We start from the raw sequence: 50925 nt of genomic DNA, 5'->3' as shown, positions 1-50925 counted from the left end.
CAGTACGCTGAACAGGCGACGGAAGGATCGAGAGACATGGCCGAGCAGGAGCCGCGCGAAGGCGCCGCAGACCGCACGGCGGGCGGACGCACGGGCGGCCGGCCCCCTCGAGTCCGCGACGCCGAATCACGCAAACCCCACGGCTCACGCGACCGAAGTGCCAGCGCTGCTGACCGCGGCGGGTATCAGAAGCGCGACGGCGACCGGAAGCCCTACGAGAAGCGCGACGGCGACCGGAAGCCCTACGAGAAGCGCGACGGCGACCGGAAGCCCTACGAGAAGCGGGATGCCGACCGGAAGCCGTACCCGAAGCGCGACGGAGATCGCCCATACGTGAAGCGTGACGGCGACCGGCGGCCGTACGCGCCGCGCGATGGTGACCGTAAGCCGTATGCCAAGCGTGATGGCGACCGTCCCTACGCGCCCCGCGATGGTGACCGTAAGCCGTATGCCAAGCGTGATGGCGACCGTCCCTACGCGCCCCGCGATGGTGACCGTAAGCCGTACGCCAAGCGTGATGGCGACCGTCCCTACGCGCCCCGCGATGGTGACCGTAAGCCGTATGCCAAGCGTGATGGCGACCGTCCCTACGCCCCGCGCGATGGTGACCGTAAGCCGTACGCCAAGCGTGATGGCGACCGTCCCTACGCGCCCCGCGATGGTGACCGCAAGCCTTATCAGCGCACCGACCGGCCGACGCGTGGCGGCGCAGGGCGCCCCGATCGCGCGACCCGTCCCGAGGAGATCCGCCCGGTGCGGCCGCGGCACGACGACCCGGTGATCCCGGAGAGCGTGACACCCGCAGACCTGCACCCGTCGGCCCGCAACGAGTTGAAGACCCTCAGCAAGGAGAACGCCGAGCAGGTCGCCCGCCACCTCGTGATGGCCTCGGAGCTGATCGACGACGACCCGGAGCTCGCGCACCGTCACGCCATCTCGGCCTCGCGTCGCGCCGGGCGGATCGCCATCGTCCGCGAGACTCTCGCGATCACGGCGTACGCGACGGGTGATTACGCGCTGGCTCTTCGTGAGCTGCGCACCTACCGCCGCATCTCCGGCAAGGACGATCAGATCGCACTCATGGTCGACAGCGAGCGGGGCGTCGGCCGCCCCGACCGCGCGCTCGAAGTCGGCCGCAGCGTCGACCGCTCGACACTTCCCACGGATGTTCGCGTCCACCTGGCCATCGCGATGTCGGGTGCGCGCCTCGACCAGGGAGACGCGGAGCGCGCCCTCCTCGAGCTCGACATCCCCGAACTCGACCCCGACCGTGCCTTCGAGTGGAGCCCCGCGCTCTTCGCCGCTCGCGCGACAGTGCTCGAAGAGCTCGGTCGTCACGACGAGGCCGCACGCTGGCAGGAGCGGGCAGTCGTCGCCGCCGAAGCGATCGATGCGGCGACCGGTGGCGGCGACCTGGAGACGATCGTGGTCGACGAGATCCTCGAGGTTGACGAAGCTGAGGACGAGGTCGATTTGTCCGACGACGAGCGTGTGGCCGACGAGGTCGAAGCCGACGAGGTCGACGCCGACGAGGTCGACGCCGACGAGGTCGACGCCGACGAGGACGACGCCGACGAGCCTACCGACGCCGGCGCCGACGAACGCGACGAGGTCCGCGCGGCGCCGCAGCCGTCGATCGAGGACGAGGTGGCCGAGATCCTCACCGAGGCAGGGGTGGACGAGGCATCCGACTCTCCCACCGACGACGAAGGCACCGCTCGCTGATGGCACTGTTCGGCCGCCGGTCGCAGCCGGCTACGCCGCTCGACGGCGTCGACACGGTGCTCGCCGACCTCGATGGGGTCGTCTACGCGGGGGCGGGAGCCCTTCCGCACGCCGTGGAGAGTCTCACACGCGCGCGCGACGGCCGTGCTCTCGGGTACATCACGAACAACGCCTCGCGGACGGATGCCTCGGTCGCCGCGCACCTGTCGGACCTCGGTCTCCCCACGCGGCCCGACGAGGTCGTCACCAGCCCTCAGGCCGCGATGCGCCTGCTGTCGCAGCGCATCGCGCCCGGCTCGACGATCCTGGTCGTGGGCGGCGACGGGCTCGTCGATGAAGTGAACAAGGCCGGTTTCATCGTCACGCGGTCCGCCGAGGACGCGCCGTCCGCGGTCGTGCAGGGCTTCGCGCCCGAGGTGGGCTGGACGCAGCTCGCCGAGGCAGCCTTCGCGCTCAAGGTGCCCGAGGAAGAGGGCGGCATCCCCTGGATCGCCACCAACACGGACTGGACGATCCCGCAGGCTCGCGGCGTCGCACCGGGCAACGGCACGCTCGTGTCGGCCGTGCACACGGCCATCGGCCGCCTCGCGACGGTCGCGGGCAAGCCCGAGGTCCCGATCTTCGAAGAGGCGGTCGCGCGGTTCGGCGCGAGGCATCCGCTCTTCCTCGGCGACCGGCTCGACACCGACATCCTGGGAGCCAATCGTGCGGGCATCCCCTCGGCCCTCGTGCTGACGGGCATCGATCGCCCGAAGCACGTGCTCGCGGCACCCGCCGGCTCCCAGCCGACCTTCATCCTCGGCGACCTTCGGGAGCTGCACGAGCCGTATCCCGACGTGAAGGTCGCCGACGGCAGGGCGACCGTGCGCGGCGCGACCGTCGCGATCGACGGGCCTGACGTGCGGATCGTCTCGGAGGGGGAACGACCGATCGATCTGCTCCGTGCGGGAGCCGCCGCGATCTGGTCGACCGGGCGCGCGATCTTCGGGTTCCGCGTGCCCGAGCGCCTCTACGCCGATCCGTTCCACCGGCCCTGACCTCGGTGCACGTATCCTGAAGGCATGGTCCAGCCCGACGCGCCCGTCCCCGCGCGCGAGAACGAGTCCGGCGATCTGCTGTCGACGCTCGAGGTGATCGAGGCGCAGCCGCTGGCGACCCGCGCCGACGCGTACGACGCCCTGCACGACACGCTGGCCCGGCGCCTCGAGGCCGCGCCCGGAGACACCGCCGCCTCATGACGTCCCGCCTCGACGCCGCACTGGCCGCTCGAGGGCTCGCGCGCTCGCGCACCCACGCGGCCACCCTGATCGCCGAGGGGCTCGTCACCGTCGACGGTCGTCCCGTGGTGAAACCCGCGACCCCGGTCGCCGATGATGCGGTGCTGGACGTCGCCGGCGCAGACCACTACGTCAGCCGTGCCGCGCACAAGCTCATCGCGGGGCTGGATGCCTTCGCCGTCGACGTCCGCGGGCGGGTCGCCCTCGACATGGGCGCGTCGACCGGCGGCTTCACGCAGGTGCTGCGGGAGCGGGGTGCCGAGCCGGTGATCGCCGTCGACGTCGGGCACGGGCAGCTCGCGGCATCCGTCTCCGCCGACCCCGGCGTGATCGCGATCGAGGGCTACAACGTCCGCCACATGACGTCCGACTCGCTCCGCGCCGCAAGCGGAGTGGATGCCGCACCTTCGGTCATCACCGGCGATCTGTCGTTCATCTCCCTGACGCACGTGCTGCCCGCCGCTCGCGCAGTGGCGGCGGCAGACGCCGACCTGGTGCTGCTGGTCAAGCCGCAGTTCGAGGTCGGCCGCACCGCGGTCAAGGGCGGGCTCGTCACGAGCCCCGGCCTGCGGGCCGACGCTGTGGCGGGCGTGCTGTGGGCCGCGTGGGATGCGGGCCTGGGGACGTGCGGGGTCGTGTCCTCCCCGATCGTGGGCACGCACGGCAATTCTGAGTACATCGCACACCTCGCGCCGGGCCGCGGGACCAATCCGACAGAATGGTTGAGCACTGTGAACCGACTCGCGGGGATCCGATGACCGACATTGTCGAAGGCGCCGAGCGCAGCATCCTCGTCGTCGCGCACGCCCAGCGCCCCGACACCGTGACCGCCGCCGAGCGGGTGGTCGCGGCGCTGCGAGCGGCCGGTGCGCGGCCCGTGCTGGCTGCCGACGATCGCGCCGAGCTTTCGGCGGTGCGCGCGTCGTTCCGCGATGTCGCCGTCCTCGGCGACGACGTGCCGGTGCGCGACATCGAGCTCGCCATCGTGCTCGGCGGCGACGGGACGATCCTGCGCGCGGCCGAACTGGTGCGCGACGCCTCGGCGCCCGTCCTCGGCATCAACATGGGTCACGTCGGCTTCCTCGCCGAGATCGAGCGCGACGACATGGACGACGCGGTGCGTCGCGTCATCGACCGCGATTACCGGGTGGAGGACCGGCTCGCACTGTCGGTACGGGTGAAGGATGCCTCGGACTCGGTCATCTACGAGACGTGGGCGCTCAACGAGGCGACGGTCGAGAAGGCCAGTCGGGAGCGGATGCTCGAGGTCGTCATCGAGATCGACGGCCGGCCGCTGTCGACCTTCGGCTGCGACGGCGTCGTGGTCTCCACGCCGACCGGCTCGACGGCCTACAACTTCTCCGCGGGCGGGCCGGTGATCTGGCCGACGGTGGAGGCGATCTCCGTCGTGCCGCTGTCGGCCCATGCGCTGTTCGCCAAGCCGCTCGTCGTCGGCCCGGAGCACGCGGTCGCGATCGAGGTGCTGGAGCGCACCAACGGCGTCGGCATCCTGTGGTGCGACGGTCGCCGCTCGCACGACCTCCCGCCCGGCGCTCGTGTCGTGGTGCGCCGGTCCGAGCGTCCGGTGCGGCTGGCGCGGCTGCACCCGGCGCAGTTCACCGACCGTCTCGTCCGCAAGTTCCGTCTGCCCGTCGAGGGGTGGCGCGGACCCGCTGCCATCACCGGGCCGACGTCATGATCGAGGAGATGCGCCTGCGCGACCTGGGCGTCATCGCCGAGGCGACGCTGCCGATCGGACCGGGCTTCACCGCGATCACCGGCGAGACGGGTGCCGGGAAGACCATGGTCGTCACCGGGCTCGGGCTGCTGCTCGGTCAGCGCGCCGACTCCGGCGCCGTGCGCTCGGGGGCATCGCAGGCCACCGTCGACGGGGTGTGGATCGTGCCCGAGACGGGGGCGGTCGCCGACCGCGTGCGCGAGGCGGGCGGCGACGTCGAGCCGCTGGGCGACGGCCGCGCCGAGCTGTTCGTGGGGCGCTCGATCTCGAGCGAGGGGCGCGGCCGTGCTTCGGTCGGGGGGCGGGCGGCTCCCGCCGGCGTGCTCGCCGATCTCGCCGACGACCTCGTGGTGGTGCACGGGCAATCCGATCAGCTCCGGCTGCGCGGCGCAGCGGCTCAGCGCGACGCGCTGGACCGCTTCGGCGGCGCACCGGTGCAGGCGGCGCTGGCGACCTACCGCGCGGCCTTCGAGCAGTGGCGTGCGGTGGATCGCGAGCTCACGACCCTGACGACCGACCGCGACGCCCGCGCGCGCGAAGCCGAGGAGCTGCGCGCGCAGGTGGCCGAGGTCGAGCAGGCCGCGCCGCAGCCGGGAGAGGACGAGGAGCTCGCCGTGCGCGCCGAGCGGCTCGCCAACGCCGAGGAGCTGCGGATCGCCGCCGCGACGGCCCACGACGCGCTGTCGGGTGACGGCGACGTGCCCGACGCAGCCTCGCTCCTCGCCGAGGCGAGGCGCTCGCTCGAGCGCGCGCACGACCCGGCGCTCGAGGACCTCGCGGCGCAGGTGGCCGATCTCGGCTACCGCACGGCCGACGTGGCGGCCGCGCTCGCGGGCTACCTCGCCGACCTCGACGAGTCCGGCCCGCACGAGCTCGCGGCGGTCGAGGAGCGACGAGCGGTGCTCTCGGCCCTCGTCCGCGCGCACGGCACGCTGGACGCGGCGATCGAGCTGCTCGACACCGGCTCGGCGCGACTGGCCGAGCTCGACGACGACGGGGAGCGGGTCGAGCGCCTGACGGCGGAGCGGGATGCCGCGGCATCCGCCCTCGACGAAGCCGCCGACGCGCTGACCGCCGCCCGCACCGCGGCAGCCGAGAGACTGGGCGCTGCGGTGACGGCCGAGCTGCGGGCGCTCGCGATGCCCGACGCGTCGCTCACCGTCTCGGTGTCGCCCGGCACGGAGTCGGCGGCGGGACGGGACGATGTCGCGATCCTGCTCGCGCCCCACCAGGGGGCGGACCCGCGCCCGGTGTCACGCGGCGCGTCCGGGGGTGAGCTCAGTCGCGTGATGCTGGCCATCGAGGTGGTGATCGCCGCGGTCGATCCGGTGCCCACGTTCGTGTTCGATGAGGTGGATGCCGGGATCGGCGGGGCCGCGGCGATCGAGGTCGGCCGGCGCCTGGCGCGCCTGGCGCAGTCGTCCCAGGTGATCGCGGTCACGCACCTCGCACAGGTCGCCGCGTTCGCCACGAACCACCTGACGGTCGTGAAAGCCGGAGACGGCTCGGTGACGGCGTCGGACGTGCGGCGGCTGGACGGCGCCGACCGCGAGGCCGAGATGGCCCGGCTGCTGTCGGGCATGCCCGATTCGGACGCGGCGCTCACCCACGCCCGCGAGCTGCTGAGCCTGAGAGCCGAGGTCGCGTGAGCACGCGGCGCGTTCACCCAGCTTCGAGCCTCCGACGTGAGATAGGATAAAAGCCCGTGATGCAGACTTCGGATTCCGCCCACGGCGCTCCTTCCAACGACACCACCAAGCACATCTTCGTGACCGGGGGTGTCGTTTCCTCGTTGGGCAAGGGCCTCACCGCGGCCAGTCTCGGGAACCTGCTCACCGCTCGCGGCCTCCACGTCGTGATGCAGAAGCTCGATCCCTACCTCAACGTCGACCCGGGCACGATGAACCCGTTCCAGCACGGCGAGGTCTTCGTCACCGACGACGGCGCCGAGACCGATCTCGACATCGGGCACTACGAGCGCTTCCTCGACATCGAGCTCAGCCAGGCGGCCAACGTCACGACCGGGCAGATCTACTCGCAGGTGATCGCGCGCGAGCGCCGCGGCGAGTACCTCGGCGACACGGTGCAGGTGATCCCGCACATCACCGACGAGATCAAGCGCCGCATGCGCCTGCAGGCGACCGAGGAGCCCCGTCCCGACGTCATCATCACCGAGATCGGCGGCACCGTCGGCGACATCGAGTCGCAGCCGTTCATCGAATCGGCACGCCAGATCCGTCACGAGCTCGGCCGCAACAACGTGTTCTTCGTGCACGTGTCGCTCGTGCCGTTCATGGGCGCGTCGGGCGAGCAGAAGACCAAGCCGACCCAGCACTCCGTCGCGGCGCTGCGCAGCATCGGCATCCAGCCCGATGCGCTCGTGCTGCGCAGCGACCGTCCCGTGACCGAGTCGAACAAGCGCAAGATCGCGCTCATGTGCGACGTCGACGAGGGCGCCGTCGTGAACGCGGTCGACGTGCCGAGCATCTACGACATCCCGTCGATGCTCAACGAGCAGGGTCTCGACGAGTACATCGTGCGCGCCCTGGGCCTGGGCAAGGCCGCCGACGTCGACTGGAGCCGCTGGGAGCGCGTGCTGCAGGCCGTGCACAACCCCAAGCACGAGGTCACGATCGGTCTCGTCGGCAAGTACATCGACCTCCCCGATGCGTACCTGTCGGTCACCGAGGCGCTCAAGGCGGGCGGGTTCGCGCAGGAGACGCACGTCAACATCCGCTGGATCCCCTCCGACGAGTGCGAGACGCCCGAGGGTGCGGCCAAGGCGCTCGCGCCGCTCGACGGCATCGTGATCCCCGGCGGGTTCGGCATCCGCGGCATCGAGGGGAAGATCGGCGCACTGAAGTTCGCGCGAGAGCAGGGCATCCCGACACTCGGCATCTGCCTCGGGCTGCAGTGCATCGTGATCGAGTACGCCCGCCACGTGGCCGGGATCGAGGACGCGTCGTCCAGCGAGTTCGACCCCGACACGGAGCATCCGGTCATCGCGACCATGGAGGAGCAGGTCGACATCCTCGAGAGCGGCGACATGGGCGGCACTATGCGGCTCGGGCTGTACCCGGCCTCGCTCGCCGAAGGCTCGATCGCCGCCGAGGTCTACGGTTCGACGACCGCGTCAGAGCGCCACCGCCACCGCTACGAGGTGAACAACCGCTACCGCGACCAGATCGCCGAGGCGGGCCTGGTGTTCTCGGGGATCAACCCCGACCTCGACCTCGTCGAGTACGTCGAGCTGCCGCGCGACGTGCACCCGTACTACATCGCCACGCAGGCCCACCCCGAGCTGCGCTCGCGCCCGACCGACGCGAACCCGCTGTTCCGCGGTCTGGTCGGGGCGGCGCTCGAGCGCCACCGCTCCAGCGAGCTGTTCGACGTCGAGAATGACTGAGCCGCAGGGCCTCGCCGACGAGCCCGTCGACCTCGAGGTGGCGGACAGCGACCTGGTGTACTCGGGGCGCGTGTGGGACGTCCGCAGCGACACCTTCGTCTACAACGGCGAGGACATCGTGCGTCAGTACGTCGACCACCCCGGTGCGGCGGCGATCGTGGCGATCGACGATGACGGCCGCGTGCTGCTGATCCAGCAGTACCGCCATCCGATCCGCCACCGCGACTGGGAGGTGCCCGCCGGACTCCTCGACGTGGTGGGCGAGAGCCCGCTCGAGACGGCGAAGCGCGAGCTGGCCGAGGAGGCCGACCTCGCCGCGTCGTCGTGGGAGCCGCTCGTGAGCATCTTCACCACGCCCGGCGGCAACGACGAGGTCGTGCACCTGTTCCTCGCCCGCGGCCTCACGCCGCTCGGCGAAGCGCACGCGCGCGAGGCCGAGGAGGCGGACATCCGCGTGGAGTGGGTTCCGCTGAGCGACGCGGTCGCCGGGGTGCTGGCCGGACGGCTGCGCAACGGGATCCTCGCCGTCGGCGTGCTGGCGGCGGCCGAGAAGATGCGGGTGTCCGAGGGCTGACATGCGGCTCGACCGGGCGGTGGACTCGTACCTGCGGCACATCTCGATCGAGCGCGGCCTCTCCGAGAACACCGTCGCCGCCTACCGCCGCGACCTCGCGGGATACGCGGCCTGGCTGGGCGAGCACGACATCGACGACTCCGCAGACGTGACGCCCGAGGTGGTGGCGCAGTTCGCCGCCGAGCGCGCGTCGGCGCAGCCACCGGTGGCTGCATCCTCGCTCGCACGCCTGCAGTCGTCGGTGCGCGGACTGCACCGGTTCCTGGCCCGAGAGGGCATCGAGCAGGTCGACCCGTCCGCGCGCCTGCGTCCGCCGAAGCAGCCGCAACGCCTGCCGAAGGCGCTCACGATCGACCAGGTCGAGGCGCTGCTGGAAGCCGCCGGTCCTGCGCCGGCGATGGCGGGGGAGGCCTCGGGCGGGGCCGCACCCGGCGACATCATCGGCCTGCGCGACCGCGCTCTGCTCGAGCTGCTGTACGCCACAGGGGCGCGCGTGTCGGAGGTCGTTCAGCTCGACGTCGACGACCTCGCCCACGGCGACGTCGTGCGGGTGCGCGGCAAAGGATCGAAGGAGCGGATCATCCCCGTCGGGTCGTATGCCCGCGCCGCCGTCGACGCGTATCTCACGCGGGCGCGGCCCGAGCTGTCGCTTCGCGGGCGGTCGACTCCCAAGCTGTTCCTGGGGGCCCGGGGGGCGCCGCTGTCGCGGCAGAGCGCCTGGCTCGTGATCCACGATGCCGCCGAGCGGGCGCAGCTCACCGCGCACGTGTCGCCGCACACTCTGCGGCACTCGTTCGCGACCCACCTGCTGCAGGGGGGTGCCGATGTGCGGGTGGTGCAGGAGCTCCTCGGGCACGCCTCTATCGCCACGACGCAGATCTACACGTACGTCTCGGTGGACGCCCTCCGGGACGTCTATGTCACTTCCCACCCGCGCGCCCGGTGAGCGCATCCGGGCCTGCGGGCTCGCCGTGACTAGAATCGGTGCACGACATGGGAAAGTCAGGAGAGTCTGTGGCGGGCAGCAAGCGAGGCGCGACGACGGCCTCAGAGCGGGACACCCCGATCGGTCCCACTGGGCGTCCGTACCAGGGCTTCCCGACCCCGCCGAAGCTGGACGGCCACGGCCCGGCGCGCATCATCTCGCTGTGCAACCAGAAGGGCGGCGTCGGCAAGACGACGACCACCATCAACCTCGCCGCCTCGCTCGCCAGCTACGGCCGTCGCGTGCTGGCTGTCGACTTCGACCCGCAGGGGGCGCTGTCGGCGGGCCTGGGGATCGCGACCCACGAGATCCCGACGATCTACGACCTGCTCGTCGACGGCAAGCGCGATCCGCGTGAGGTCGTCGTGCCCACCCGCGTCGAGAACCTCGACGTGATCCCCGCGAACATCGATCTCTCCGCCGCCGAGGTGCACCTGGTCAACGAGGTCGCCCGGGAGCAGACGCTCTCTCGCGCGCTCATCAAGCTCGCGCCCGAGTACGACGTCATCCTGATCGACTGCCAGCCCAGCCTGGGACTCCTGACCGTCAACGCGCTGACCGCGAGCCACGGCGTGATCATCCCGCTGGAGTGCGAGTTCTTCGCGCTCCGCGGCGTGGCCATGCTCATCGAGACGATCGACAAGGTGCGCGACCGGCTCAACCCCACGATCACCCTCGACGGCGTCCTGGCGACGATGTACGACGCGCGCACGCTGCACTCGCGAGAAGTCCTCGAGCGGGTCGTCGACGCGTTCGGCGACGACGTGCTCGAGACGGTCATCGGCCGCACCGTGAAGTTCCCGGATGCCTCGGTGTCGGGCATGCCGATCACCGAGTTCGCGCCCGAGCACGCCGCCGCCCAGGCCTACCTGCGGCTGGCGCGGGAGCTGGTCGCCCGTGGCGCCGTCGCCTGACGAGGACGCCCTCGCCGCACCGCAGCCCGACGAGGGCTTCCGCGTCTCGCTCGGGAACTTCGACGGGCCGTTCGACCTGCTGCTCTCGCTCGTGTCGAAGCACGAGCTCGACATCACCGAGGTGTCGCTGTCGCTCGTGACGAACGAGTTCATCGCGTACCTGCGAGAGCTCGGTCCCGACGAGGAGCTGGAAGAGGCGTCCGAGTTCCTCGTCGTCGCCGCCACCCTGCTCGACATGAAGGTCGCGGGACTGCTTCCGCAGGGCGAGCTCGTCGACGCCGAATCGGTCGCGCTGCTGGAGGCTCGCGACCTGCTGTTCGCGCGGCTGCTGCAGTACCGCGCGTTCAAGGAGGTCTCGGTGTGGTTCGAGCGCTGCCTGCGGCGCGAGGACCGCCGGCACGCGCGCTCGGTGCGGCTCGACGAGAAGTATCGCAAGGCGGCTCCCGAGCTCGTATGGACGCTGAGCGTCGACGACTTCGCGGCGCTCGCGCTGCTGGCGATGACGCCCAAGGAGATCCCGCACGTGGGCCTGGACCACCTGCACGCCCCGCTCGTGAGCATCCGCGAGCAGGCGGCTGTCGTGGTGACCCTGCTCCGAGATGCCGGAAGCCTCAGCTTCCGCGAGCTCGTCGCCGGCGTGACCCAGCCGGGCGTGGTCGTCGCGCGCTTCCTGTCGGTGCTCGAGCTCTACCGCCATGCCGCGCTTTCGTTCGAACAGCTCGAGCCGCTCGGCGAACTGACGCTGCGGTGGAGCGCGCAGCGCTGGTCCGACGAGAACCTCGCCACCCTGGGAGCCGACTATGACCGATGACCTCACTCCGGCTGACCTCACTCCGGAGGATCAGGATCCGGCGGGAGCGCCGCCGGCCACGACGGCCGACGTGGCGCGCCGGCTCGAGGCGATCCTGCTGATCGTCGAGGAGCCGCAGAGCCTGGTGAGCCTCGCGGCCGCGGTCGGCTCTCCGGTCCCCGCCGTCCGGCAGGCGATCGAGGGGCTGGTCGCCGACTACGACGGCGAGACGGGCGGACCGGTGCGCGGGTTCGAGCTGCGCGAGGTCGGCGGCGGCTGGCGCCTGTACGTGCGCGAGGAGCACGACGATCTGGTCAGCGAGTTCGTCAACGCCCAGGCGCCGTCGCGGCTCTCCCAGGCGGCGCTCGAGACGCTCGCGGTCATCGCGTACAAGCAGCCGGTCAGCCGCAGCCAGGTGGCCTCGATCCGCGCCGTCAACGTCGACTCGGTCGTGCGCACGCTGCTGTCGCGCGGGCTCATCACCGAGCTGTTCACGGATGCCGAGACCGGCGCGATCAACTATGGAACGACCGATGCTCTGCTGGTGAACCTGGGCATCAACTCGCTCGACGAGCTGCCGCACATCTCGCCGCTGCTCGACGGCGCCGACGAGGTGGCCGGAACCGACGGATTCGACGAAGGAGTACGCCGATGACCGATCCTTTCGCCAGCCCCGAGCGCGTGCGCCTGCAGAAGGTGCTCGCGAATGCCGGCGTCGCGTCGCGCCGGGTCGCCGAGCAGCTCATCGTCGAGGGCCGCGTGCGCGTGAACGGCACCGTCGTCACCGAGCTGGGCTCGCGCATCGACCCGGAGAAGGATCTCGTCGACGTCGACGGCACCGCCGTGCAGCTGGACCAGTCCAAGCGGTACGTCATGCTCAACAAGCCGACGGGCGTCGTGAGCTCGATGAAGGACGAGCGCGGGCGCCCCGACCTGCGCCGCTACACGAAGGACTGGCCCGAGCGGCTGTACAACGTCGGCCGGCTGGATGCCGAGACCAGCGGCCTGCTCGTGCTCACGAACGACGGCGAGCTCGCGCACGTGCTCGCCCATCCCTCGTTCGGGGTGACGAAGGTCTACATCGCAAAGGTCGAGGGCCGTGTGACCGCGCAGACAATCCAGCGGCTCCTGCGCGGCGTGGAACTCGAGGACGGCCGGATCGCCGCCGACAAGGCGCGGCTGCTGTCGGCGTCGGCGGAGGGCGGCGGCTCGCTCGTCGAGCTCACGCTGCACTCGGGACGCAATCGCATCGTGCGGCGCATGATGGCCGAGGTGGGGCATCCGGTCGTCGAACTCGTGCGCCGGCAGTTCGGCCCGCTCCACCTGGGAACGCTGCCAGCCGGGCGCGCACGCGAGTTGACTAAAGTGGAGCGGGGCGCTCTGCTGACTCTCGCGCGTCGCGCGGCGGGCGATGCGCCCGAGCCCCGCGACGGCTCCGACCCGCGGAGCGACCAGGAGAACGAGTGACCGAGTCCACGCTGACGTCTTCCCGTGCGCGCGCACCGCGCGTGCAGGGGACGGTGCGCATCGTCGGCGCGGGTCTGCTCGGTGCGAGCATCGGCCATGCGCTCACGGCGCTCGGGGTCGACGTCGTGCTCGACGACACCTCACCCGCGCAGCTGCGCCTCGCGATCGACTACGGTGCCGGGCGCGCCGCCGCCGAGGCCGACGATCCGGGCCTCATCGTCGTGGCGGTTCCGCCCGACGTCACCGCCGCCGTGATCGAGCGGGAGCTCGCGCGCTATCCGCGGGCGGTCGTCACCGACGTCGCGAGCGTCAAGCTCGAGCCCCTCCGCATCCTGCGCGAGCGGGGCGTCGACCTCACGCACTACATCGGCTCGCACCCGCTCGCGGGGCGCGAGCGCGGGGGAGCGATCGCGGCGCGCGCCGACATCTTCGTCGGCCGCCCCTGGGTCGTCTGCCGTGACGATGAGACGCCCGCCGCCGACCTCGCGGTCGTCGAGGGCCTCGCCCTCGACGTCGGCGCGATGCCGGTCGAGATGGGTCCCGAAGAGCACGATCGCGCCGTCGCGCTCGTCTCGCACGTGCCGCAGCTGGTGGCGAGCCTCCTCGCCGGCCGCTTCGTCGAGGCGCCGGACGGCTCGCTGGGCCTCGCGGGTCAGGGCGTGCGCGACACCACGCGCATCGCCGCCTCCGCCCCCGAGCTGTGGGTGCAGATCCTGGGGGCGAACGCGACACCCGTCGTGGACGTGCTCGATGCGCTGGCGGCAGACCTCGCGACGGTCGCCGACGCGCTGCGGACCCCCGACGCGCCGGGAGCGCGCCGTGCGGTCGCCGACACCATCCGGAGGGGCAACGAGGGTGTCGAGCGCCTGCCCGGCAAGCACGGCCAGAACCGCCGATTCGAGCAGGTCGTCGTCATGGTCGACGACACCCCCGGCCAGCTCGGGCGCCTGTTCGGCGAGCTCGGCGAGCTCGACGTGAACGTGGAAGACCTGCGCCTGGAGCACTCGCCCGGCGCCCAGTTCGGCCTTGCCGAGATCAGCGTCGTGCCCAGCGCGGTCAGGCGCGCCGTGGAGGGCCTCGAGTCCCGCGGCTGGAAGATTGCGAGCACCACCAATGACTGAACCGTTCATCGTCGCGATCGACGGTCCCGCCGGCAGCGGCAAGTCGAGCGTCTCCAAGCAGGTAGCCCGACGCCTGGGCTACGGCTTCCTCGACACGGGCGCCGCCTACCGCGCCCTGGCGTGGCACGCCCTCGAGCGGGGGATCGACACGTCCGATGCGACCTCGGTGCTCGAGGTGATGGGTGACTTCGACTACGCGATCTCGCTCGATCCCGACGCGTACTGGGTGCGCGTCGGCGCGGCCGATGTCACCGACGCGATCCGCGAGCCGCGGGTCTCCGAGGCGGTGAGCGGCGTCGCGCGCGTGCCGGCGGTGCGCCAGGCGGTCAATGCCCTGTTCCGGGCGCTGGTCGCGGCATCCGACCGCCCCGGCGTCGTCGTCGAGGGGCGCGACATCACGACCGTGGTCGCACCCGACGCGCCCGTGCGGATCCTGCTCACCGCGGCGCCGGAGGTGCGTGCCGCGCGTCGCAGCGCCGAACTGGCGGGGGAGGATGCCTCGGCCGTCGCCGCCGCGCTGCACAAGCGCGACGCGTCGGACTCGGCCGTCGTCGACTTCCTCACGGCCGCACCCGGAGTCGAGGTCGTCGACTCCACCCACCTCGATTTCGATCAGACCGTGGACGCCGTGATCGGCGTGATCCGCACGAACGTGCCTGCACAGACGGGAGCGCACAATGGCCGCTGACAACCGTGAGGCAGCTGACAGCCACGACGCCGAGGAGTACGAGGGAGGCGAGGACCACCTCGCCGAGAACCTCGCCGCCGTCGACGACGAACTCGCCGAGCAGCGGGCCGCCGCGCTCCGCCAGGGTCTCGAGGACTACGACCTCGACGAGGAGGACGCCGCGCTGCTCGAGGGTCTCGTGCGCGGCGAGGACGGCATCGAGTACCTGCCGGCCCTTCCGGTCGTCGCGATCGTGGGCCGCCCGAACGTCGGCAAGTCGGCGCTCGTCAACCGCATCCTCGGTCGCCGCGAAGCGGTCGTCGAAGACACCCCCGGCGTCACGCGCGACCGCGTGACGTACAAGGCGGAGTGGATGGAGCGCCGCTTCTCGCTGGTGGACACCGGCGGGTGGGAGCCCGACGCGAAGGGCATCGACCGTTCCGTCGCGCTGCAGGCCGAGGTCGCGATCGATCTGTCGGATGTCGTGCTGTTCGTCGTCGACGCGATGGTCGGCGCGACCTCGACCGACGAGCACGTCGTGCGCCTGCTGCGCAAGAGCGGCAAGCCGGTGTTCCTCGTCGCGAACAAGATCGACGACGCGCGCCAGGAGCCCGAGGCCGCCGCGCTGTGGAATCTCGGTCTCGGCGAGCCGCACCCGGTCTCGGCGATCCACGGTCGCGGCGTCGCCGACCTCCTCGACGCGGTCGTCAAGGTGATGCCGGACGTGTCGGCCGTGGCCAAGCACGAGATCGGCGGCCCCCGCCGCGTGGCGATCCTGGGGCGGCCGAACGTCGGCAAGTCGTCGCTGCTGAACAAGGCGGCCGGCGAGGAGCGCGTCGTCGTCAACGAGCTCGCCGGCACCACGCGTGACCCGGTCGACGAGATCGTCGAGATCGGCGGCAAGATGTGGCGCTTCGTCGACACCGCGGGAATCCGCCGTCGCGTGCACCTGCAGCAGGGCGCGGACTTCTACGCGTCGCTGCGCACCTCGGCGGCACTCGAGAAGGCCGAGGTCGCCGTCGTCGTCCTCGACGTGAGCGAGACCCTCAGCGAGCAGGACGTCCGCATCATCGACCTCGTGCTCGAGTCGGGCCGTGCACTCGTGCTGGCGTTCAACAAGTGGGACCGCCTGAACGACGACGACATGGAGGACATCGACCGCCGGCGCTACCTCGAGCGCGAGATCGAGCAGGACCTCGCGCATGTGGCGTGGGCGCCGCGCGTGAACATCTCAGCGCGCACCGGCCGCCACCTCGACAAGCTCGTACCGGCGCTCGAGACCGCGCTCGAGTCGTGGGATCAGCGCATCCCCACCGGGAAGTTCAACGCGTTCCTCACCGAGCTTGTCAACGAGCACCCGCACCCGGTGCGCGGCGGCAAGCAGCCCCGCATCCTGTTCGGCACGCAGGCGTCGACGCGCCCGCCGACCTTCGTGCTGTTCACGACCGGATTCCTCGACGCGGGCTACCGCCGCTTCATCCAGCGACGCCTGCGCGAGCTGTACGGCTTCGAGGGGTCGCCGATCGTGATCAACATGCGCGTTCGGGAGCGTCGCCAGCGCTGACGCTCACGTCCCCTGGCGTGCCGGTCGCACCATGGCCGTCTCGTCGGGCTTGGCGAACCCGAAGCCCTCGTAGAGTCCGTGGGCGTCGGCGGTGAAGAGCACCCACCGCATGTCGGCGCCCGGACCGTCGTCGATCATCAGCTTCATGAGGCGCTTGCCCAGGCCGTGTCCGCGATGGCCGTCGAGCACGAAGACGTCGGCGAGGTAGGCGAAGCCGATGCCGTCGGAGAGGGCGCGGGCGAAGCCGACCTGCTCGCCGGTGTCGGTGCGGTAGGCGCCGACCACGCGCCACGAGCGGTCCACCTGCGCCCGCACGTCGTCGCGGGAGCGCCAGCGGCCCCAGTAGGCCTCTCGGGAGAGCCACTCCCACACGATGTCGAACTGGATGCGCGACGGGTCGTCGTCGAGTTCGTAATCCATCCCGTCATTCTGGGGGTCGGGCGGCCGCCGCCGAGCAGGCCGATCGGGCGTTCGTGGCCTCGTGGGGTGCGACACGTGCCGTCACGCATGGGCAGGCGCCGTCCGTCTGCGGTCGGCCGTGTGACAGGCTGGCAGGGTGACGATCGAGCCTCCCGTCCCCGGTGAGCCGCGCCGCCCGTTCGGGCCGCGCGATTCGGGCGATGCGTGGGTGGTCGCACCCACCGGGGAGCGCTACTGGGGCCGGTACGGTGCGGCGGGGCTTCTCGCGGTCGATCCCGAGCGCGGGGTGCTGCTGCAGCATCGCGTGTCGTGGAGTCATTTCGGTGACACGTGGGCGCTGCCGGGCGGCGCCCGGCACGAGGGCGAGTCCGCGTGCGATGCCGCCCTGCGGGAGGCGGCGGAGGAAGCGGGGGTTCCGGATGCCTCGATCCGCCCGCACGTGCTGTCGGTGCTCGACCTCGGCTACTGGAGCTACACGACGCTCGTCGGTGACGTGACCGTGCCCTTCGAGCCGACGATCAGCGATCCCGAGAGCCGGGAGCTCGCGTGGGTTCCGGTCGAAGAGGTGGCGAGGCATCCGCTCCACCCCGGATTCGAGGCGTCATGGGACCGGCTGCGGGCGCTCGTCGACGTGCGACCTGCGGTGGTCGTCGATGCCGCGAATGTCGTCGGCTCGGTGCCGGACGGATGGTGGCGGGACCGGTCCGGAGCCGCCCGCGGGCTGCTGTCGCGGGTCTCGGCGCTCGTGCAGCGGGGGATTCCGGCGCCTGTGCTCGATCTGCCCGAGGACACCTGGTTCCCGCGGTGGAGCGTCGTGCTCGAGGGTCAGGCGCGCGCGGCGGGCGACGTCTCGGGCATCGACGTGGTTCGGGCCGAGGCATCCGGTGACGACGCGATCGTCGCGGAGACGGAGCGCCTCGTGTCGACCGGCGCGCTGGTCACGGTGGTGACGAGCGACCGCGCGCTGCGCGAACGGGTGACGGATGCCGGTGCCGTCGTCCGCGGTGCCCGGTGGCTGCTCGACCTGGGCTAGTCGCGCCCGCGCAGACGGTCGATGTCGCGGCGCTCGCGCTTGGTCGGGCGCCCGGCACCGCGGTCGCGGACGGGCACGAAGGCCGTGAGCTCGCGCGGCGGCGGGGGAGGCGTGCGGTCCTCGACGGCCTCGGCGGCGACGGCGGCGCCCACGCGCTTGGTGATCGGCTGCTTGACGACGAGGATGCGGTCGAAGCCCGAGATGCGCACGCGCAGCTCGTCGCCGGGCTTCACCGGCTGGGCGGCCTTGGCGCGTTCGCCGTTGACGCGCACATGACCTGCCCGGCAGGCTGTGGTCGCCGCGGAGCGGGTCTTGTAGACCCGGACCGCCCAGAGCCACGAGTCGACGCGGGCCGAGGCATCCGTCACGCGAGAGCCTTCTCGGCGACCGCCTTCGGCTCGCGCTCGGCGACGCCGCGTTCGCGGACGGTGACGAGGACGCCCGCGGCCATGAGGCCCTGCCCGAGGCAGTAGGCGGCCATGACGATCGGGCTCGACCAGGCCGGCAGCGCCTCGGGGCGGAACAGCTCGAACGCGAGAATCGAGTCTGCGAACAGGAAGAACGCGCCGCCCCACGCGATGAGGGGATGGCAGCGGGCGGCGCCGGCGGCGGTCGCGCCGAGCAGGAGGCCGTAGATCGCGACGGGAATGAGGAACGCTCCCAGGTCGGCCCAGAGCACGGTCAGGAGCGTCGCGAACCACACGACGTACACGGCGGTCCACAGCGGGAGCCGGCGGACGGGGAGCATCCGCCAGAAGAGCCAGATGTAGCACAGGTGCGCGAGCGCGAAGAAGAGGATCATGAGCGGGACCGTATCGACGCCCGGGAAGAGGGGGCCCGCTCCGTCGCCGATCCACGAGAGCGCGATCGCCGTGACGAGGAGGGTGTGGGCGGTCGTCCACTCTCGGTGCCCGCCCCACACGACGGCGAGGGCGAGGAACGGCATGAGCATGAGCTTGGTCGGGTCGGCAGCATCGTGCGCCTCGATCGCGAGCATCCACACGTGGACGACCGTCGCGAAGGCGAACGGGATGAAAGCGATCCAGAGCCGCGACATGCTCCCCCTCGGACGTGCGGACAATCGAGTGTCCATCGTGCCACGGCCGGCGCCATTGCGGGAGGGTGTGTCGTCGAATGGGGAAATCGTCATCCCGTGAGCTCGAGGGCGACGATGGCCAAGTCGGGTCTGGGGCGGGCCACCTCGCGGAAGCCGGCGTTCGCGAACGTCGACACCACACCGTGGAAGAGGTCGCTCGAGGACTTCTTGCCCCCTTCCGCCGGATCGAGCGGATAAGCCTCGATCACGCGAGCGCCACCGTCGCGGGCGAAATCGATCGCTGCCGCGAGGAGCCGGTCGTTGAGCCCCTGCCCGCGGTGCTCCTTGCGCACGACGAAGCAGCTCACCGCCCACACGGAGGCGTCGTCCCACGGTTCGGGGGAGTGCGCCGCGAAGTTGCGGGTGCGTGCGAGCCGAGGCTGGCGGGTTCGCGGACCGACGCGCACCCATCCGGCCGGCTCGCCGTCGACGTACGCGATGAGCCCGGGCGGCGGACCTGCCTCGACCTCGTCGCGGAACAGGCGTTCGCGATCCTCTCGCGTGGTCGTCTGCCACTCGGCGTTGGTGATGGTCCACCACTGGCACTGACAGCTGCGGCCGTCGCCGCCGTTGTCCCACGTGTGCTGAGCATCGGTGAACCGATCCGGGGTGGCCGCTTCGATGGTGATTTGCGCCATGCCGCGACGCTACCCGGCGGGTGCGACACGGGCGAGGGTGGGCGCCGCGTTCGCGAGCGCTCCGGCGAGCGGGTAGGATGGGGGAGTTGTCCGCGCTCCGGCTCGGGCATCGGGATGTGGCGCAGCTTGGTAGCGCACTTGACTGGGGGTCAAGGGGTCGCAGGTTCAAATCCTGTCATCCCGACCACATCGAGAGGGTCGGCCTGAGGGCCGGCCCTTTCTCGTTTCGGGGATGCCCGGCGCCTCGGGCAGACTGGAGCGCATGGGTACCGCCTCGCACCGCCCGCGGCGCCTGGTCGCGGGCGCCGGGCTCGCTGTCGTCGTCGCCGCGGGCGTCGCGGTGAGCGCGCTGCTCCCCGACACGACGGCGACCGACATCACGGGCGACGCGCTGTACGCCGTGGCGGCGTACCTCGCGGTCGTGCTCGTCGCGCCCTCGCTCGGGCAGCTGGCGGTCGCCGGGATCGCGGCGGGCTGGTGCATCGCCGTCGAGCTCTTCCAGCTCACGAACATCCCCTTGCAGGTGGGAGCGGTCTTCCCGCCGGCCTCGCTGCTGCTCGGAACGGTGTTCGACACGCGCGATCTGCTGATCTACGCCGTCACGGTGGTGCTCTGCGCCTCGGGCGACGTGATCGCGACCTGGGCGACCGAACGGGTCCGGGTGATGCGCGGCCAGCGACGACGGGATCCGTCGCTCCCGGCCCCGCCCTGACCTGCCCGTGGCATGCTGGACCGGGGTGAGGAAAGGACTTCCATGGAGCAGCGCATTCTCGGCCGCACCGGCCGTTCGGTGTCGGCGATCGGTCTCGGAACGTGGCAGCTCGGCGCCGACTGGGGCGCCGTGAGCGAAGCCGACGCGATGGCGGTGCTCGAGGCATCCGCCGACGAGGGCGTCACCCTGTTCGACACCGCCGACGTCTACGGCGACGGGCGCAGCGAGACGATCATCGGCCGGTTCCTCGCCGGCCGGGCGGCGCACGGCATCACCGTCGCCACCAAGATGGGGCGCCGCCTCGCCCAGGAGCCGGAGAACTACACGCCCGAGAACTTCCGCGCGTGGACCGACCGGTCGCGTGCCAACCTCGGCGTCGAGACGCTCGACCTCGTGCAGCTGCACTGCCCGCCGTCTGCCGTGATCGAAGCCGACGCGACCTACGATGCGCTCGACGCGCTGGTCGCCGACGGCACGATCGCCGCATACGGCGTGTCCGTCGAAACGACGGCGCAGGCGCTCGCCGCGATCTCGCGGCCGAACGTGACCAACGTGCAGATCATCTTCAACCCGTTCCGCCTCAAGCCTCTCGACGAGGTTCTGCCGGCGGCGAAGACGGCGAACGTCGCGATCTTCGCGCGGGTTCCGCTGGCGTCGGGGCTGCTCTCGGGCACGTACACCGCGTCGACGACGTTCGCCGAGAACGACCATCGCAGCTACAACCGCCACGGCGAGGCCTTCGACCGCGGGGAGACGTTCTCGGGCGTCGATTACCAGGTGGGGCTGGATGCCGCGGCTGAGCTCGCGGCGGCTGTCCCGGAGGGCGTCAGCCTGCCGGCCGCGACCCTCGCATGGATCGCTTCGCAGCCGGGTGTGACGTCGGTGATCCCGGGCGCGCGCAACGTCGAGCAGGCGGAGTCGAACGCTGCGGCGGGAGAACTGCTGGCCGGCGACTTCGACGTCGATGCGTTCGACAGGGTCGTGCGGGACGTCTACGACCGGCGCCTGCGAGAGGCCATCCACCCGCTCTGGTGATCCGGGGCGTCAGGCGCTTCCGGCCCACGGCAGCACGTCGGTGAGCCAGGTGGGCGAGAGGTCCCAGCCACGCAGCGTCGCGATGGTGAGGAACGCGGCGAGCAGCAGCAGGTTCAGCACGACGGTCCGCCAGAACGCGCGACGGAACGAGCGCTTGCGCGTCTTGTGGCGGAACGCCTGCTGCGCGACGAGGGCTCCGGGCCAGCCGCCGAGGATCCCGAGGGTGAGGAGCGTCTGCTCCGACACGCGCGGGCCGTTGCGCCGCGCCGCGGACTTGTCGAGCCCGTACGCGGCGAACGCCAGCAGGCTGAGCAGGGCGTAGAGTGCGGGCAGCCACAGGGGCAGGCCGAGCGTGACGAACGCCAGCGCGAACGCCGCGGCGAACGCGATGAGCACCCCCCAGCTCAGGGCAGCGGGAAGCGGCCGTGAGAGGTCGCGCGGGCGTTCGAGCGTCCCGCGGTCGGTGCGCCACGGGTCGGAGGCGAGGGACATGCGGTCGATCCTAGGGCGCGGCGGGTCGAGCGCGGGGGATGCCTCGCTCCGGGGTGCCGGGAGACGGATGCCGTGACCCGGGTGGCGGGGACGGATGCCTCGACCCGGCGGGCGGGCCGAGGCATCCGGAACCCGCTAGGGCGTCGGGTAGTCGACGATGTACTGCGGCACGCCGATCTTGGTGGTGTCGGCCGTGCCTCCGATGCCGTTCACGACGTGGTTGATCGTGCCGGCGCTCAGGTTGACCGTCATGATGTGGTGCAAGCGCACCCCCGGGGTCTCGGGCACCGAGAAGCCGTTCTCGGTGACGATGGACGGATTGTTCTGGTTGAACACGTACACGCCGGCGCCCGAGAGGTCGTGCGTGGTGACGTGATCGGCCACGACGTACCCGGGCCAGCCGAGCGTGCCGTCGGGCTGCACCCAGTCGTCCTGGGTCGGCGGGTCGTAGGGCAGCTCGTTCTGGTAGAGGATGACGCGGCCGCCCTCGCCGTTCCAGAGCGTGTTGTAGCGCTGGAAGTGCTCGACGAACAGGCCCGTCGCGGTGACGTCGTCGCCGTTGACGATGACGCCGTTGGTTCCGGTGTTGGTGTTCCACCGGTCGGTGTCGCCGTTCACGCCGTTCGTGAAGCCCTCGACGCCGTGGTCGCCCCGCCACACCCACGTGTGGTCGATGAGCACGTTGTCGGCGTTGACCTCGAGCGCGGTCGTGGTCTTGCCGATGTGCGGGCCGCCCACGCGGAAGTACACGTCACTGAGCGTGATCGGGTTGTCGGCGTCGAGCGGCTTGCCGCCGTCGGCCTTGCCGACGCGCAGCAGCACCGGGGACAGGTCGGCGCCGGCGTCGATGGTGACGCCCGCGACGACGATGCCCGCGGCATCCTTCACCTCCATCGGAACCGCACCGCCCACGGCCGTGAGCGTCGCGTGGCCGAGCCCGAGGACGACGGTGTCGGCCCGCTTGACCTCGATCGTGCGGTCGATGTCGTACACGCCCGGGGTGAGGATCAGGTGCTGGCCGCGCGCGAGGGCGTTGTTGATGTCCTTCACCGAGTCGGCGGGAGTGGCGATGAAGAAGTCGGTGATGGGGATGCTGCGCCCCGCCGTCTCACCGTCCGCCCACGACACACCGCGCGAGTCGCGCTGCACGGCCGGCACGCGGACGTTGTAGCGGCCCTCGTCGTCGACGTACAGGTACGGCTTCTCGCGGCTGAGCGGGGTATTGTCGATGGTCGTGTACGGCGGGTTCGGGAACGCGTCGTCGCTCGGGGCGCCGACGACGCCCGAGAACACCTGGTTCCACACGCCGTTGGACCAGCCGGCGACCTCGCTGTTGCGGATGAGCCACTGCTGCTGCGAGCCGTTGATCGTGAACGGCAGCCGGGAGTCGGCGATGAAGCCGCCGCTGGCGAACTGAGGTCCGGCGGTGCAGTAGTCCATGAGCGAGAGGTTGGCACCGGACATGTCGACGCGTCGCATCGATACGGCCTGCGACACCGCCCAGAAGTTCGCGCTGGCGCGGCAGCCGTCCTGGCCGAGCTTGTTGATGTCGAGGGACAGGTTCGAGATGGTGCGCCAGAAATTGACGAGCGCGATGCAGTTGGACGTTCCGCCGTCGGCGACGCAGCGGTTGTAGACCTCGATGCCGCCGTTGATGGAGACGTCCTCGGGGGAGGCGCCGAGCCCGGCGACGTCGGTGTAATAGCCGACGTTGATCTGCAGCGGGTCGTTCGCGGATCCGTACTGACCGGGCAGGAAGTAGACCGCCTTGCGGGTTGTGCCCATCTCGGCGTCGACCTGCTGCGCGTGCAGCGCCTGGAGGTCGGACTCGATCTGCGCCTGGGGGGTGTCGGGGCGGTAGATCGTGACGTTCGGCCCGAAGTCCGGGTCGAACGGATCCACGGTGCGCGGTGGTGCGGCCGAAGCCGGGGACGCCACGAGGGCCGTGGCGATCAGGGCGGCACCGGTGACGACGGCGGCGAGACGCGTCCGGTGGGTGGGGGTTGTCATGCGAAAGTCCTCTCTTCTTCGAGGGGTTGTCGCGCGGCAGGTCTGCCGCATTGCTTACAGGACTGTAACCAAGTTCTGGGAGCGGTTTCAAGACTTGAACGCAAAGAGGGCTTCTGAGGCCGCGTGGGTTCACGCGCAAAGCGAAGGGCGCCGTACCCCTGGCTTGGTACGGCGCCCTTCAGGTGGTGCTGGTCAGCTGCGCTGCAGCTCCCGGCCGTGGACGGTCAGCGCGTAGATGACGATGACGTCGAGGGCGATCATGATGAGCGACCACCACGGCTGAACGCCGAGCCACGACAGCTGAGTGATGGCGTTGAGGGCGACGAGGATCACGGCGATCGTGCGTGCCCAAGTCGCGCCGCGGAGCACGAAGATGCCCACGAGCACCAGCGCGAGCCCGATGATGATGTGCCACCAGCCCCATGCGACGACGTCGAGGAAGACGGTGCCTGCTTCGCCCGACCATCCCCACTTCTCGACGGGAAGGAGGAGGGCGTTGAGGCCGTTGAGCGCATCCCACGCTCCGGCGATGATCATGACGATTCCGGCGAAGGCGGCCCAACCCGCCCAGCCCGTGCGCTGCGTGTTCGACATGGTGTGTACGTCCTTTCAGAACGAGGAGGTCGCTGCGAGGTTGCGACCCGGCGAGTACATCGTTCTGCCGGTACGGGCGCGGGGCGTCACCCGGTTCGGGTGAAGTCGTCGAAGTCGATGCGCATGACGAGGCGGCGTTTGGTGGGATGCGTGATCTCGCGGAATCCCGCGGCGATGAAAGGGCCGAGGGGGCCGACGTTCATCTCGTCCCAGATCACTTTCCCGGTGCCGGCGAGGAGCGGGTAGCCCTCGATGGCGGCGGCTCCGCGCGCGTGAGCGTGCTCGACGGCGGCGGCGACGAGGGGATAGGTGATTCCGCGCTGTCGGTGGCCTTTGCGGACGATCATGCACGCGATCGCCCACACCGTGTCGTCGTCGGGGTCTTCGTCACGTCCGGTCCACGGAACGGGGGAGCCGCGGAGGCGGCCGAACATGCCTCGTCGGTCGACGGCGCACCAGGCGACCGGCGCTTCGCCGTCGTAGGCGACGATGCCGATGGTCTCGGTGGCGCGCGGGTCGTCGCAGTGGGTCTCTTCGCGCAGGATCGCGCCGCGTTCGGAAGTCGGCATGTGCCACCAGTCGTGGTCGCCGAGGCGCTGACGCTGGCATTGGCAGCGCCCCGCGGCGCCGGTGAGGACCGCTTGCAGGTCGTCCCACGTCGCCTCGTTGGCGGGCACGATCCGCAGATCGGGCGTGACAGCGGCGTCCATGGGGTCAGGCTAGTCGGCGGGGGTGACAGCGGTGCGATGGCGGTGGGATGGCGTGCGGGCGGGGCCGGGCGTAGGTCGCGCCGACCCGCGCTGCGACACGCGGCACGAGCACGCGGCGCGGACCCGCCTGTGCCTACGCGACGAAGGCGAAGCGGCGATTGCCGCCGAGCCGCGGCGTGCGACGAGGGTCGACGTGTGCGGGCGGGATGAACCACACCCTCGCATCCACGCCGGTGCCCTCGATCTCGATCTCCCACCCGTTGTCGTGGATGCGATGGTGGCAGGTCTCGCAGAGCAGGACCCCGTTCGAGAGATCGGTCGAACCCCTGTCTCTCATCCACCATCTCAGGTGGTGCACCTTCGTCATGCCGGGTGGCAGTCCGCACATGGCGCATCCGCCGTCGCGTTCGGCGAGGGCGAGCTTCTGCGCGGGGGTGAACAGACGCTTCTGCCGGCCCCAGTCGAGAATCTCGCTGTCGCCGCCGAGGACGCAGGGGATGACCGATCCGGATGCCGCCATCCGCCGTGCTGTCGCGATCGAGACCGGCTGGTCGATGCCGTCGATGGTGGCGCTCCCGGTGCCCGACTCGAGGTCGGCGAGCGTCATGCGAATGATGACGGTCGCTCCGTTGATGGGGGTGTCGGAGGAGCAGCCGAGCAGGTGCGACGCGAGCAGCACGAGCGCGTCGGCCTGACGCTGGGGGAGCGTGCGACGCGGTGCATCGGCGTCGCCCGGCTGGGCAACGCAGTCGCGACCGCCCGCGCTCTCTGGAATCGAGGCATCAGGGGTCGGGGCATCCGTCATCGACGAACCGCCCGCGCGACCCTCGTTGCGGAACTCGGCGGTCACGATCGACTCGAGGGCGGCCTTGACGGGCGCCGCGGATTCGGGGTCGAGCTTGGCGTTCAGGTGGACCATGCCGTTCCGCTCGAACATGACGAGGCTGCGCTCGCCGCGGACCTCGCTCTCTTTCGGCTCGAGGCCGTCGGGGTCGAGGTAGGCCTCGGCACGCGCGATCGCCTTGGCGAGCTGGTCGAGGCTGAGCCCGAGCGCCTGGTCGGTGAGCAGCCGCTCGACCTCGGCGATCGTCTGGGGATGGGCGCGAAGGGCCACCCGGTCGAGCATCGTGATGATCGCCGATGCAGCGGGCATGCCGATGCGCCCCGCCGACAGGGCGGCGGCGACGTGGGGGTGGCGTGCCGGGGCATCCGCTCCACTGAACATGCGGCGCGGGGCGGTGGCATCGCCGACTGCGACGAGACGCGAGGCGTCTGAGACGGTGGTGCCGGTGGTGGCGGCGATGAAGGTGGCCGCGTTGCGGTAGCCGTTCTTCTTGGCGAGGGAGTCGGAGCCGACATCTGGGTGGGACTGCCGTGAGATCTCGGACGCCACCCTCGCGTGGACGGCTTCGGTGCCGCGCCGGAGGGCTCCGATCGCGCCGTTCAGCTCGACGAGCTGCGCATGACTGAGAGCGTCGACGGCCACCCGCTCGCCCGCCGGCGAGACGGGCCAGGCCGCCATCACGGCCGCCAGCGCTTCGCCGACGATCGCGAGGGGATCGCTCAAAGTTTCGATGGTCGAGTGCCTTCCGTGCAGCACCTGAGCGTGATCGCTCGGATGAACTAAGGGTGGGCACTCCCTCAGTAGAACAAAGATACCAAGAAATTCCGACACAAGCAACCGTTTTCTCGAAACCCTCACGCGCAATCACCTGTGGCGCGTCCGCCGGAGTAGGGTGTGCTCGTGACCCTCGCCGTTCGCGTCACCGTGGTGATCCCGTGTCGCAATGACGCGGGATTCCTCGACGCGTGCCTGACCGCGCTCGCCGCCCAGACGCGGCCGGCCGACCGCGTGGTGGTGGTCGACAATGCCAGCACCGACGCCTCCGCGGCTGTCGCCCGACGCCACGGCGCCGACATCGTCAGCGAATCCCGCATCGGCATCTGGCCGGCCGCCGCGCGGGGATACGACGAGGCACGGCACGACGCCGACATCATCGCGAGGCTCGACGCCGATTCCCGACCGCACCCGGACTGGATCGCCCGTGTCGTGCGCGCGTTCGAGGTCGACAGCAGCCTCGGCGTGCTCACCGGAGGAGCCGAGTTCTACGGCGGGAGCCCGCTCACCAACTACATCGGCGATCGCTGGTACGTCGGCGGGGGGCACTACTGGGTGAAGAGGTGGCTCGGCATCCCGCTGGTGTTCGGCTCGAACTTCGCCATGCGCACGCGCGTGTGGGAGCGGGTGCGCGAGCTCGTCGACCGTGAGAACGCCCACGTGCACGACGATCTCGATCTCACGATCCGCCTGCGCGCCAGCGACGGCGTGCGCTACGACCCGCAGCTGCGGATGCCGGTCTCGGCGCGCCCGCTGCAGACCGTCAGCGGCCTGTCGCGGCGGGTAGTCCGCGTGGTCACGACGTTCGCGGCGAGCTGGCCCGAGGGCTCGCCCCGCCTGCGCGCGGCGGATTCGAAGGCGACGGATGCCGCGCCCGCCGTTTCCGGAGAGTGGACGCACGAGTCCGGCGAGTGGGCGCCCGAGTTCGGGCGCTGACGCTCCGCACGCGACATCGGATGCGCGAACGCGCAAGGGGAGGACGCGCGTCTGTCGCCTGCGCTACCGTGGCGGGCATGTTCGAGATGACCGAGGGTGCGCTGGTGGCGGCATCCGTCGACGACGTATGGCGCGATCTGACGGATGCCTCGCGCCTGGCCGACTGGATCTGGCCACCGCGCTTCGAGACGAAGGCCGTGGTCGAGCCGGTCGAGCTCGGAGCGTGGCGGATCCGGTCGGGCGTGGCCGGGCTCGCCGTGAACGGGCGCGTGCTCGTGATCGATCCGCCGTCGCGCCTGCGGCTCGAGTGGCGGTGGGAGGGCGAAGAGCACACCACCGACGCCGAGCTGACGCTCGAAGAGGCGGCGGATGCCTCGACCCGCGTGACCGTACGGCACAGCGGCTTCCTCTCGGCAGAGGAGCGCGAGAGCCACATCGAGGGCTGGTCGAACTGTCTGCAACGGCTGGTCGATCGCTATGGCGGGGTCGCTTCGTTCGGATAACGGGCATCCCGCTGCCCGGCGCCTGCTGTTCGCCCTCCTATGGTGCGCAGCGGTGGTCGCCGCGCTCGCCGTGCTGGGGTGGGGGATCTACTCGGTAGCGCCGTCGCACCTGGGGAGCGCCGGATGCTCGGTGACGTACGGGCTGGCGGTGGCGCTCGGTGCGATCGCGCTCGGGCTCATCGCGGGGGTCGGGTGGTTCGTGATGGGGTCACCGGAGTGGATCGTGGTGGTGGCCGCACCGGCGTACGGGACGGTGGTCGTGCTGCTGCTGTTCCCGTGCACGTTCCTGCCGCAGCTCGTGCTGCCGGTGCTGGGGCTGCTCGCGCTCGGAGCAATGGTTCCGGTGGTGTCGCGGTACGTGCGCGGGCGCGAGGTCGGCGGTGTTCGTTAGCGTGGCGGGATGATCATCGAGTTCGAGGGCGACATCTTCCGGTGGGATGCCCGCGACGACGCGTCGTGGTACTTCACGTCGGTGCCGCCCGAGCTCAGCGACGACATCCGCGAGATCCCGCGCCCCTACCGCGGCTTCGGCTCCGTGCGCGTGCGCGCCACGGTCGGCGGCTCGGAGTGGGCGACGTCGATCTTCCCGTCATCGAGCGAGGGCACGTATGTGCTGCCGCTGAAGAAGGCGGTGCGGGATGCCGAGGGCCTGGTCGAGGGCGGGACGGTCGTCGTACGGCTCGACGTGCTCGACGGGTAGACCCGCCGCGGGCAGCCCTTGCGGCGAGCGCGTCGATCGGAGGATCATGTCGCCCACATGGGGACCGGACGGGGGCTACCGGCATGTCCGACATCGATCGTCTGCGCAGAGAGCTGAGGGAAGCGGCAGAGGCCGCGCGGCGCGCCGCCGCCGAGGCGCAGGATTCACGGGTCGTCGTGGATCCGGCGAAGCGTCGACGCCGCGTGCCGGACCACCGCCGACGGGTGGATCCGGCTCCTCAGATCCCGCCCGACGTGCCCGTCCCCGCGGAGGCTCCCGTGCCTGCGGACGCTCCGTTGCCGGGTGCTCCGGGTCCCGCGGAAGTCCCTCCGCCCGAGGGTGAGGTGCCTGCTCCCGAGGGTGAGGTGCCTGCTCCCGAGGGTGAGGTGCCTGCTCCCGAGGGTGAGGTGCCTGCTCCCGAGGGTGAGGTGCCTGCTCCCGGGGGCGAGGTGCCTGCGGACGCTCCGCCGCCGCCGGACGCCCCGGTCCCCGCGCCGGTACCGCCCGCCGACGGGCCGGGCGGCGAAACGGAGCCAGCGCCCGGTGACCAGGGTACGGAGGAGGAGCGACTCGAGGAGATCGACGCGGAACGGGCGGCGAAGCTCGCAGCCGCAGAGGAGGCCGAACGGCTGCGGGCCGAGAAGGCGGCGGAGCTCGCTCACGCAGCGCGGATCGCGAACGAGCAGCATCTCCGACGACTCGGACGCATCACACTCTGGGGCTTCCTCGCGGTCATCGTCGTCGTCATGGCGGTGGGCCTCGTCGGCCTGGGTGAGGTGCGGGAGGGGATCTGGGCCATCTTCGGCACGCCGGCCGACGTTCTCGGTCGGCTGAAGGAGCCCAAACATGCCCTCCTCCTCGCCGCAATCGCGGCGTTGATTCTCTGGATCGTCCTCGCCGTTTTGTCCTTCGCGAAGCGGGAGAGCGGTCGACTCACCGGGATGCTCATCGGCCAGGACGGTCGATTCTCGACCTCGTACTTCCAGGCGTGGGTCTGGACGGTGGTGGTCGTGTGGGCGTTCCTCTTCTTCGTGCTGCTTGCAGCGATCGGAGGGCCCGCTCTCGACCTCGGAGGGGACTCGCTCATCAGCGTCAACCCCGACTATCTGCTGCTCCTCGGTGGACCGTACGCCGCGCTCCTCATCGCGATGCAGATCGACCAGTCGAAGGTCGCCGCCGGCGAGCTTCAAAAGGTGACGGCATCCGAGACCACGGTGACCGACCTGTACTCGACGGACTCGGGGCGAACCGATCTCGTCGACACTCAGTACCTTCTCTTCAACGCCGTGGCGCTGGTGTTCTTCTTCGGCGCGATGATCGCCGACCATCGGGCGCTCCCCGACATCCCCGACCAGTTGATCGTGCTCACCAGCGGGGCGGCGCTCGGGTATGTCGCGGGCAAGGCGATCAAGCGCAATGCGCCGGTGATCACCTCGATCGTCCCCGCAGGAGGCCTTTCCGTCGCGACTACGGGCCACCGCGTGATCATCTCCGGCCGCAACTTCGTTCCGGCCGGAGCTGAGGCCGCCGAAGCGCTGACGCAGCTCCGCGTGAAGTTCGGTGCGGTCGTCGTCGCACCGGTGCTCCCGGAGGGCGACCTCACCGATCGGCAGATCGCCGTGCTGCGGCGCTCGTTGACGGCTGAGGTGCCGGATCTGTCCGGCGACGGTCACACGGAACGGTCCGTGGACGTGGTCGTCGTGACCGCCTCCGACATCGAGACTCCGGCGTTCGGGCTCCGCGTCTATTCGCCGGTGCTGCGGGCGCGGCTGGAGCCGGTCGAGGTTACCGACGGGACAGCGAGAATCCGAATCAAGCTCCTCGACAGGACGAAGGCCGATGCGCTCGTGCGCGTCACTGTCGGAACGACTGCTTACGACGTCCTGTGGACCGACGGGTACGCGACGGTCGAGGTACCGGAGGCTACCGCCGACGGGGCGGCGCTGTCGGTCACGAGCGCCGGCGCGACCTGGAAAGGACAGGTCTCGCTGCCCGCCGCGGTGTGACGTTCGGTCGCGCGGAGGCGAGCCTGCGTCGTCAGAAGCTCAGCCGGCTCGACCGCGGCGGGTACATCGCGATCCCGCGCCCGAGCACCTTGCCGGACTTGTGATGGAGCGCGAACTGGGGGAGGAGCGCCTCCCACAGTGTGGCGAGCTCTGCCGGCGGCTCGCCATCGTGGATGACCTTGGTCACGAGGAACGACACGATATCGGCGAGCTGAAGGATCTCGCGGTCCCAGATGCTGCGTTCGGTGTCGACCCACAGCGGCTTATCGAGAACGAGGTTGTAGTTGGGTACGCGCGTCAGATAGCGGCTGAATTCCTCGCGGATCTCGTGGATGCCGCCGCTCTTGAAAAGTGCTTCGTGCTGGGTCTGCTGATCCGCGACGATAACGGCGGCCTCGCCGGAATGCTGGTGCTCGAGCGTGAGCGCGATGTTGCGCTGCAGATAGCTGTAGGCGATGCCAATGGGATTTGTGCGAATTCCCCGGGTGACCATTTTCTGCTTGTCGATGACGTTCGCGAGAATGAGAGGGCGGAAAGTCAGAAACGCGAGCGCGAGGTCTCGAAGCAGCGCGTCCATGGCGCCGGCGCCGGCGAGCGCTGACCAGCCGCCTGGGGCGGCGTGCTTCTTGCCGTTCCGAAGCGCCTTTGCGACATGGAGCAGGTATCGGCCCTTGATCTCGGTGTCGTGCCAGTCCGCGTCGGGCCCGGCGCCGAAGTGTTCGGCCTTGAGCCGCAGCATGTACTCGGCGAGCGGTTTGCGCGAGCTGTCCCGGATGCCGACCCCGGCCAGAGTGAAGTACTCGGCCGTTCCCGGGGCGAGCTCGGGGGGATTCGTGTCTGGGACCGTGGCGATCGAGGAGTTGCCCGTCTCGTCCACGTAGAAGATCAGCACGGGGTCAGTGTGGCCGAGGTGAATCGACACGCCCGGTATTGAACCGATATATCAGTTCGTGGTGGCTAATCCTGAGGCGCCCTGTGGGCGTTACCGATTCTTGAGGTGTTCCTGAGAGAACGCTGGGGTAGCATGCGTTGACAGGGGATGAGAGAAATCTCATGCTCGTTGGTGGGAGGGGATTCACGCAAACAGCGTGCGTCTCACCCCAGCTCTGATGAAGCTGGGGAACGCATTTTTGGGGTTTGTGTTCGTTTGTCACGCGTCTGTGGCTTCATCAGTGCTGTCTCAATACCAACCAGCACAGGGAGAAACGCACATGCGTGCATTCATCAAGAACTACATGGACGCGCTGAAGAAGCAGCGCGAAGAGCGCGGTGAGGACGGCGGCTTCTCGCTGATCGAGCTCATCATCGTGGTCGTCATCCTCGGCATCCTCGCCGCGATCGCGATTCCGATCTTCCTCAACATCCAGCAGGACGCCCGCAACAACTCGGTCGCGGCTGCCACGTCGAACGCCGCGACGCAGATCACCGCGGCGATGGCCCAGGACCCCGCTCTCGCTCCGGGCGCTGTCGACCTGAGCAACATCACCGACGACTTCTCGCCTGCTCTGACCTTCACGGTCGCAGGGTCGGCCGGCGACATCGACACCGTGTGCGTTACGAGCAGCGGCGGTGGCGCAACGGTTGTGGCCACTGCGGGTCCCGCCTGCTAGCACGAGATCGACCCGCTGCGGGGGCCAGCCATCGGTTGGTCCCCGCAGACGGCATCAGGGCGGAGATGACCATGAAGATGACTGACGATGATGGCTTCAGCATCGTCGAGGTGGTTATCGCGATGTTCCTGCTGGCCATAGTCGCCGTCGCGCTCATGCCGGCCCTGTTTCAGGGGATCCGGCTCTCTTCGGAACAGTCCGCCGTAGCTACCGCGACTCGCGAGCTCAACGCGCTGGTCGAGGAAGCCCGACTCTCGCCGACATGCGCCGGACTCTCCGCAGTGGCTTTGTCCAAGACGGTCGAAGACGGGTCCGGTGGCTCCATCACCACGTCGGGCACGGTGGGCACCTGTCCGGCTACATCGAAGACGGTCAGACTGCATCTGACCGCGGTCGACTCCTCCGGAGACACTCTCGCTACCACGACGGCGATCGTGTACGTCCCATGAACGCCGCTGAAGACTCCGAGGCCGGTGTGACGCTGGTCGAACTGATCATCTACGTGCTGCTCGTCGGCATCATCCTCATCGCCACAACGATGATCCTCACCAACTCGATCAATACGCAAAGAGACGTGACGAGCGTCAGTCAGGCCACGAACAGGGGACAGGTGATGGGTAGGGCTATCGAGCGCGCTGTCCGCAACGCCCTCGCCTTCGAGGTCGACGCAACAGGTACGCAATTGCGCGTGCGAACATCGCTCCCTGGGAGCCTTGCCTGTCAGGCCTTCCAACTGACGGCCGGCCAGGCGAGATTGGCCCTAGAGTCCACGGCGCTGCCCGCACTGGCCAGCGACTGGACGGACTGGGAGGATGGCGTCGCGCAGGATGGATCCACCCCGTTCTTCGCCACGAGCGGCCAGCAGGTCTTCTACACATTCGAGATCACGACGGAAGCCGCTCCCGTACGGATCTCGGGGGAAGCGTCGACCAGATCGACGCCGACGGGGGTGACGGCGCCATGCTGGTGATCAATCGAGTTATGCCCGCACGGCGGGATGACACAGGCGCCGCGCTGATCTCGGTCGTGATCGTGATGCTCGTCGGGTTCATCGTCGCGAGCGTCGTGGCCGCCTCGATCATGTTCACGACGCGAGCCAATGCCCAGAACAAAGGTCAGACGCAGGCCTTCGTCGCCGCCGAATCCGGCCGCGACGTCGCCGTGGCCTCCATCGCGTCCGGTTGTTCGACGACGAGCTTCAGCGGTACGGATCCGCAGTACTCGAGCACGGTATACGTGACGGACGGCAATCAGCCCGCGTCCGCGACGAGCACCGGTGTCAGCGTTGGCTGCCCGACGTCCACGACGCGCTATGTCGTCATCCGTTCAACGGGTACTGGCCCGGATGGTTCGACGACGACGATCGACTCGATCTACCCCTGGCAGGTGACCTACTCGCAGCAACCGGGAGGCGTGGTCACCTACTTCTCCGGGGGCTACACCGCCGGCGTGACGCATTACACCGGCGACCTCGTGCTCCGGGATGGGCCGTTCTCGTGCAACATCGGCGGCACGATCACTGGTGACCTCTACGTGCTCGAAGGCACGACCAGTTTCAGCAACAACTGCACGATCAACGGCGACGTCTGGTCCAACGGCAACGTCACAAACACCAGCCAGGCGGTCACGATCAACGGTGACATCACTACGAATGGCTACGTGAGCCTGACGGCCAACGGCAACACGCGCGTCGATGGCTCGATCAGCGCCAAGGGCACCGTCACGCTCAGCAATCAGGGAAGCAGCGCGGCCGAAGTCACCGGCAACGTGACCAGCCGCGACTCGATCACTGTCGGCACGGACTGGACGGTGACCGGTACCCAGACGCCGAACAGCCCGACGGACCCCGTCTTCGACCCGACCCTGCAGTGGCTCAGAGCCGCGACCAAGTGGATCGACCTCGACAACACGGGGTGGGGCACACCGTACTCGGCGACCAACGTGTGCAATCTCATCAGGAACAATCCCAACCCCACCATCGCATCGCTGGTCTCGACGGCCGGGTCGCCGCTTGTCCTTGACTTCACGAGCTGCAACGGCGCGGTCGGCATCGCCCTCTCGAACATCACGGTCCGACGTGACGTGGTCATGATCGCGAAGCCGAGTGTGCGCGTTCAGGTCGACGTCAGCGGGACCATGAACGACGATGGCAACAAGCGGCAGGTGCTGTTCATCCACTCAGATCTCACCCGCAATTACACCAATGGCGAGCCTGTTCCGGACTGCGGAAACGGCAACCAGAAGGACACCTTCAACATCGGCGGGGCCATCGACACGGAACTCCGGTTCATGATGTACACGCCCTGCGGGATTACCGGTACGGCCACATCGAGCTTCGCCGGCCAGTACTACACGAACGACACCTCGACGCACAGTCACTCCGGCGCGGTCTACACGTGTAAGTCGATGTCCTGGTCGCCGGCGTTCGATCAGCTGGGGTGCAGGATCAAGGGTTCGGGCGGCGTGGCTACGGGCTCGCTCGTCCAGCGACTCGGTGGCATGGTCTACCAGACGGAACTCTGACGCATGGCGCCGCTCGACGTGTTCCTCATCGTGACCGCTGCCGTCTTCGGCCTTGTCATCGGATCATTCCTCAACGTCGTGGTCTATCGGGTCCCCGCCGGAATCTCCCTTACCAGGGAGAGCCGGTGCCCGCATTGCGATCACGGCGTCGAGCCGTGGGAGAACGTCCCGGTGGTCTCGTGGATTCTCCTCCGCGGACGGTGTGCACATTGCGATGCCCCCATCTCCGCACGCTATCCCGTTGTTGAGGCTTCGTCGGCCGTGCTGTTCGGTGCGGTCGCTTGGGTGCTCCTCGCTACTACTTCGCCGGCGACCACGCTGGAGACGTGGGCTACCGGATTTGTGGCAGTCGCGTACTTGTACCTCGCGGCGGTCTCCATCGCGCTCACCCTGATCGACTTCGACACGCACCGCCTGCCGAACTCCATCGTCCTGCCCAGCTATCTGGTGGCTGGCGTGCTCTTCGTCGCGGCTGCCGCGCTGGGGAACGAGTGGGCGGCTCTCCTCCGCGCGTTGGTCGGAATGGTGGTGCTCTACGGCTCTTATGCATTGCTCCGCCTCATCCGACCGGGCGCTATGGGCGGCGGCGACGTCAAGCTCGCGGGCGTACTCGGCCTGTACCTGGGATGGGTCGGCTGGGGCGCGCTAGCCGTGGGCGCCTTTGCAGCCTTCCTCATCGGCGGGGTAGTCGGTGTCGTGATGATCGTCAGCCGTCAGGCTGGGCGCAAGACCGCCATCCCTTTCGGCCCGTACATGCTCATCGGTGCGTGGACCGGGATTTTCGCCGGCGAAGTTGTCGGCGCCGCCTACATGAACCTGTACTCCGGGACTTGAGGGAGATCACTGATGCCGAAGACCATCGTCGGGTTGGAGCTCACGGAAGAGAGCGTCCGCGGGGCCGAAATCACCCTCTCGCGCACGCCGCAACTGCTGGCGTGCGGCGAAGTGCCGCTTCCGCCTGACGCGGCCAAGGACTCCGAGGTGCTCGACGCCGGGACGATCGCCGTGGCGCTGCGGCAGCTCTGGAGCGGTGCTCGGTTCAAGAGCCGCGATGTCGTGCTCGGGGTCGCAAGCCGTCGAATACTCGTGCGCGAGTATTCGACCCAGGCGATGCGCCCCGATCTTCTGCGCGAAGCGCTCCCGTTCCAGGTCCAAGACCTCCTGCCAGTGCCAGCCAGCCAGGCCGTGCTCGACTTCTACCCTCTCGCCCAGAACGGAGACCAGGTGAGTGGACTTCTGGTCGCGGCGGTGTCTGAGGCGATCGAGCAGATCATCTCCACGCTCGCGAAGGTGAAGCTCCGCGCTCGCGCTGTCGATCTCACCGCCTTCGGTCTCGCGCGCGCCACAGCACGCCTTGCCCCTGCGGACGCCGCGGTGGCCACGGTCTGCATCGGCGACCACACGACCCAGGTCGTTGTCAGCCAGGGTGGCATACCGATCTTCGTGCGGCTGCTGCCCATCGACATCCCGACAGCGGCCGCGGAGCGCCATGTAACTTCGGAAGCCACCGCCCAACTCGAGCCGTCCTTCGAGACTGTCCCGCCGACGACACGAGCGCGGGGAGCGCTGCGGGGCGCGATAGTCCATCCATCGGTGGGAGACCTCGCTGCCCGGCTTCGGAGCACGCTGTCGTTCTTCGCCTCGCGCCCCGGTGCACCCGCGATTACACAGGTACTCGTCACCGGTGCTGGCGTTCCCGTCAGCGGGATGATGACCGCGCTCCCGGCTGCGATCGACCTGCCCTTCCGCGTAGTCACGGCCGAGGACGTCGTCAACGTGAAGGCGGTGCAGCCTACCGGGGATCTCGCGATCAACCTGGTGTCGACCATCGGAGTAGCCCTCGGGGAGGTGCGTTGATGTCAACCGTGAGCGTGGCGGTGGGAGGAGTCCCTCGGGTAAACCTCATGCCGCGATCGGAGATCGCGCGGCGTGAACGAGAAACGCTCGTGCGTCGCTGGCTGTGGGGTGTGCTCGCGGCGATTGTCGTGGCGCTCTTGATCATTGGCGGAGCGGTGTTCGTGAAGTGGGCGGCCGACCAGCGGCTCACAGCCGAGCAAGCGGAGTCCAGTCGCCTGTTGAGCGAACTCGCCGCGCTGGCCGAGGTGAGTCAGGCTCTCGCGACGGAGCGCGAACTCACGGCTTTTCGGGCGGAGTCGATGGGCGCCGACTTTGCCTGGGCTCCGGTCTTCGCATCCGTCGAGGGCAGCCTGCCAAGTGATGCGCAGATGGTTGGCTTCGATCTGATCGGCGGCGGGATCCCTCAAGGGGCCGATCCGACGCTCGAGGCGGGTCTGGTCGGAACGATAGTCGTAGGCAGTCGCAACCCCGTCGACATCGTGGCTGTGGCGCGTGAGCTTCGAACGGTGCCAGGCGTGATCCTGGCAGATGCTGTGTCTGTCACCGAGAGTTCAGTGGCCCCAGGAAGCTTCGTCTACGAGTTGACTGTGGTGTACGACCAGAGCATCTACTCCGGGAAGTACGCTCCCGCGGAGGTGAGTGAGTGATGCCTAAGCACCTCATCACCGTCATCGGCCTGATCGTCAGTCTCGGCATCGTCGCGCTCGCTGTCGTGCTGGTGGCCCTACCCATGTGGGTGCAGTCGCTTTCGGTCGACGCGCAAACGACCGAGGTGGAGAACACAAATCAGCTCTATCAGGCGCAGGTCACCGCCCTGGAGACCGAAGAGGAGCGACTGGACGAGATCGAGGCCTCGGTGGTTGCGCTGAGGACGGAGATTCCTGCTGTGAACCAGCTTGACGACGTGTTCGAGCTGATTAGCCGAGCCGCCGATAGTGCTGGCGTCACCATCACCAGCGCCACTGCGGGCGCGAATGCTGCTTTCGTGACCCGCACCACACCCAGTGTTCCGGGGGATCCCGCCTCAGCACCGACGCCTCCGGCCGAGCCTGAGGCCGACTCCGGCGAGGGGGCGGCGGACAGCGGGACAGCCGAGACGCCCCAGTCGGACAGCGGCGAGGCGCAGGGAGGATCCGCAAGCCCGTCTGACGTCACCACGCTTGAAGGTCGGCAGCAGATCGACTTCGAGATCGCGATCAAGGCAAATGAGATGGATCAGGTCACGAAGTTCCTGGACGGGCTGCGAGCCGGGCCGCGCCTGCTGAGCAGCATCACCGCCACCGCGACCCAGACAGGAACTGCCATCGAAGTCCAAATCAAGGCTCTGACATTCATCGATTCGGAAGGCTGAGGATGAACAGCTTCGAACTTGAGGAACTACTGGCGCGGGCAGCCCATGGCCGCGCGTCGGATGTGCACATCACTGCCGGGCACCCCGCCCTCATGCGCGTCGACGGCGACCTCGTTCCGGTTCCGGGATACCCCGATCCGCTGTCCGCGGCATGGGTGGAAGGCGCCGCGTACGGCGTGATGTCACCGGGTCAGCGTCAGGAGTTCGACGAGCGACAGGAAACGGACCTCGCGCTGGCGACTCAGCATCTCGGGCGGTTCCGCGTGAACGTGTTCCGCCAGCTGGGCGCTGTCGCCATTGCCTTGCGGTTCATTCCTGACCGTGTGTTCACCTTGGAGGAGTTGGGGGCTCCCGCAGTCGCCCGAGAACTCGCTCTCAAGCCACGTGGGATGGTGCTCCTGACGGGCCCGACCGGTTCAGGAAAGTCCACCACGCTCACGGCGATGGTCGACATCATCAATCAGTTGCTGCCCGCGCACATCATCACCATCGAGGACCCCGTCGAGTTCAGGCACGAAAGCAAGCGCTCGCTTGTTCACCAGAGAGAGGTGGGCAGCGATACGGCGTCGTTTGCCGAGGCGCTGCGGCGAGTGCTCCGACAAGACCCGGACGTGATTCTGATCGGTGAGCTTCGCGATCCCGAATCGATCCGTACGGCTCTCTCTGCTGCGGAGACGGGGCACCTCGTCCTCTCCACGCTGCACACGCAGGGAGCATCGAAGAGCGTGAACCGCATCGTCGACGTCTTCCCCGCGGACCAGCAAGCCCAGATCCGCACTCAGCTGGGCGACACCCTCCAGGGCGTCATCAGCCAGACGCTGATCCCTCTCGCCCAGACGAACGGTCGTACTATTGCCACCGAGGTTCTGATCAATACGCCAGCCGTGGCGAACATGATCCGCGAGGGTCAGGTCGCGCAACTCTACTCCGCGATGCAAGCGGGGTCGGCCGCTGGAATGCACACGCTGGATCAGGACCTGAAACGCCTGGTGCAGGAAGGGACGATCTCCCAGCAGGCGGCGAAGGCGTACGCCGTCGATCCCAAGAGTCTCGACGACGTCCGTGTCCGGCCGAAGGACCTCGATGCTGAAGCTTGGTCGATGCACGCCGGCGATTGGCACCACCAGACGACGGGGGCATGACCGTGGCCACCTTGCAGGAGTTCGTATACCGCGCGATCGATCCGAAGGGAGGCGCCGTCGTCAAGGGGACGATCGAAGCCGCTACCGAGACGGCGGTCACCGGAAAGCTCAAGGCGCAGGGCCTTACCCCGCTCGAGGTGACGCTCAAGTCGAATACCGGCTTGTATCGCGAGTTGCGAATGCCTGGAATCAGCAAGCAGGTGAACGCCAAGTCGCTCGCGATCTTCGCACGCCAGATGGCTGGCCTTCTCAACGCCGGCCTTCCGCTCATGCGAGCGCTCACCATCCTCATCGACCAGACCGAGGACAAGAAGCTGCAGCCTGCTCTCGTGCAGGTCCATGCTGATGTCGAGGGAGGCGCATCGCTTTCAGGCGCGATGGGACGTCATCCCGACGTGTTCCCGCCACTGCTTCTGAGCATCGTCAAGGTGGGCGAGACTGGAGGTTTCCTCGGGCAGGCACTGACCTCGATCGCAGACAACTACAAGCGCGAAGCCGAACTGCAGAACAAGATCAAGTCAGCAACGACGTACCCCGTGATCGTCTTGATCATCGCCGTTGTCGGCGTGCTGGCGATGGTCACGTTTGTCGTTCCGGTGTTCGAGAGCATGTTCGCGAATCTCGGCGGCCAGCTTCCGATTCCCACGCAGATCCTGGTGACGATCTCCCGCAATATGTGGTGGATTCTCCCACTCCTCGCGATCCTCGTCATCGCGGTGATCGCATGGTGGGCGCGCAACAAGAACACCGAGCAGACTCGGCGAGTTGTGGATCCCATCAAGTTGAAGCTCCCGATCTTCGGCAAGCTGGCGACGAAGATCGCCGTCGCCCGTTTCTCGCGGAACCTCTCGATGATGCTCGAGGCGGGTGTTCCGATCATTCAGGCGCTGTCGATCGTGGGACAGGCATCGAACAACTGGAAGATCGAGCAGGCCGTGAGGGAAGTCCAGGACTCCATCCGACAAGGCAAGTCCTTCTCGGCTCCGCTCGCGAAGGCGGAGGTGTTCCCGCCGATGGTGCCCCAGATGGTTCTGGTCGGTGAGGAGTCGGGAACTCTCTCGGAGATGCTGTCCAGCATCGCTGACTTCTATGAAGACGAAGTCGAGACGGCGACGTCGCAGCTTTCCGCCACGATCGAGCCCTTGATGATCGTCGTGCTCGGCGTGATCATCGGCGGCATGGTGATCGCCCTCTATCTTCCGATCTTCACGATTTACCAGGACCTGGGCTGATAAGTAGCCCACAGACTCGGCGCCCGGATCCCCTCCCAAATGGGCTTGGCGTCGGAGAACACCGCCCCCGGAGAGTGCCTGGCTCTCCGGGGGCGGCTGTTCGTCGTCTCGCGTGGTGCTCGTTGAGGGGGAGGGGACGCGCAGGGTGCGCGCCGAGCTCGGCGGCGAGGCGACTGGGCTGGCGTCACACAGAAACGCGCAGCACCTCTTCGATGGTCGTCAGGCCCTGAGCCACTTTCGACCACCCGTCCTCGCGCAGCGACACCATGCCCTGCTGCAACGCGACCTGCCGCATGTCGCTGCCCGTCGCGCGGGTCACCACGAGCGACTCGAGCTCATCGCTGAGCGTCATCACCTCGTGAAGGGCGACGCGGCCTCGGTATCCGGTGCTGGAGCAGGCGGGGCATCCGGCCGCCTTGTACAGCTGAGGAACATCACGCGGGTCGTGCGGGAAGCCCAGCGACGTGAGCACCTCGGTCGGCTCGACGAGCGGCTCGCGGCACTGCATGCAGAGCCGGCGTGCGAGACGCTGGGCGACCACGGCCGAGAGCGCCGTCGCGACCAGGAAGGGCTCGCAGCCGATCTCGGTGAGACGGGTCAGCGCCGACGGTGCGTCGTTGGTGTGCAGCGTCGACAGCACGAGGTGACCGGTGAGGGCCGCCTCGATCGAGATCGTCGCGGTCTCCTTGTCGCGGATCTCACCGACCAGTACCACGTCGGGGTCGCTTCGCAGAATCGAGCGCAGCGCCGACGAGAAGGTCAGGCCGGCGCGGTTGTTGACCTGCACCTGGTTGATGCCCGGGATGCGGTACTCCACCGGGTCTTCGACCGTGATGACGTTGATGCGCGAGTTCGCCACGGCGCGGAGCGCGGTGTAGAGGGTCGTCGACTTGCCCGAACCGGTCGGGCCGGTGACGAGGATCATGCCGTGCGGCTTCATGATCGACTCGCGGAATCGCCGGTCGTTCACACCCGAGAACAGCAGGTCGCGCATGGTCATCGTCTGACCGGTGTTGTCGAGGATTCGCATGACGATCTTCTCGCCCCACACCGTCGGCAGCGTCGCCACGCGGAGGTCGACCGAGCGACCCTCGTGGGTGACCGACAGCCGGCCGTCCTGCGGCTTGCGCTTCTCGGCGATGTCGATGGCCGACATGATCTTGAGGCGCGAGATGATGCCGTCCTGAATCGAGCGGTCGGCCTTCTGCATCTCGTGCAGTACGCCGTCGATGCGGAACCGGACGGTCAGCTGCTTCTCGCCGGGCTCGACGTGGATGTCGGACGCACGGTCGTTGATGGCCTGAGCGATGAGCAGGTTGACGAAGCGCACGATCGGCGCGTCGTTGTCCTGCTCCTCGAGCGACTCGGTGAACGCCGAGGCGTTGCTCTCGCTGGACTCCTCGATCGTCGACGACAGCTCGCTGAGCTCCTCGTCAGAGCGGAGGAACCGCTCGAACATGTTCGCCAGGGCGTCCTTGGCGACGACGACCGGCTCGACGAAGAGATCCGTGACGCTCGCCACATCGTCGAGAGCCACGATGTCGGTCGGATCGAGGATGCCGACCGTCAGCCGGTCACCTCGTCGCTCGATCGGGATCAGACTGTATTTTCGGCAGATCGTCCCGGGCACCATCGCCACGATGCTCGGATCGAGCGTCGTATTGGACAGGTCGACATACCTGTGGCCGGTATGCAGGGCGATAGCCTCTGCCACCTGAGCCTCGGTCACCAGCTTCGAGTTGACGAGCAGCTGCTGTAGTTCTGGACCCTCTCCTGCTTCCGCAAGCGCAGCAGACATGTCAGCTGCGCGCACGGCCCCAGTGAGTACAAGGGTCTGCGCGATTCCCCTCACAATGTTCCCCATTCCCCACCTCTCATGTTAGGGCTGGAATGTCCATCGGGGCCAAGCATCTCCTCAGGGCTCAGTAAGGTTGCGCCATGGCTGACCTTATCGCGAGGCTGACCGCTTGGGCACTGACCCTCAAGCCCGTGCGGGTCTGGTTCCACTATCTGGAGCGTCGCGGACCGATGCTCTCCGACAGCGTCACCTATCGCGCGCTGTTCTCGACCTTCGCCGCCGTGCTCCTCGGATTCTCTTTCGCCGCGCTCTGGCTGAGCGGAAACCCGGCCGCCTGGGAAGCCCTCGTGAACGCCGTCGACGCCGCGATCCCGGGCCTGCTCGCAACGGATGAACAAGAAGGACTCGTCGACGTCTCGAGCATCCAGGCGCCCGCGGGGCTCACGATCACCGGCATCCTCTCGCTCATCGCCCTCCTCGGTGCGGCGATCGGCGCGATCGGATCGCTGCGCGCGGCGCTGCGCACGCTCGCCGACGAGATCCACGACGACGCCTTCTGGCTGCTCGTGATCCTGCGCAACTTCCTTCTGGCGATCATGATCGGCGGCGGCTTCCTTCTCGCCGCAGGCGCCACCTTCGTCGGGTCGAGCTTCATCGCGGTGGCACAGGACTGGCTGGGCATCGGGTCGGATGCGGTGGGGGATGCCGCGACCTTCGGACTCTCGCTCCTCATCGTCTTCCTGCTCGACACCGCGCTCATCGCCCTCGCGTTCGTTACGCTGAGTGGCATGAAGGTGCGGCCGCGCACGCTCTTCGCCGGCGCGCTGCTCGGGGGTGTCGGACTCACCGTGCTGCAGCAGCTGTCGGGCCTGTTCGTGCGCGGCGCGGGAGCCAACCCGCTCCTCGCCTCGTTCGCCGCACTCATCGCACTGCTGCTGTGGTTCAACCTGTCGGCGCAGGTGATTTTGCTCGCGTCGACGTGGGTCATCGTGGGTGCAGCGGAGGACGCCGACCGCGTGCGCGAGAAGTACGGCGCCCCCTCGTTCGAGGCGCGACGGGTGAAGCGCGCCGAAGACGCCCTGCGCGTCGCGCGGGAGGAACTCGAACTCGCGCAGGATGCAGCAGCCAAGGCCCGCCGCAAGGCCGAACCGCCCGAGGCTCGAGCATGAGGGAGGTCGTGCCGGCCTACACGGCCGACCAGGTGCGTGCGGCGGAGCGGCCGCTGCTCGAGGCCGGCGTGCCGCTCATGCGACGGGCCGCTTCGGCGCTGGCCGCAATCGCGCGGGAACAGGTGGACGGCGTGAGTCGCGTGCTCGTCCTCGCGGGAAGCGGCGACAACGGCGGTGACGCGCTCTACGCCGCGGCCGAGCTCGCCGATGACGTTCCGGTCGACGTGCTCACGGTCGGCAGCCGGGTGCACGAGGGCGCATGGGAGGCAGCCGAGCGCGCCGGCGCGCGGCGCGTGAGCATCGAGGACGCGGTGGCCGAGGCATCCGGTCGCGTTCTCGTCCTCGACGGGATCCTGGGGATCGGCGTCACCGCCGACCCCGCGCTGCGCGGACCGGCACGCGACGCGGTGCTGCGACTGCGCCCGCTGCTGCGCCACGTCATCGCGGTCGACCTGCCGAGCGGGCTGCATCCCGACAGCGGCGGGGCCGGCGACGCCGTGCTCGCGGCATCCACCACCGTGACCTTCGGCGCCGTGAAGGCCGGGCTGGTCACCGGGCGGGGACCCGAGCTGGCCGGCGAGATCGTGCTCGTCGACATCGGGCTCGGGCCGGCGCTCGCAGCTCAGGCGCCGGTGGGCGAGGCATCCGTCTCCCGCATCATCACGGCGCCGGGCGGCCCGCGCTAGAGGTCAGTCGTCGTCGTCGGAGTCGCCGCGACCGTTGTTGCCGGGAAAGTTCTCGGAGTCTTTGTGGTGACCCCACCCGTTGCCCTGGTCGTCGTCGCCGGAACCGTCCGACCGCTTGTCGTCCTTATCGCCCTTGTCTTTGCCCTGGCCGTTGCCGCGGCCGTTGTCGCGGCCGTTGTCGCCGGGGAACTCGTCGGAGTCCTTGTGGTGTCCCCACGCCGTGCCCTGGCCGTTGTTGCCCGGACCATCGGCGTGCTTGCCGGGGTCGGCCACGGAGGAGAACCCCGGCACGGTCGGGACGCCGGACGCGATGGTGGGAGCGAGCAGGGCCGCCGAGGCGACCACGACGATCGCGGCGCTGGCGATCCACATCGTCTTCGATGCCATGGCGCGCACCTCGCTTCCGGGTCGCAGAGGAGCCTGTGCGAGGAGAGTACACCCGGCATCGTCGGAGCGCACCGGAACGCGTCGATTCCTCGCACGCGTGCGCGCGCGACCCCGCGCGAGGGATATATGCGCGACGCGGAATTCGATCGGTGAAGCGGTGCGGGGGCGGCGCGCGGCTAGGCTCCCGCGTGTGATCCGCTCCCGTTCCGCCGTCGCTCTGCTGGTGCTGGCGACCCTGCTCGCGGGATGCACCGCGGCGCCGGCGCCCTCGCCGACGTCGACCGAGGTCGCCCGGCTCGAGGCGTGCGCCGACGCCGCGTCGAGCATCGTGACGGCCGCCGGAGATCTCGTCGCGGAATACGAGCTGCCGGGCCTCGACCCCTCGGCGACCCCGGCGCCGGGCGTGACGGCGACCCCGGCGCCGGCGCCGACCTCGTCGGGAGACGCGATCACCGACGCCGTCACGTCGGCTCGCGCGACGAGGGACGAACTCGGCTGCGATCGCGAGCAGTTCACCGAAGACCTCGAGAGCGGCCTCGCGCGGATCGAACCCGAGACCCCCATCGCGGCCGCCGTGTGGCGCCGGGTCTCGGCATCCGTCCTCGGCACGGTCGAGCAGACGGCGCGCGTGTGGGAGCTCGCCGCCGGCGACGACCTGCTCGACGTGCTCGCGCGCGCCGCCGACGGCTCGACAATCGAGCTGGCCCCCCAGACCGAGGTCGACGCGACGCTCGTGCTCCTCGCGGGGATCACCCTGCGCGGGTCGGGACGGGACGAGACGGTTCTGCGATCGACCGCGCCCGACGCGGCGATCATGGTCGTGACCGACGGCCTCGTGCGCCTCGAAGCCCTCACGCTGCAGCTCGGACTCGGCGACCCGTCCTCGGGCGTCGTCGCCGGGCCGTCGGCATCCATCGTGCTCAACGGCGTCCGGGTGACCGGCGCCGCGACGGAGGGCGAAGGCGACAGCGCCGGGGGAGCGGGCGTGTACCTGTCGGCCCAGGGTGCCGAAGGGTCAGGACGCGGAACCACCCTCGAGATCACCGACTCCCTGTTCGACCGCAACGCGTGGGCGGGTCTCGCGGTGACCGGCGGACATCGCGTGAGCATCGAGTCATCGACGTTCCGCGGCAACGCCGGCGCGGGCATCGTCTTTCTCGACCAGACGAGCGGATCGGTCGCATCGAGCACGTTCACCGACAACACCGTGGGCGTCGCGGCGGCCGGCACATCGACCCCCGCGATCGTCGGCAGCACGATCACGGGCGGCACGGTCGGGCTCCAAGCGGATGCCTCGGCCGCCCCGGCAGTACAGAAAGTGACGATCAGCGGACCGAGCTCGGCCGCCATCATCTTCGGCGGAGAGTCCGCCGGCTCGGTCAGCGACGCGACCTGCCGCGACGTCTCGCACGGCATCGTGATCGGCGACGGAGCCGCCCCCTCGCTGGGATCGAACGACTGCACCCTCGCCCGCGGAACCGGCTGAGCCGAGGCATCCGCCCCCCGACGACACGCCGGCGGATGGTCAAATTGCGAAACGCACTCTGTACAGCGTCGGGGCGCAGTGCCATACTCGGCGCTTGTCAGCCTCTTCGAGGGCGTTCTGGGCGCCGGGGCTGGCCGATACCTGTGGGGGTAGGGGCACGTTGTCATTCCGGGACTTCGTACGTCGGACTGCGCTTTCGCGTCCGGCGGCACGCGCACGCCGCTCTGAGCGTGCGCGTTCCGGGCGCCCGGGACCCGGCCTCGTCGCAGTGATCGTATCGGCCGCGCTCGTGGTCACGATGGGGGCCACGCCGGCGAACGCGCTCGTCACCGAGCCCGTCGCCCAGGCGCCGCGCACCGCACCGCAGCAGCCGGCGCAGCCGACCGCCGTCCAGCCCGGAGAGCCGACCGTCATCCGTCTTCGCGACGCGCAGGTCGTGGTCGTGCAGACGAAGTCCCGCGCCGAGGCGCGCGCCGCGATCGACGCGATCTTCGCCGCCGAGCAGCGGCGCCGTCAGGAGATCGCCGACGCACAGGCGTGGCAGCAGGCGCAGCAGCAGGCCGTGATCCAGCAGTGGATCGCCCAGCAGACCGCCGCGCAGAAGGCCGCGCAGGCGCAGGCCGAGGCACAGAAGAAGCTTCAGGAGGCGCTCGAGGCGCTCGCCAAGGCGCTCTCGACCAGCCAGTGCACGACGGTCGGCGGCACCAACGGGCAGCCCGCCTCGATCTCGTGCCCCATGGAGAACGGCGGCGCCACGATCGGCGGCGACGGCGTCGGAGTCACCACGCCGACTCCGACGCCCACGCCGACTCCGACGCCGACGCCATCTCCGACTCCGGCGCCCGGCGCCGAGGCGATGACCGCCGACAGCCTCCCGAGCGACCCAGTCGGCGCCGACCAGGCGCTCACCGAGGGCGCGCTCTCGGCCGCGGTCGGCCAAGCGACGTCCGAGTGGGCGGCCACGGGTGCCGACGTCTCGGGCATCTCCGCCTCGATCGGCCAGCTCGACGGCGCGACGCTCGGCCTCGCTTCCGGGCGCTCGATCGTCATCGACGACGACGCCGCCGGATGGGGATGGTCGCGCATGGACCTCCTCACGGTCGTGCGCCACGAGATCGGCCACGCGCTCGGCGCCGGCCACGGCTCGGGCCTGATGGACGAGACGCTCTCAGCGGGCGAGTCGTGGGGAGTGGATGCCTCGGCGCTGCCCGCCCCGGAGCCCGCTCCCGCCCCCGCGCCCGCGCCCGCCGCGCCCGCCGAGCCGGCTGCACCCGCTGCTCCCGCTGAGCCCGCCCCGGCGACCCCGGCGGCGCCGGCCGCAGGAGAGCCCGCCGCGACCGGGACCACTCCGACCGCCTCGACGGACACCACGACGTCGGCGGCGCCGCCTCCGGCTGCCGCCGCCCCGCCGCCGACCGCCGGCTCCGATGCTCCCGCCCTCGGCTGGAGCGTCGAGAACGGCACGGCCACGCTGACGCTGACGTCGGCGGATGCCGCGAGCGGGTCTCTCCGCCTGCGCGACGGCCGGGTCGTCTTCACCTCGACCTCGGGCGCGACCCAGTCGGTCGACGCGCGCGGCCTCTCGGCCGTCGTGGTGCGCGGCGCCGACGGCGCGGCCGAGTTCACGGTCGACTTCACCGGCATCGTCGGGCTCGCGCTCGCGATCCACGGCGCGGCGAAGGCGCTGCGGCTCATCGGCCTCACCGGCACCGCGACCTTCTCGGGCGACGGCTCGCGCGTGCGCCTCGACACGCTTGTCGCGAGCCTGTCCGCACTCGCCCCGAAGCTCGCCGCCCTCGTCGAGAGCACCGGCTCGGTCTCGCTCACGGGCTCGATCGCCTTGCCGGGCGCGAACCTCACGGTCGAGGGGCGCACCGTCACCCTCGAGACCGGCGCGATCATCGACACGCGCGGCACCGAGAGCGACGGAGCGGTCACGCTGGCGGCCAGCGACGTGAGCAGTGCGAAGTCGGATGCCGCGGCATCCGTCTCCGTCACCGGCGCGACGATCCACGCCGGCGACGTGACCCTGACCGCCGACGCGGCCAGCGCGCACAAGGCGCGCGGCACGTCGGTCGCCTCCGTCACGGTGGTGGACTCTGCCATCTTCGCGAGCGGCGACGTCACGCTGCGCAGCGACTCCCTCGCCGACCTCGTCGCCGCGGGCGCGTCGGCGATCGTCAAGGGATCCTCGACGGCGATCACGCGCGTGGGCGGCGAGACGTCGATCACGACGCCCGGCGCACTGCGCATCGAGGCGCGCAACGCCGCCTCGGGATCCGCCGTCGCCACGAACCAGAGCGGCGCCGGGCTGGCCGAGGTCGACCTCGCCCGCCTCACGCGCGCCGTCGTCGAAGGGCGCCAGCAGATCGACGCCGCCGACGTGCTCGTGGTCGCTTCGGCGTCCGGCAGCATCCGCGTCACCGCGGCCGGCGTGCGCGGCGGATCGGGCGGCGCGGGAGAGCTCACGAGCCTCGCACTCGGCACCGCACCCGGCTCCGGCTCGGTCGCCGTGGGTCGCGCCTTCCTCGAGACCGCCGCGATCTTCGGCGCGGACAGCCGGATCTCGGTCGGCGGCGCCGACGTCACGATCCGGTCCGACTCGGTCGTGGACGCCTCGGCCACCACGACCGGAGCGCACGGCGGAGTCGCCGCGCTCCTCGTGCGCGATGTCGCCGGCAGCACGCTCGCCCGCAACGCGTCGCTCACCGGCGCCGATGACGTCGCGGTCCGCGCGACCACCGACCACCGTGCGGCCGCCGACGGCGGGTCCGGCTGGTCGCTCGTCTCGTCGGCCGCCGACACGTCTGCCACAGCCAGGGCGGGGGGAGCGCTCGCGCTCTCGGGCGACCTCGACATCCGCGCGACGCAGACCGCCGCCGCGCGGGCGACCGGCACCGGCGTAGCGCTCGTGCTCGGCGTGCACGACGTGCGCGTGCTGCTTGACCGCGCCGCGACCGCGGGCGGTGCCGTCGCCCTCGTCTCGACCGGTCGCTCCGATACGAGCGCGACGGTCGCTCTCGGCAGCGCGCGGCTCTCGAGCCTCGCCGCGCCCGTCCGCCTGCTCGCCGGGCTGGGCGGAGCAGCCGGCCCCGCCGCAGCCGCCGGAGCCCTCGCCGTCAAGGCCGTCTCGGTCTACGGTGCGGCCGCCGCGGTCGTGCTCGCCGACGTCACGACCACGCTCGGGAGCGGCCTCGCGGACGGCATCGACCCGCTGCGGGCAGCCGGAACCGTGGTGCTCTCGGCGGTGTCGACCGGTTCGGGATCGGCGGGCGGACGGGGCCTCGACACGACGGCATCCGACGCCTACGTGCTGCCGCTCGTGCATCGCACCGCCTTCGTCGACGTGAACGACCCGGTCTTCGCCGGTGACGACGTGCTCGTGCAGGCGGGCCGCGGTCCTCCGGCAGCCGGAACAGCCACCGCGACCGCCGACGTCGACCTCGACGCGACGATCACCCTGCACGACCCTCTCTCGACCCTGACCATCTCGAACCCCGCGCAGACGCCGGCGATCACGCCGCCTGCCGGAGCGGTTCTGGTCTCCGCCCGCACGGGCGGCTCGCTCACCTTCGGGAACGCGACGCTCACCTTCGCCGCCGGCGCCCTCCCCGCCGACGCGTGGGTCGTCATGTCGGCACGCTCCGGCCTCGTGCGCGGACTGGTCACGACCTCGTCGGTCTTCGAGCTGCACGCCTTCGACGCCCGCACCGGTGCCGAGATCACGACGTTCCTCGTCGACCCGACCCTCGCCATCGCCGTCGGCGCCGCGGGCTCCGGGTCGCGCATCTGGTACGTCGCACCCGACGGCGCGCTGCAGGCGATGACCACCACGTTCGACCCGCGGACCGGCACGGTCACGGCCGTGCTGCCGCACTTCTCCGACTACGTCGCCGGCTCGCCGCTCGCCGGACTGCTCGGACTGCTCGTGCAGCAGCTGCAGTCGTACCTGTCGAACCAGAACTACACGCAGGACCTCGGCGACCTGGACCTCGGCGACGCGTTCACGCTCACCGACCTCACGCTCACGATCGCCACGCTCTCGGCCACTGCGCCGTACACCGGCTCGGCCACCCTCAGCGGCGGGCTCGCGCTCGACCTCTCGGTGGGGTCGCTGCGCATCACCGCAACGGCGGCGATCTCAGCCACCTACACGCTCTCGGGCGCCGCGTCGCTCGACGCCGGATCGCTCCTGATCCAGGTCGAGCCGCTCGGGTCCGCCGACAGCTTCGGCATCGCGATCTCGTCGGGGGGCGGCGAGATCGCGGTGCTCGAAGTCGCGGCCGCCACGCTGAGTCAGAGCGGGGCCGACCTCACCGTGACCGCGACAGGCGTGTCGGCGAGCATCGGCGGCGAGGTCGAGATCACCGGCGGTGCACTCACGCTCATCTCGCGCGACGACACCGGCGACGTCGAGTTCAGCCTCACCGGCGGCACGGTCACCACGACGCAGGCCGGTCTCACCCTGACCAGTGGCGAGCTCACCTACAGCGGCTCGGCCGGCCTCGTGCTCGCCGCCGACCTCGCCCTCGTCATCGCGGGCACCGCCCTCACCGGCTCGGTCCGCATCACGCGGGCCGCCGGCATCACCACGCTGACGGTCACCGACCTGACCGCCACCCTCACCGCGGGCAGCGAGCAGAGCGCGGTGCTCTCGGGCGGATCCGGCACCCTCGTGCTCGGCGGCACCGGCGTGACCGGATCGCTCGCCGTCACGGTCGTCGCAACGGGCCTCCTGACGGCGACGCTCGCCGGACGGCTCGACGTCGACACGGGCGCCGGAACCACGGCCGTGGCCGTCGCCGCGCGCGGCCTCAGCCTCGACCTCGGCGACGGGATGGCGGTCTCGGGCGCCGTGGTCGGCCTGTACCTCGAGGCGGATGCCGGGGGCACCCGCGTCGCCCTCGACGCGACCGGCACCGTCTCGCTCGACGGCTGGGACGGGGTGAGCCT

General features: G+C 69.8%; 51 protein-coding genes and 1 tRNA gene (1 of these 52 running past the window's edge). 39 read left to right on the top strand and 13 right to left on the bottom strand.

The window, feature by feature from the left end:
• Positions 1-144: 144 nt before the first annotated feature.
• Positions 145-768, bottom strand: a complete 624-nt coding sequence (locus tag HF323_RS12065; RefSeq protein WP_169582793.1) for a hypothetical protein — start codon at positions 766-768, stop codon at positions 145-147.
• A 24-nt stretch (positions 769-792) separates the two neighbouring features.
• Between HF323_RS12065 and HF323_RS12060 the strand changes: the two genes are divergently transcribed.
• The 16 genes from HF323_RS12060 to der are packed head-to-tail and all read left to right on the top strand — an operon-like array spanning position 793 to position 16228.
• Entirely contained in the window at positions 793-1725 is a 933-nt protein-coding gene (locus HF323_RS12060) for a hypothetical protein (protein ID WP_317451064.1), read from the top strand.
• Positions 1725-2762 carry an HAD-IIA family hydrolase gene (locus HF323_RS12055; protein ID WP_169582791.1) on the top strand — a complete coding sequence of 346 codons (1038 nt, stop codon included), beginning with the start codon at positions 1725-1727 and terminating at the stop codon, positions 2760-2762. The genes HF323_RS12060 and HF323_RS12055 overlap by 1 nt, the downstream gene beginning before the upstream one ends.
• A gap of 24 nt (positions 2763-2786) precedes the next feature.
• Entirely contained in the window at positions 2787-2963 is a 177-nt protein-coding gene (locus tag HF323_RS12050; protein WP_169582790.1) for a hypothetical protein, read from the top strand.
• A complete protein-coding gene (locus tag HF323_RS12045; protein WP_169582789.1) occupies positions 2960-3760 on the top strand; it encodes a TlyA family RNA methyltransferase in 801 nt (266 codons plus the stop codon). Before HF323_RS12050 ends, HF323_RS12045 begins: the two co-directional genes overlap by 4 nt.
• On the top strand, positions 3757-4701 hold the full coding sequence (locus HF323_RS12040; RefSeq protein WP_169582788.1) for an NAD kinase: 945 nt from the start codon (positions 3757-3759) through the stop codon (positions 4699-4701). The genes HF323_RS12045 and HF323_RS12040 overlap by 4 nt, the downstream gene beginning before the upstream one ends.
• Positions 4698-6389 carry a DNA repair protein RecN gene (gene recN, locus HF323_RS12035; protein ID WP_169582863.1) on the top strand — a complete coding sequence of 564 codons (1692 nt, stop codon included), beginning with the start codon at positions 4698-4700 and terminating at the stop codon, positions 6387-6389. Before HF323_RS12040 ends, recN begins: the two co-directional genes overlap by 4 nt.
• Positions 6390-6448: 59 nt before the next feature.
• Positions 6449-8146, top strand: coding sequence for a CTP synthase (locus HF323_RS12030; RefSeq protein WP_169582862.1), 1698 nt, complete (start codon positions 6449-6451; stop codon positions 8144-8146).
• Complete coding sequence (locus HF323_RS12025; protein ID WP_169582787.1) at positions 8139-8720, top strand: NUDIX hydrolase; 582 nt, start codon at positions 8139-8141, stop codon at positions 8718-8720. The genes HF323_RS12030 and HF323_RS12025 overlap by 8 nt, the downstream gene beginning before the upstream one ends.
• Position 8721: 1 nt before the next feature.
• Positions 8722-9666, top strand: a complete 945-nt coding sequence (gene xerD, locus HF323_RS12020; protein ID WP_169582786.1) for a site-specific tyrosine recombinase XerD — start codon at positions 8722-8724, stop codon at positions 9664-9666.
• A gap of 47 nt (positions 9667-9713) precedes the next feature.
• Positions 9714-10619: a ParA family protein gene (locus tag HF323_RS12015; RefSeq protein WP_211160457.1), complete on the top strand. Its 906-nt coding sequence runs from the start codon at positions 9714-9716 to the stop codon at positions 10617-10619.
• Positions 10603-11430: a ScpA family protein gene (locus tag HF323_RS12010; RefSeq protein ID WP_317451063.1), complete on the top strand. Its 828-nt coding sequence runs from the start codon at positions 10603-10605 to the stop codon at positions 11428-11430. Before HF323_RS12015 ends, HF323_RS12010 begins: the two co-directional genes overlap by 17 nt.
• Entirely contained in the window at positions 11420-12064 is a 645-nt protein-coding gene (gene scpB, locus HF323_RS12005) for an SMC-Scp complex subunit ScpB (protein ID WP_211160456.1), read from the top strand. Before HF323_RS12010 ends, scpB begins: the two co-directional genes overlap by 11 nt.
• Positions 12061-12876 (top strand): pseudouridine synthase, encoded by an 816-nt coding sequence (locus tag HF323_RS12000; protein WP_169582784.1) that lies wholly within the window; start codon positions 12061-12063, stop codon positions 12874-12876. The genes scpB and HF323_RS12000 overlap by 4 nt, the downstream gene beginning before the upstream one ends.
• Positions 12873-13997 (top strand): prephenate dehydrogenase, encoded by a 1125-nt coding sequence (locus HF323_RS11995; RefSeq protein WP_169582783.1) that lies wholly within the window; start codon positions 12873-12875, stop codon positions 13995-13997. Before HF323_RS12000 ends, HF323_RS11995 begins: the two co-directional genes overlap by 4 nt.
• Positions 13990-14685 carry a (d)CMP kinase gene (gene cmk, locus HF323_RS11990; protein ID WP_169582782.1) on the top strand — a complete coding sequence of 232 codons (696 nt, stop codon included), beginning with the start codon at positions 13990-13992 and terminating at the stop codon, positions 14683-14685. Before HF323_RS11995 ends, cmk begins: the two co-directional genes overlap by 8 nt.
• The gene (gene der / locus HF323_RS11985) at positions 14675-16228 is read left to right on the top strand and encodes a ribosome biogenesis GTPase Der (protein WP_169582781.1); all 1554 of its coding nucleotides are present in this window, start codon (positions 14675-14677) and stop codon (positions 16226-16228) included. The genes cmk and der overlap by 11 nt, the downstream gene beginning before the upstream one ends.
• Before the next feature lie 3 nt (positions 16229-16231).
• Here the strand turns inward: der and HF323_RS11980 are convergent, their stop codons facing one another.
• The gene (locus tag HF323_RS11980) at positions 16232-16648 is read right to left on the bottom strand and encodes a GNAT family N-acetyltransferase (RefSeq protein WP_169582780.1); all 417 of its coding nucleotides are present in this window, start codon (positions 16646-16648) and stop codon (positions 16232-16234) included.
• A gap of 136 nt (positions 16649-16784) precedes the next feature.
• On the opposite strand from HF323_RS11980, the gene HF323_RS11975 reads away from it, so the two are divergent.
• Positions 16785-17681: an NUDIX domain-containing protein gene (locus HF323_RS11975; protein WP_169582779.1), complete on the top strand. Its 897-nt coding sequence runs from the start codon at positions 16785-16787 to the stop codon at positions 17679-17681.
• On the opposite strand, the gene HF323_RS11970 is transcribed toward HF323_RS11975, so the two are convergent.
• The 3 genes from HF323_RS11970 to HF323_RS11960 form a co-directional block, all read right to left on the bottom strand.
• Entirely contained in the window at positions 17678-18049 is a 372-nt protein-coding gene (locus tag HF323_RS11970) for a S4 domain-containing protein (RefSeq protein WP_169582778.1), read from the bottom strand. The two genes, HF323_RS11975 and HF323_RS11970, sit on opposite strands and share 4 nt — an antisense overlap.
• Positions 18046-18738 (bottom strand): lysoplasmalogenase family protein, encoded by a 693-nt coding sequence (locus tag HF323_RS11965; RefSeq protein ID WP_169582777.1) that lies wholly within the window; start codon positions 18736-18738, stop codon positions 18046-18048. Before HF323_RS11965 ends, HF323_RS11970 begins: the two co-directional genes overlap by 4 nt.
• 89 nt (positions 18739-18827) lie before the next feature.
• The gene (locus HF323_RS11960; RefSeq protein WP_169582776.1) at positions 18828-19415 is read right to left on the bottom strand and encodes a GNAT family N-acetyltransferase; all 588 of its coding nucleotides are present in this window, start codon (positions 19413-19415) and stop codon (positions 18828-18830) included.
• 110 nt (positions 19416-19525) lie between these two features.
• On the opposite strand from HF323_RS11960, the gene HF323_RS11955 reads away from it, so the two are divergent.
• From HF323_RS11955 to HF323_RS11945, 3 genes are all read left to right on the top strand, one after another.
• Positions 19526-19602 (top strand) — tRNA-Pro (locus tag HF323_RS11955).
• Positions 19603-19677: 75 nt separating this feature from the next.
• Positions 19678-20127, top strand: a complete 450-nt coding sequence (locus tag HF323_RS11950; RefSeq protein ID WP_223169321.1) for a DUF2809 domain-containing protein — start codon at positions 19678-19680, stop codon at positions 20125-20127.
• A 42-nt stretch (positions 20128-20169) separates the two neighbouring features.
• Positions 20170-21162: an aldo/keto reductase gene (locus tag HF323_RS11945; RefSeq protein ID WP_169582775.1), complete on the top strand. Its 993-nt coding sequence runs from the start codon at positions 20170-20172 to the stop codon at positions 21160-21162.
• Positions 21163-21171: 9 nt separating this feature from the next.
• On the opposite strand, the gene HF323_RS11940 is transcribed toward HF323_RS11945, so the two are convergent.
• From HF323_RS11940 to HF323_RS11920, 5 genes are all read right to left on the bottom strand, one after another.
• On the bottom strand, positions 21172-21654 hold the full coding sequence (locus HF323_RS11940; RefSeq protein WP_169582774.1) for a DUF1294 domain-containing protein: 483 nt from the start codon (positions 21652-21654) through the stop codon (positions 21172-21174).
• Between the two features lie 135 nt (positions 21655-21789).
• Positions 21790-23664 carry a glycosyl hydrolase family 28-related protein gene (locus tag HF323_RS11935; RefSeq protein WP_169582773.1) on the bottom strand — a complete coding sequence of 625 codons (1875 nt, stop codon included), beginning with the start codon at positions 23662-23664 and terminating at the stop codon, positions 21790-21792.
• Between the two features lie 192 nt (positions 23665-23856).
• A complete protein-coding gene (locus HF323_RS11930; protein ID WP_169582772.1) occupies positions 23857-24258 on the bottom strand; it encodes a hypothetical protein in 402 nt (133 codons plus the stop codon).
• Positions 24259-24344: 86 nt separating this feature from the next.
• A complete protein-coding gene (locus HF323_RS11925; RefSeq protein WP_169582771.1) occupies positions 24345-24968 on the bottom strand; it encodes a GNAT family N-acetyltransferase in 624 nt (207 codons plus the stop codon).
• 133 nt (positions 24969-25101) lie between these two features.
• Positions 25102-26535: an HNH endonuclease signature motif containing protein gene (locus HF323_RS11920; protein ID WP_169582770.1), complete on the bottom strand. Its 1434-nt coding sequence runs from the start codon at positions 26533-26535 to the stop codon at positions 25102-25104.
• A 177-nt stretch (positions 26536-26712) separates the two neighbouring features.
• Here HF323_RS11920 and HF323_RS11915 point away from each other — a divergent pair, with 177 nt between their 5' ends.
• The 5 genes from HF323_RS11915 to HF323_RS11895 all read left to right on the top strand — a co-directional run bounded on the left by HF323_RS11915 (position 26713) and on the right by HF323_RS11895 (position 30731).
• Positions 26713-27522: a glycosyltransferase family A protein gene (locus HF323_RS11915; protein WP_169582769.1), complete on the top strand. Its 810-nt coding sequence runs from the start codon at positions 26713-26715 to the stop codon at positions 27520-27522.
• A gap of 77 nt (positions 27523-27599) precedes the next feature.
• Positions 27600-28025 carry an SRPBCC domain-containing protein gene (locus tag HF323_RS11910; RefSeq protein ID WP_169582768.1) on the top strand — a complete coding sequence of 142 codons (426 nt, stop codon included), beginning with the start codon at positions 27600-27602 and terminating at the stop codon, positions 28023-28025.
• A gap of 52 nt (positions 28026-28077) precedes the next feature.
• The gene (locus HF323_RS11905; RefSeq protein WP_169582767.1) at positions 28078-28416 is read left to right on the top strand and encodes a hypothetical protein; all 339 of its coding nucleotides are present in this window, start codon (positions 28078-28080) and stop codon (positions 28414-28416) included.
• Between the two features lie 9 nt (positions 28417-28425).
• On the top strand, positions 28426-28725 hold the full coding sequence (locus tag HF323_RS11900) for a DUF1905 domain-containing protein (RefSeq protein WP_169582766.1): 300 nt from the start codon (positions 28426-28428) through the stop codon (positions 28723-28725).
• Positions 28726-28808: 83 nt separating this feature from the next.
• Positions 28809-30731 carry a hypothetical protein gene (locus HF323_RS11895; protein WP_169582765.1) on the top strand — a complete coding sequence of 641 codons (1923 nt, stop codon included), beginning with the start codon at positions 28809-28811 and terminating at the stop codon, positions 30729-30731.
• A gap of 31 nt (positions 30732-30762) precedes the next feature.
• On the opposite strand, the gene HF323_RS11890 is transcribed toward HF323_RS11895, so the two are convergent.
• Positions 30763-31623: a DUF3800 domain-containing protein gene (locus HF323_RS11890; protein ID WP_169582764.1), complete on the bottom strand. Its 861-nt coding sequence runs from the start codon at positions 31621-31623 to the stop codon at positions 30763-30765.
• Positions 31624-31942: 319 nt separating this feature from the next.
• On the opposite strand from HF323_RS11890, the gene HF323_RS15630 reads away from it, so the two are divergent.
• The 10 genes from HF323_RS15630 to HF323_RS11840 all read left to right on the top strand — a co-directional run bounded on the left by HF323_RS15630 (position 31943) and on the right by HF323_RS11840 (position 40446).
• Entirely contained in the window at positions 31943-32341 is a 399-nt protein-coding gene (locus HF323_RS15630; protein ID WP_282435363.1) for a type II secretion system protein, read from the top strand.
• Between the two features lie 71 nt (positions 32342-32412).
• Positions 32413-32790: a type II secretion system protein gene (locus tag HF323_RS11880; protein ID WP_169582763.1), complete on the top strand. Its 378-nt coding sequence runs from the start codon at positions 32413-32415 to the stop codon at positions 32788-32790.
• Positions 32787-33311, top strand: coding sequence for a hypothetical protein (locus tag HF323_RS11875; RefSeq protein ID WP_169582762.1), 525 nt, complete (start codon positions 32787-32789; stop codon positions 33309-33311). Before HF323_RS11880 ends, HF323_RS11875 begins: the two co-directional genes overlap by 4 nt.
• Positions 33312-33406: 95 nt before the next feature.
• Positions 33407-34864: a polymer-forming cytoskeletal protein gene (locus tag HF323_RS11870; RefSeq protein WP_169582761.1), complete on the top strand. Its 1458-nt coding sequence runs from the start codon at positions 33407-33409 to the stop codon at positions 34862-34864.
• 3 nt (positions 34865-34867) lie between these two features.
• Positions 34868-35698: an A24 family peptidase gene (locus tag HF323_RS11865; protein ID WP_169582760.1), complete on the top strand. Its 831-nt coding sequence runs from the start codon at positions 34868-34870 to the stop codon at positions 35696-35698.
• Between the two features lie 12 nt (positions 35699-35710).
• Entirely contained in the window at positions 35711-36721 is a 1011-nt protein-coding gene (pilM, locus tag HF323_RS11860; protein ID WP_169582759.1) for a pilus assembly protein PilM, read from the top strand.
• Positions 36721-37368: a hypothetical protein gene (locus HF323_RS11855; RefSeq protein ID WP_169582758.1), complete on the top strand. Its 648-nt coding sequence runs from the start codon at positions 36721-36723 to the stop codon at positions 37366-37368. The genes pilM and HF323_RS11855 overlap by 1 nt, the downstream gene beginning before the upstream one ends.
• Entirely contained in the window at positions 37368-38072 is a 705-nt protein-coding gene (locus HF323_RS11850) for a hypothetical protein (RefSeq protein ID WP_169582757.1), read from the top strand. Before HF323_RS11855 ends, HF323_RS11850 begins: the two co-directional genes overlap by 1 nt.
• Before the next feature lie 2 nt (positions 38073-38074).
• Entirely contained in the window at positions 38075-39214 is a 1140-nt protein-coding gene (locus HF323_RS11845; protein ID WP_169582756.1) for a type IV pilus twitching motility protein PilT, read from the top strand.
• Positions 39211-40446 carry a type II secretion system F family protein gene (locus HF323_RS11840; protein ID WP_169582755.1) on the top strand — a complete coding sequence of 412 codons (1236 nt, stop codon included), beginning with the start codon at positions 39211-39213 and terminating at the stop codon, positions 40444-40446. Before HF323_RS11845 ends, HF323_RS11840 begins: the two co-directional genes overlap by 4 nt.
• A gap of 184 nt (positions 40447-40630) precedes the next feature.
• On the opposite strand, the gene HF323_RS11835 is transcribed toward HF323_RS11840, so the two are convergent.
• Complete coding sequence (locus HF323_RS11835) at positions 40631-42244, bottom strand: GspE/PulE family protein (protein WP_223169319.1); 1614 nt, start codon at positions 42242-42244, stop codon at positions 40631-40633.
• 140 nt (positions 42245-42384) lie between these two features.
• Here HF323_RS11835 and HF323_RS11830 point away from each other — a divergent pair, with 140 nt between their 5' ends.
• Both HF323_RS11830 and HF323_RS11825 read left to right on the top strand, forming a co-directional pair.
• Positions 42385-43413: a YihY/virulence factor BrkB family protein gene (locus HF323_RS11830; protein ID WP_169582754.1), complete on the top strand. Its 1029-nt coding sequence runs from the start codon at positions 42385-42387 to the stop codon at positions 43411-43413.
• Positions 43410-44099 (top strand): NAD(P)H-hydrate epimerase, encoded by a 690-nt coding sequence (locus tag HF323_RS11825; protein WP_169582753.1) that lies wholly within the window; start codon positions 43410-43412, stop codon positions 44097-44099. The genes HF323_RS11830 and HF323_RS11825 overlap by 4 nt, the downstream gene beginning before the upstream one ends.
• A gap of 3 nt (positions 44100-44102) precedes the next feature.
• On the opposite strand, the gene HF323_RS11820 is transcribed toward HF323_RS11825, so the two are convergent.
• A complete protein-coding gene (locus HF323_RS11820; RefSeq protein ID WP_169582752.1) occupies positions 44103-44486 on the bottom strand; it encodes a hypothetical protein in 384 nt (127 codons plus the stop codon).
• 190 nt (positions 44487-44676) lie between these two features.
• Here HF323_RS11820 and HF323_RS15745 point away from each other — a divergent pair, with 190 nt between their 5' ends.
• Both HF323_RS15745 and HF323_RS11810 read left to right on the top strand, forming a co-directional pair.
• Positions 44677-45972 (top strand): right-handed parallel beta-helix repeat-containing protein, encoded by a 1296-nt coding sequence (locus HF323_RS15745; RefSeq protein ID WP_169582751.1) that lies wholly within the window; start codon positions 44677-44679, stop codon positions 45970-45972.
• Between the two features lie 268 nt (positions 45973-46240).
• Positions 46241-50925, top strand: the 5' portion of a protein-coding gene (locus HF323_RS11810) for a hypothetical protein (RefSeq protein ID WP_169582750.1). Its footprint extends 32767 nt past the window's final position; only the first 4685 of its 37452 coding nucleotides appear in the window; the start codon lies at positions 46241-46243; the stop codon falls past the right edge of the window.

It is taken from the genome of Microbacterium sp. MF43 (assembly GCF_012847295.1).
In the GTDB taxonomy this organism is placed as follows: domain Bacteria; phylum Actinomycetota; class Actinomycetes; order Actinomycetales; family Microbacteriaceae; genus Microbacterium.
Note: the sequence above shows the minus strand (reverse complement) of the source record. Positions and strands in the feature narration are given on the sequence as shown.

Excerpts from the sequence above, each read along its gene's own strand:
- HF323_RS12050 (WP_169582790.1), top strand. The coding sequence starts at position 2,787 with ATGGTCCAGCCCGACGCGCCCGTCCCCGCGCGCGAGAACGAGTCCGGC.
- HF323_RS11940 (WP_169582774.1), bottom strand. The coding sequence starts at position 21,654 with ATGTCCCTCGCCTCCGACCCGTGGCGCACCGACCGCGGGACGCTCGAA.
- HF323_RS11820 (WP_169582752.1), bottom strand. The coding sequence starts at position 44,486 with ATGGCATCGAAGACGATGTGGATCGCCAGCGCCGCGATCGTCGTGGTC.
- HF323_RS12015 (WP_211160457.1), top strand. The coding sequence starts at position 9,714 with ATGGGAAAGTCAGGAGAGTCTGTGGCGGGCAGCAAGCGAGGCGCGACG.
- HF323_RS15630 (WP_282435363.1), top strand. The coding sequence starts at position 31,943 with ATGCGTGCATTCATCAAGAACTACATGGACGCGCTGAAGAAGCAGCGC.
- pilM (WP_169582759.1), top strand. The coding sequence starts at position 35,711 with ATGCCGAAGACCATCGTCGGGTTGGAGCTCACGGAAGAGAGCGTCCGC.
- HF323_RS12045 (WP_169582789.1), top strand. The coding sequence starts at position 2,960 with ATGACGTCCCGCCTCGACGCCGCACTGGCCGCTCGAGGGCTCGCGCGC.
- HF323_RS11850 (WP_169582757.1), top strand. The coding sequence starts at position 37,368 with ATGCCTAAGCACCTCATCACCGTCATCGGCCTGATCGTCAGTCTCGGC.
- HF323_RS11835 (WP_223169319.1), bottom strand. The coding sequence starts at position 42,244 with ATGTCTGCTGCGCTTGCGGAAGCAGGAGAGGGTCCAGAACTACAGCAG.
- HF323_RS11875 (WP_169582762.1), top strand. The coding sequence starts at position 32,787 with ATGAACGCCGCTGAAGACTCCGAGGCCGGTGTGACGCTGGTCGAACTG.
- HF323_RS11840 (WP_169582755.1), top strand. The coding sequence starts at position 39,211 with ATGACCGTGGCCACCTTGCAGGAGTTCGTATACCGCGCGATCGATCCG.
- HF323_RS11950 (WP_223169321.1), top strand. The coding sequence starts at position 19,678 with ATGGGTACCGCCTCGCACCGCCCGCGGCGCCTGGTCGCGGGCGCCGGG.
- HF323_RS11910 (WP_169582768.1), top strand. The coding sequence starts at position 27,600 with ATGTTCGAGATGACCGAGGGTGCGCTGGTGGCGGCATCCGTCGACGAC.
- HF323_RS11845 (WP_169582756.1), top strand. The coding sequence starts at position 38,075 with ATGAACAGCTTCGAACTTGAGGAACTACTGGCGCGGGCAGCCCATGGC.
- HF323_RS11825 (WP_169582753.1), top strand. The coding sequence starts at position 43,410 with ATGAGGGAGGTCGTGCCGGCCTACACGGCCGACCAGGTGCGTGCGGCG.
- HF323_RS12055 (WP_169582791.1), top strand. The coding sequence starts at position 1,725 with ATGGCACTGTTCGGCCGCCGGTCGCAGCCGGCTACGCCGCTCGACGGC.
- HF323_RS12025 (WP_169582787.1), top strand. The coding sequence starts at position 8,139 with ATGACTGAGCCGCAGGGCCTCGCCGACGAGCCCGTCGACCTCGAGGTG.
- HF323_RS11830 (WP_169582754.1), top strand. The coding sequence starts at position 42,385 with ATGGCTGACCTTATCGCGAGGCTGACCGCTTGGGCACTGACCCTCAAG.
- recN (WP_169582863.1), top strand. The coding sequence starts at position 4,698 with ATGATCGAGGAGATGCGCCTGCGCGACCTGGGCGTCATCGCCGAGGCG.
- der (WP_169582781.1), top strand. The coding sequence starts at position 14,675 with ATGGCCGCTGACAACCGTGAGGCAGCTGACAGCCACGACGCCGAGGAG.
- HF323_RS11895 (WP_169582765.1), top strand. The coding sequence starts at position 28,809 with ATGTCCGACATCGATCGTCTGCGCAGAGAGCTGAGGGAAGCGGCAGAG.
- HF323_RS11900 (WP_169582766.1), top strand. The coding sequence starts at position 28,426 with ATGATCATCGAGTTCGAGGGCGACATCTTCCGGTGGGATGCCCGCGAC.
- scpB (WP_211160456.1), top strand. The coding sequence starts at position 11,420 with ATGACCGATGACCTCACTCCGGCTGACCTCACTCCGGAGGATCAGGAT.
- HF323_RS11965 (WP_169582777.1), bottom strand. The coding sequence starts at position 18,738 with ATGTCGCGGCTCTGGATCGCTTTCATCCCGTTCGCCTTCGCGACGGTC.
- HF323_RS11855 (WP_169582758.1), top strand. The coding sequence starts at position 36,721 with ATGTCAACCGTGAGCGTGGCGGTGGGAGGAGTCCCTCGGGTAAACCTC.
- HF323_RS11960 (WP_169582776.1), bottom strand. The coding sequence starts at position 19,415 with ATGGCGCAAATCACCATCGAAGCGGCCACCCCGGATCGGTTCACCGAT.
- HF323_RS11935 (WP_169582773.1), bottom strand. The coding sequence starts at position 23,664 with ATGACAACCCCCACCCACCGGACGCGTCTCGCCGCCGTCGTCACCGGT.
- HF323_RS11865 (WP_169582760.1), top strand. The coding sequence starts at position 34,868 with ATGGCGCCGCTCGACGTGTTCCTCATCGTGACCGCTGCCGTCTTCGGC.
- HF323_RS11925 (WP_169582771.1), bottom strand. The coding sequence starts at position 24,968 with ATGGACGCCGCTGTCACGCCCGATCTGCGGATCGTGCCCGCCAACGAG.
- xerD (WP_169582786.1), top strand. The coding sequence starts at position 8,722 with ATGCGGCTCGACCGGGCGGTGGACTCGTACCTGCGGCACATCTCGATC.
- HF323_RS11930 (WP_169582772.1), bottom strand. The coding sequence starts at position 24,258 with ATGTCGAACACGCAGCGCACGGGCTGGGCGGGTTGGGCCGCCTTCGCC.
- HF323_RS11945 (WP_169582775.1), top strand. The coding sequence starts at position 20,170 with ATGGAGCAGCGCATTCTCGGCCGCACCGGCCGTTCGGTGTCGGCGATC.
- HF323_RS12040 (WP_169582788.1), top strand. The coding sequence starts at position 3,757 with ATGACCGACATTGTCGAAGGCGCCGAGCGCAGCATCCTCGTCGTCGCG.
- HF323_RS12030 (WP_169582862.1), top strand. The coding sequence starts at position 6,449 with ATGCAGACTTCGGATTCCGCCCACGGCGCTCCTTCCAACGACACCACC.
- HF323_RS12000 (WP_169582784.1), top strand. The coding sequence starts at position 12,061 with ATGACCGATCCTTTCGCCAGCCCCGAGCGCGTGCGCCTGCAGAAGGTG.
- HF323_RS11880 (WP_169582763.1), top strand. The coding sequence starts at position 32,413 with ATGAAGATGACTGACGATGATGGCTTCAGCATCGTCGAGGTGGTTATC.
- HF323_RS11980 (WP_169582780.1), bottom strand. The coding sequence starts at position 16,648 with ATGGATTACGAACTCGACGACGACCCGTCGCGCATCCAGTTCGACATC.
- cmk (WP_169582782.1), top strand. The coding sequence starts at position 13,990 with ATGACTGAACCGTTCATCGTCGCGATCGACGGTCCCGCCGGCAGCGGC.